The sequence below is a fragment of the Allobosea sp. P4_E12 genome (assembly GCF_056401655.1).
This window is the reverse complement of record NZ_JBFUIY010000009.1, coordinates 1-57,503: the sequence shown is the minus strand read 5'-3', so window position 1 is coordinate 57,503 and position 57,503 is coordinate 1. Positions and strand designations below refer to the sequence as shown.

Below are 57,503 nucleotides of genomic sequence, written 5' to 3'. Positions count from 1 at the left end.
CCTCTCTGGCCGAGGCATCATGGAAGCTCGCGCTTCGTTGCGTCGTCTGACGCTTGTTGGCGGAAGGCATCGGTCCTGACTTTACTTGTTGCACGGTGCCGGCGGTTCCTGGCCGTCGACACAGGGAAGGTGACGTCCGATCGGGACGACGAAGCGGCGTGATCGTGATTTCTTCGTGGCTTTTCGGCCTCGATCGCAATCATGTCGCCGCTTCGGTTAATCTCCCCTTAAGCATGCAGGCTCAGGCCGCGAGCAAGCCTTCGGCCTTGACCCAGGCGAGCGTCTTGTTCAGGGCCCGCTCGTAGCGGTCGAACATCTCCTCGATCTCGGCCTCGGTGATCACGAGCGGCGGGCAGAAGGCGACACGGTCGCCCATGGCGCGGGTGATCAGGCCCTCTTCCTGCGCGAAGAAGACCGATTTCGGGCCGACGCCCTTCTTGGTCTCGAACGGGGCCTTGGTCACCTTGTCCTTGACGATCTCGACGCCACCGATCAGACCGACGCCGCGCGCTTCGCCGACCAGCGGATGCTCGGCAAGCTTCTCCAGCCGCCGCAGGAAGGTCGGGGAGACCTTGCGGGTGTGCTCGACGATCTTGTCGCGCTGATAGATTTCCAGCGTCTTGACCGCGATCGCGCAACCGACGGGATGGCCGGCATAGGTGTTGCCGTGGCCGAAGGTGCCGATCTTGCGGCTCTGGTCGACGAGGACCTCGTAGACCTTGTCGTTCATCAACACGGCGCTGAGCGGGAAATAGGCCGAGGTGATCTGCTTGGCGAGCGAGATCGTGTCGACGTTCATGCCATAGGTCGTGGTGCCGAACATGTTGCCGGTGCGGCCGAAGCCGGTGATGACCTCATCCGAGATGAACAGGATGTCGTATTTGGCGAGAACGGCGTTGATCTTCTCGAAATAGCCATCCGGCGGGGTGATCGCGCCGCCAGCGCCCATTACCGGCTCGGCAATGAAGGCGGCGACCGTGTCCGGCCCTTCGCGCAGGATCATCTCCTCCAGTTCGGCTGCGAGGCGCGAGGAGTAATCCTGCTCGCTCTCGCCAGGCTCGGCGAAGCGATAATGATGCGGGCAGGAGGTGTGCAGGATGCCCGGCAGCGGCAGGTCGAAATCGATATGATTGTTGGGCAGGCCGGTGAGCGAGGCCGAGGCCACGGTGACGCCGTGATAGCCCTTCAGCCGCGAGATGATCTTCTTCTTCTGCGGCCGGCCAAGGGCATTGTTCATGTACCAGACGATTTTCACCTGGGTGTCGTTGGCGTCGGAGCCGGAGGCGCCGTAGAACACCTTCGAGATCGGAACCGGTGCGATCTCCTTCAGCTTCTCCGCCAGCTCGATCGCCGGATCATGGCTGCGCCCGCCGAAGATATGCGTGAAGGGCAGCTTCTTCATCTGCTCCGTCGCCGTGTCGATCAGCTCCTGGTTGGAGTAGCCGAGCGCGGTGCACCAGAGCCCGGCCATGCCCTCGATGTATTCCTTGCCGGCGCTGTCATAGACGAAGACGCCCTTGCCGCTTTCCAGCACCAGCGGGCCGGTCTCGCGATGCGTCGCCAGGTTCGTGTATGGGTGGACCAGGGTCTCAATGTCGCGGACGGCGAGGTTGGATAGCATGGCGCAATCTCCAGGTTTTTATGCGGCCTTTATGCGAGCATAGACCGGGATCAGCGCAAGCACTGAGCGATTTTCACGCAGATCGACGCAGACTCTGGCGCGTATCGGGTTGCGCCTGCTCAGGATTGTCCGGCCGAGCCGGGGGGAACGCGATATCCTGCGCCCGCCCTTGCCAGCATGCCGCCGACGGCGACTGCCGTCAGGTCTTCGCCGGCCGCCGCAATGATCTGCACGCCGAGCGGCAGACCAGCGTCCGACTGCGAGATTGGCGCAACCAGCGAAGGCAGGTCTGCGCCAGTCGCGAGCGAGGCCCAGAGCAGGAAATCGAGATAGGGGCGAGGCTCGCCGTTCACGACAAGGCGCCTCGCGTGAATATCCGGCGTGTGATCATGCGGGATCGCGGCAACGGGGGCAGGTGGGCAGAGCACGACGTCATAGGACTGGAAGAAGCGGGCCCATTGCCGTTTCAGAGCCATGCGCCGCTGCGAGATCTGCTGGTAGAGCCCCGGCGTCATGCGCGCGCCGCGCGCTTGCAGCGATTGATGCGAGAGATCGTTGGTGCTGAAGCGCGATGCCATGGCCTGGATACGCGCCCTGACCTTAGGCGGCAGACCATAGGCGACGACGGCATGGTTGAGCAGCGCATAGACCTCGAAGGCTTCGGAGAAGCGGATCGCCGGGCGCGCCGTCTCGTCGATGATCGCGCCCTGCGCGGCAAGCAGATCCGCGGCCCGATGCACGACTGCGCCGACCTCCCGGTCGGTCGGAGCGAAAGCATCGTCGGCCCAGAGTGCGACACGCAGGCCGCGGGGCTCTTCCAGCCGAGGAGCGGTGAGTGTGGCGCCCGCGACTCGGGAATCGCGCGGGCCGGCCAGCACCGGAAGGATGAGCGCAAGATCCTCGGGCGCGCGCGTGATCGGTCCGGCGACCAAAAGGTCGGCATTACGCGGTGTGCGGCGCTCGGGCGGCGGCGGCAGGTGGCCCCAGGTCGAGATCAACCCCCAGCTCGTCTTCAGGCCGTAGACGCCGCAGGCATGGGCCGGCCAGCGCGCGGAGCCACCGAGATCGGAGCCGAGCTCGAAAGCAGACATGCCGGTCGCGACCGCGGTTGCCGCTCCGCCGGACGAGCCGCCGGGCGAGAAAGCAGCATTCCAGGGGTTGTTGGTGACGCCGTGAATGGGGTTGTAGCTCTGGAAATCGCCTGAGAAGACCGGGACGTTGCTCTTGCCCAGAATGACGGCGCCGGCAGCGCGCAGGCGAGCGACGGGGGCGGCATCATCGGTGGGAATGCGCTCCTTGTAGGCGGGTAGCCCGCCGGAGGAGGGCAGGCCGGCAACGTCGAAGGCGTCCTTGATCGTGATCGGCAGCCCTTCAAGCGGGCGGGCGCTGCCATCGGCGAGGCGCCTGTCCGATTCTGCCGCCATGGCGCGCGCGGCCTCGCGGTCCTGGGCAATGATGGCGTTGAGCAATGGGTTCAGCGAGTCGATGCGGGCGAAGCTGGCCTCGAGCAGGTCGCTCGCGCTGAAGCGGCGCGCGAGCAGGGCTTCGCGGAGGTCGGTCGCGGAGGCGGTCAGATCGATCGCAGGCATCGGTACGTCCGGTCGGTTGGCAAGAACCAGTTCGCAGGAACCAGCCTCATGCCTAGCCGGTTCGCGCTTCGACTTCCATCCGCCGAAGGAAGCTCTCGCCGTCACTGATGCCGAGTTCGTAGGCGAAGCGGATCCCCTCCCAGTCGCGGATCGTGAATTGCGAGACCGGAATGGTCCGGGACGGGCGCGCATAGGTCCGGCCCGGCACCTGCGGCACCGCGGAGAAGGGGCGCGTCAGCAGGACCAGCGTCCGTTCGCCGGCCTGTTCCAGATCGGCGAGCGCCCAGGCGGGGGCGCTGTCGACCAGCCCGCCGTCGAGCGCAGCGCGCTGCCCGACGAGCCCGGCCGGCATGAAGGGAGGCACTGCAGCGCTCGCCATCAGGGCCGCGACCAGTTGCTCTGCGGTTGCGCAATCGGCGAGCCGGACAAGATCGGGCACGAAACCGAGGCGGCGCCCGGCGGTGGGATGGACCGGCCGGCGGAGGCGCTTTTCGAGCTGATAGGCGCCGATCCCCAGCATCGCGGCGATCGGCAGGGGCCAGAAGCGTGGCGGGCGCGAGATCGCGATGCGGAAATCGCTCATCAGCCGCAGGGTTGAGAGGGCCTCGGGCGTGAAGAGCTGAGTGAGGAGGCGCTGATAGAGCTCGCCGACCGGGAAGAGCCGCCCACCCCGGCGAAAGGCCGCCCAATCCATTTCGGATGTTCGGTCGAGACAGGCTTGCCTGACCTGCTCGCGTACGGTCGGGCCGAGACCGAGTGCCGTATAGAGCATCGCGAAGGCGCCGGCGCTGACACCGACGACCCGGCGCGGCGACAACGCGAGGCGTGGCGCCACGGTTTCATGGAAGCCACCCTGCCAGTAGCAGCGATTGCCGCCGCCAGCGAAGGCGAGCCCGGCGAACATAAAGGCGCTATTCGGCGTCCGCGGCGCGAGCGAGGTCGCGCCAGGCCAGGACGAGCCGGTCGAGATCTGCGAGATCGCCGGCCGGCAGCTTGCCGAGCGTGGTCGCGACATAGCTGCGTTGCGCCGCGATGCCGGCTTCCGCCAGCCTGCGCCCCTCGGGCGTCAGATGCATCGCATAGGAACGCCGGTCGCCCGCGATGGCGCGGCGCTCGACGAGGCCGGCCTGCACCAGGCGATCGACGAGCCCGGAGACGTTGCCCTTGGTGACGTAGAGCCGCTCGGCCAGCTCGCTTTGGCTGATGCCTTCGCGCTCGGTCAGCGTGGAGAGCAGATCGAATTGAGGGATCGAGAGCCCGAGCGTACGGATGCGCGCCGTCATCTGGCCGAGCATGCGCTGGTGCAACCGCATGAAGCGGAACCAGACGCGGTCTGGATCGGTGCGTAGGGCGTCGGGCGCTGACACGGTTCCAACTCTCAGGGTCTATCAGTTCTGCCCTAAACTATCGCGTGGCTCCAGGCGAGCCCTTCATTCCCGCTCCGGCTCAACTCCTGCTTCCCTGCCGGGGAGCAGCCTGTCTATGCTGCTCCCAACAACAGCAAGAATGATCGTGGGGAGAGACGCTATGCTTGGCCTGATGCAGGACTGGCCCCTGCTGCTGCACCGGATCATCGACCATGCCGCCGTCCAGCACGGCACCCGCGAGGTCGTGAGCCGCGCGGTGGAAGACGGCTCGCTGCGGCGCACGACCTATGCCGATATCCGCCGCCGCGCCCTGCGGGTGGCCAGGCGCCTCGAGCGGGAAGGGATGCGGCTCGGCGACCGGGTCGCGACGCTGGCGTGGAATACCGACCGGCATCTCGAACTCTGGTACGGGATCAGCGGGATCGGCGCGATCACTCATACGGTCAATCCGCGGCTGTTCCCGGAGCAGATCGCTTGGATCATCAACCATGCCGAGGACAGGATGCTATTCCTCGACCTGACCTTCGTGCCGCTGATCGAGCAGATCCAGGACAGGCTGCCGAGCATCGAGCGCTACATCGTGCTGACCGATGCGGCACATATGCCGCAAACCAGCCTGAAGGGAGCAGCCGCCTTCGAGGAGTGGCTCACTGAAGCCGATGATGATTTCGCCTGGAAGCAGTTCGACGAGAACACCGCCGCCGGGCTCTGCTACACCTCCGGCACCACCGGCGGTCCGAAGGGGGTGCTCTATTCGCACCGCTCGAACGTGCTGCATGCCATGGCCTGCTCGGCGCCGGATTATATCGGGTTGTCCTCGCGCGACAGCGTGCTGCCGGTCGTGCCGCTCTTCCATGCCAATAGCTGGTCGCTGGCCTATTCCGCGCCGATGACCGGAGCCAAGCTGGTCATGCCGGGTGCGAAGCTCGACGGTGCATCGCTGCTCGAATTGCTGGAAGGCGAGGGCGTGACCTGCACCGCTGCGGTGCCGACGGTCTGGCTTGGCCTGCTGCAGCATCTGGAGGCGACCAACGCCCGCCTCTCGACGCTGAAACGTGTGGTGATCGGTGGTTCAGCCTGCCCGCGGGCGATGACGGAAGCATTCGAGCGCAAATATGGCGTCACGGTCGCACATGCCTGGGGCATGACCGAAATGAGCCCGATCGGCTCGTTCTGCTCGATCAAGCCGGTCTATGGGCATCTGCAGGGCGATGCGCTCTACGATCTCAAGGTCAAGCAGGGGCATCCGCCCTTTACCGTCGAATTCCGCATCACCGACGATGCCGGCCAGGACCTGCCCTGGGATGGCAAGACCTTCGGGCGCCTGAAGGTGCGCGGACCGTCCGTCGCCGGCGCCTATTTCAGGCGTGAGGATGAAGCGATCCTCGACGAGCACGGTTTCTTCGATACGGGCGATGTCGGCACGCTGGATGCCGCGGGGTATCTCCAGATCACCGACCGCTCAAAGGATGTGATCAAGTCGGGCGGCGAGTGGATATCGTCCATCGATCTCGAAAATCTCGCGGTCGGCCATCCCGATGTGGCGGAGGCCGCGGTGATTGGCGTCGCCCATTCCAAATGGGACGAGAGGCCGCTGCTGGTCATCGTTCCAAAACCCGGCCGTTCACCGAGCCGCGACGAGATGCTGGCCTATATGACCGGCAAGATCGCAAAATGGTGGCTGCCGGACGATGTCGTCCTGGTCGAGGCGATACCGCATACCGCTACGGGCAAGATCCAGAAGACCGCGCTGCGCGAGCAGTTCAAGGACTATCGCCTGCCGACAGGCTGAGCCGCGAGGCTTGCCTTCGGTGCCAGACCCCGCCACGTAATCATCATGCATCGTCGCATCGTCTTCGAGGAACCTGTCTCGCGCGCCGCACGCTGGAGCCGGCGGCTGGCCTGGTTTTCCGTCGCGGTGCTGCTGCTGGCCATTCTCGTCGCCCGGCTCGGCGAGCCTTCGGCGCAGGGACTCGCGCCGATCGCCGGTGCCTATGGCTTCGTTCTGCTGGCGTTGCTGCTGGCCGTGCTCGCCTTCATGCGGATCTGGCAGGTGGGGCATCGCGGGGTCGGCATGGCGGCACAGGCCTTCGTGCTTGCGCTCATCATGCTTGCCCCAGTGCTCTATGGTGGCTTCAAATGGCTGACGCTGCCGCGATTGAGCGATATCTCGACCGATATCGATGATCCCCCGACCTTCAGCCGCTCGCAGGCCGCGTTGACCGTGCGCCACGGCCTGGTGCCGCCCGACGTACCGGCTGGAGAGCGGCGCATCCAGCGCCAAGCCTATCCGAAGACGCTGCCGATCGTGCTGGAGGTCCCGGCCGAAACGGCGTTCACAATCGCGCGCCGGGCCGCCACTGCACTGGGCTGGCAGGTGCTCGAAGCGTCGCGCCCCGGCGGACGCAGCGGGGCAGGGCGGATCGAGGCGGTGGCGCGCACCCGAATCCTGCGCCTTGCCGAGGACATCACGATCCGAGTGCGACCGCGTGCCGACGGCAGCCGCATCGACATCCGCTCGGCTTCGCGGATCGGAAGCCACGATCTCGGCGCAAATGCTGCCCGCATCGCCGCCTTTGCTGCAGAGGTCGAGCTGCTGGTCGAGGCACGGTAGGTCATGTGCGACGGCGTGATGCGATCCGAAGAAATCGACGCCGCTGCATCAGGTCCGGGCCAGCTTGTATCGGCTCGCCAGCATCGGCAGTGCCTCGTCGCAGATGACAGTGCCGTGGAGGACCAGATCCTCGAGTTGGGCGAGGATCGAGAGCGAGGCCGCGCCATGCAATGCGACCGGCAAGCCCTGATAGATTGGTGGCACCATCTCCGCGATGCGCTCGTCGCCAGCCCTGAGGCGGTTGAGGATCGCGGCTTCGCGCAGCCGGCGGTGCTGTACGAGCGCGCGCAGGAAGCGCTGCGGTTCGTTCACCGGCCCGCCATGGCCAGGCCAGTAGATGGCGTGCTCCATCGCGCGCAGTTTTTCGATCGAAGCCATGTAGGACGCCATCGAGCCGTCGGGCGGGGCAACGATGCTCGTCGACCAGGCCATGACATGGTCGCCTGAAAACAGGCTTGTCTCTTCCGCGAGCGCGAAAGCGAGGTGATTGGCGGTGTGCCCCGGCGTTTCGACCGCCGAGAGCGTCCAGCCGGGGCCCGTGACCGTGTCACGGTCATACATCGGCAGATCGGGGGCATAATCGCGGTCGGCCGCGGCATCGAGCGGATTGATCTCGCCAAGCGCCAGTTCGCGCGCCGCGCGATGCGGCAGGCAGCCGGCGACGATGGCGCCTGTCGCCGCTTGCAGTGCCGGAACGGCGGGCGAATGATCGCGATGGGTGTGTGTGACAAGGATATGGCTGACGCTCTCGTCAGCGAGTGCGGCAAGGACGCGCGCGACATGAGCCGGGTCGTCGGGGCCAGGATCGAGCACCGCCACAGTGCCCCGGCCGATGATATAGGTGCAGGTGCCGGTAAAGGTCATCGGCCCGCCATTTCCGGCGATGATGCGCCGGACGAGCGGCGACAGTTCAACCACGTCGCCGGAGGGAGCCGTGGCGCTCCGATCGAATTCGATGTCTTCGCTCATGCGGGTTCCGTCGCCTGGTCCAGTCGCGTCACGGGGGCAGGTTGCGCCCCGGCCTTGCCGCTTCGCGCACCGCCGCGCGCCTTGTAGGGCATTGCAGCATTTTCTATAGACGGAAAACCGGCTGCGCAGCGCGGCCCTCGAAAAATGGATGAGAGCGCATGGCCGATCTGCTTCCCCTTTCCGCTCCGACCCTGGTCAACGCGATCCTTCCCCAGGTCTCGGGACGTCGCGCCGCGCTGGCGCGCAATGTCGCCCTTGCCGTGGCCGGCAGCCTGCTGCTCGTCCTCGCGGCCAAGATCAAGGTGCCGTTCTGGCCGGTGCCGATGACCCTGCAGACGCTGGCGGTGCTCGGCCTGGGCGCCGCCTATGGCTCGCGCCTCGGCGCTGCGACTGTCGCACTCTATATTGCCTATGGCCTTGCCGGGCTGCCGGTCTTCACCAACACGCCGCCGGTTGCAGCCGGGCTGCTCTATCTTGCCGGTCCGACCGGCGGGTTCCTTGTCGGCTTCGTGCTTGCGGCGGCTGTCGCTGGCTGGGCGGCCGAGCGTGGCGCCTCGGTGATCCGCCTGATCGCGGGATTCATTACCGCGGAAGCGCTGATTCTTGGCCTCGGCGGCCTGTGGCTCGCGCTCGGGGCGCAGATGGCGAGCGGTGCCACGGGTGTCGGCTTCGCCAAGGCCTACACTTTCGGCGTGCAGCCTTTCCTGCTCGGCGATGCGGTCAAGATGGCGCTGGCTGCGAGCCTTGTCGGGGCCAGTTGGTCCTTCCTGCGCCGCCGCGGCTGAGACGCGCTGCAACGGTAGAGACGAACGAGCCGGGGCTTTGCCTCGGCTTTTTCTTTGGCGCCGGCCGGGAAGGCATCGGCCCGAAAAGGGGATTGCGGTTTTCGGCAAGGCCGATGCAGCCGCACAAGGTGAAAGCATCGGGCCGCATACAAGATCCGGTCCGATAGTCCACCGATTCGCGTCAGGCAGACGGGCCTGCGCTCAGCCTTGCGGATTATTGCCGGAGCATGTCTTCACGGGTTGGCCGAAGATATCGAGCTTCATCAGCTCCCCGCATTTGTCGCAGCCGGAAAGCAGCACGGCGAGGCTCATGATTCCGATGATTCGGGAAAAGCGCGTCATAGAGTGAGCCCCATTGTCCTTGGGCGAGACTACAGGAGCCTCGCGCGCGACACCATCGCTGTACCGGGAGAAGTCGTGGATGCGTTAATCGGGCCAAGGCAGGCCCGCCTGAGGATCAAACCGCGCTGAAACGGTCCGGGCAACAAAAAAGCCCCGAAGGGCTTGATTTGTAACGGCTTGAAATATCTCGGGAAATTTTGGTCGGAGTGGCAGGATTTGAACCTGCGACCCCCACGTCCCGAACGTGGTGCGCTACCAGACTGCGCTACACTCCGATCAACTGGTGGCCGGCTTATAGCCAGCGTCGCGCCGCAGCGCAACAGGGCTAAGCACCTCTTGTGTGGATTTCTCCAGAGCCTCGCCGAAGGATCTGTCGCATCGGATGCAGCCACCTGTGAGAAGCGCTTGTCGACGGTTGCGCAGAGGCGCGACGCACACTAGAACGCAGCAGCGCGTTGGGGCGTCGCCAAGTGGTAAGGCAGCGGTTTTTGGTACCGCCATTCCCAGGTTCGAATCCTGGCGCCCCAGCCATTATCATAAAATATTGATTTTAAACGATTTTCCAAGATTTCTGTAACCGTTGTCCATAGCAGCCGGACGTGACGCCCTTGGCTGCTAGCCTGAAGTGGCGAACGGGTTGGTAGGGTCGAGACCCACAGGGGCGAACGACATTCTCCCGCATCAGCAGGCTTCGATTATCTCAGCTACACCCGATCGTCGGGCGCCGGATCTTTTTGCCAGGCCCCGGGCGTAAGCGTACTGTGCGTGAAGTAGGCGGCCTTCATTCGACGTGATGGAAGGTTGCTTGATCTCCCAATCGGGGAGGACGTTATGGGACGCAAGTTCATCGACTGCCGTGAATTCCCGAGCGAGATGAATTGCTCAGTCACGATCATCGCCGACAATGAGAGCGAACTGGTGGAGGCCTCGGTGCAGCACGCCGTTGCCGTGCATGGGCATCAAGATACGCCTGAGCTGCGGAACCAAATCAAAGCCGCCATCAAAGATGGCATGCCGTCTGAGAAGGCACCCAGTCGCGCCGCCTGATCGAACACGTGGTGCCGCCATCCTCTGATCCAACAACTGGCCTGCTGCCGGTTTTGTGCACGGTCTGACAAGCACGTCTGTAACGAGCGGTGCCGTGTCATCTCATCGACCAGACGAGAGGGGCTGGGCAGTGTCGGGGGCGATAGTCGGCGCACATGTTGGGCACGAGACACTGGCATCGGTGCAGCTACGAGTTATGAGCCCGTTCCAAGACGCGCCTTCAGTTCGACAGTCGTGCGGTCGATCAGGAATTGCTGGTAGCGATAGAACATTTCCTCGCCCATCGGCGTTGCGAACGAGTTGGCGTAGCGCTGACACCGCTCGCGCAGCCCGGCCAGGCGCTCCAGCATGTCCCTGATCGCTTCACGTTCATCCGCATCCGGCAAGGCGGGCTTCGCGATGGGATGCAGTGCTGGCGCATGGCTGACGGCCTCCCCCGCCACGAGCCTTGCTTCCGCCTCAAGCTTCTCGCGCGCGGAATCAAGTCGCCAAAGACGAAAGCGGCTGATGCCCTTCAGCAGGTTGAAAAGGGCCGTAACGGCCATGACGAGGTAGATCCAATAGGCGGGCGACATGAGGTTCACGAGCCACGGAAAATAGCGGTCTACGAACTCCGGCTCGCCAGTCAGAAAGAACTGCCTCGCTTCGGACGATAGCGGCACCGCGGTCGCCGAACTCGTCGAGGTCGGCGGGTTGCTGCGCACGAAAGTCGGAAGCGCAGCCGCCAGGAGCACCAGCAATTCAATGCGGTCAGCTCTCTTCGCGCACGCGTTGGCCAGGACCAGCGTATTGACCTGCGGCACCATTTTGTCGGTCGCAGGGGCCAGGCGCATCAAGTCGTATCGGCCAGCCGGCACGCGCCCAAGAGTCAGCCATGGAAAGCGGTCGGTCAAACCTCTTAAATCTCGGAGTTCGATGATTTCCAGATCATAGCGGCCGATGATCGTCCGCAGGAACTCGGCATCATTTCGCATGACATAGGCGGCAATATCGAGATTGCCCTGCGCCACAAGCTGAGCCTGCTCCTCGAGCTCGCGATAGGACGTTCGAATGTCGAGCTTCTTCAGGTCGGGATCGCCGAGCAGCTGGAGCACGAGATAGGCCGTTCCCGAATTCTCGGGGCCTATTCCGATGGAGGCGCCCCGTAGGTCGGAGAAGCTACCGAAGGACCGATCGCGCCGGGTCAGAAAAAGCAGCGACTCCGGCTCGGGCAGGCGCCCCAATAGTTCCAGTTCGGATTCGGCAGGCACTGGAGTGCCGTCCTGAACGAAGGCAAATTTCTCGGCGCAGGACTTTTGGTCTGCCATCAGGCGTTTGGCGTTCTCGATCGAACCCGCCGTCGGGATAACCTCGAGATGCCCTCGGTCGCGCCTGGCCAGCTGCGCCAGATCTGAAGCGAGCGAATGATAGGCGCCGCCTGGCGCTCCGGTCAGTATCGACGCTCGAAATGAGCCGTAGTCGCGCACCGTGCTGTAGGACAGAGCCAAGCCTGCAATGGCTGCTGATGCAACAACCAGCAATAGAATGCGCAGAACGCCCCTGCGCCGACCCGCGAAACTAGGTTTGTCTGGTCTCGGAGCGTGAACCGGCACGGTAGATGCCTGCAATGGGGGCAGTATGATCGCGAGGTCCCGGAGATTTGCACGACACTCGCGCGCTCGCCAGTTCTATCATCACTGCCAGCCACCCTGCGCCCGTTGCAAACGTAAATGCCTTTTCCTCCGTTACGCTTTAGCGGCCGGAGCCGGCGCTTCCATCTGCCTCACATACGCCGCGCCCTCGCCACGCCTGTCCAAGGGGCATCCCCTCACCAGAGTTTGATGTCGAACGAGTAGCTCACGCCGAGGCCGACGGTCGTCTGGTCCGGCGATCCATAGCGGGTCACCAGCGGGCTGGATGCCGCATCATCCCTGAGGCGGGCGTATTCGACATAGGCACGGACCTCCCATCGCGGCGTCAGTTGATAGCGCGCCTGCAGGCCGGCGCCGATCGAATGCAGCCCGCCCTTGGCATTGAAGAGGGGAAGCCCGGAAGCCAGCGATTGGGCGGCGTCGACGCCGAAATACGGTGCGGTCGCCTTGTTGTCGGCCAGCGAGAGGCGCGGCCCGCCGGACAGCGTCCAGCGTTCGCCGACGGGAACGACGACATCGGCGGAAAGATCGGCGACGAAGCCCCTGTGCCCGCCGAAACCACGGCGCGTTTCGATTCGCGTCCGGAACCAATCCCGGGGCCAGAACTCGGCGAAGAGGCCAGCTTCGATCGTCGCGTCGACATCGCCGAGCCCGCGCAAATGTCTGGGGTAGTCGCCAGCGTCGCGCCCGCTCTTGTACTTGCCGACAAGACCGCCATGGAAGCCGCCGATGTCGATCAGCGAAATACCGGCACCGTCCAGAGGGGCGCGAAAGCGCGCAGCCTTGCCGGCCCGGCGGACGGAGACGATCGGCAGGGGTTCGAAGCGGAAGCGGCTAGCGCCTTCGAATTCGGGGAGAAACCTGCCCTGAGCACCCAGGGTGATGGTCCAATCGCCGGGGATCGTTGGCATGCGATCGAAAAGACTCTGCGCATGGGCATGACCAGGAACTGTCGTGCAGATGAGCGCCAGGGCAGATGCGGCCAGGGCCACGCGGCCGGACAAAATGCGCCGAAGCGCCTCCAACGACGTCATTCATAAACCCCAATGGCGCAAAGCGCGTTCGCGAGACGCTCATCTCTAGGGCAGTGGGGGCGTGGGGGGATGTCTCCGGGATTTCGGTTTGCAACAGACTGTTACAGAATGATGCTTGCCCAAAGGGCATGTGGAAGGCCAAGGGTACTCCTCTGCCGGAGCTTCATCGCGTGGCCCGCTCGAACAGCCCTCATCTCCTCATCGTCGATGACGACGCCACGATACTCAGGATCCTCGCGCGATTCCTGAGTGAGCATGGGGTGCGTGTGACGCAGGCCCAGGCCGGGGCGCAGATGCTCGAAGCCCTGGAAGCAGGGCGCTTCGACCTCATCGTCCTCGATATCATGATGCCGGGAGAGGATGGGCTCAGCCTTTGCCGGCGCGTCCGTGCCACGAGCAATATCCCGATCATCCTGCTGACGGCGATGACATCCGATACGGATCGGGTCGTCGGGCTCGAACTCGGTGCCGACGATTACGTGACAAAGCCTTTCAACCCGCGGGAGCTTCTGGCGCGGGTGCGGGCTGTTCTGCGCCGGACCGGCGTCTCTCCCGCCGCTGCGCGCGATCACGTGCGGTCGAACTTTCGGTTTGCGGGATGGACTCTGGATGYGAAACGCCGCGTCTTCCTGTCTCCCGACAATGTGCTGACCGACCTGACCAGCGGCGAGTTCGATCTGCTTCTGGCATTCGTCGAGCATCCGCAGCGTGTTCTCAGCCGTGATCAGCTGCTCGATCTGGCTCATGGCAGGGCAAGCCAGATCTTCGATCGCAGCATCGACGTCCAGATCAGCCGGCTGCGCCGCAAGATCGAGATCAATCCGCAGGAACCACTGCTCATCAAGACCGTGCGGAGCGAGGGATATGTCATGACTGCGGACGTGGTTGCCGATGCGCCCGAAGCGACGCCATGAGGGTAAGGCTGTGGTCGCGGGTGGGCTTTGCCCCCCGCATCGCCATTGTTGTGGTCCTCACCTTCATCGGGACGCAACTGCTGGGCGAAGCGCTTCGCGCGCTGGTGCCACCCTCGGATTTCGCGTTGTTCGACACGCAGTGGCTTGTCGATACGACAGTCGATGCTCAACGGACCGTGACGGCGGCCGATGCCAGCCAGCGTGATTTGGCGCTGTCTTCGCTGAAATCGAAGGAGTGGCTCGATTTCGTCATCCGTGAAGGTCAACCCGCAGCGCCGGGCGGTCCTTCGCCTACATCGAGCGCGACGCTCCAGGCCCAGATCAGCAAGAAACTGGGCGTCGATGCGGATGCTGTCGTTGTCAACATCACGCCCTACGGCAACCTGCTCAGCCAGGTCAGGACCGGTGTCGTTCTCTTGTCCGGCCTGCCGGCGCTCATGACCAATGTCGCCGCGGATTCTGTCGAGCACTATCCGCTCGTGGCATCGGAAATCGAGATCGGCGTCCGCCTCTCGGATCGGTCCTGGCTGATCGTGACACAGCGCGCCGGCGATCTGGCGAGCGCGCGCTACGTGCGGAACGCGGCGGACCTGATCGGCGGGGCGCTGTTTGTCGGCATGCTATCCATCTGGATGGCGCGCAGCCTGGTCAAGCCGCTGACGCAGCTTGCCGGAGCGGCCGAACGGCTCGGCCGAGAGCGGGCGCTGACTCCGATCGGTGACATGGACCTGCCGGAATATGCCGCGATCGCCCACGCCTTCAACGACATGCAGGCGCGCCTCACGCATTTCGTGGATGAGAGAACCACTATGCTCGCGGCCATATCGCATGACCTGCGCACGCCGCTCACGCGGCTGCGGCTCATGGCGGAGTATGTGCGCGACAAGGATCAGCGGCAGGAGGTCCTGTCCAATATTTCCGAGATGGAAACCATGATCCAGTCGTCTCTCGCGTTCGGGAGCGACGATGCCCGGCGCGAGCCGCACAGCGTGGTCGATATTGCCTCGCTGCTGATCAGCCTTTGCGACAATTTCACGGATATGGGGGGGCATGTCACCTATATCGGCCCCGATCATGCGCAGCTGTCATGTCAGCCCGTGGCGATGCGCCGTGCTCTGTCAAACCTCATCGACAATGGCCTGCGCTATGGAGAGCGGGTCAGCGTTAAACTGCGCGACGAAGCTCAGGCGCTTGTCATTGTTCTCAGGGATGGCGGGCCAGGGATTGCGCCGGACCAGATCGAGCGTGCCTTCGCTCCGTTTCAACGCCTCGATGGATCGCGCAGCCGTGCGACCGGTGGCACCGGCCTCGGGCTCACGATTGCCCGGGACGTCATCCGGGCGCATGGCGGGGACGTCACCCTCGCTTCGGCCCAGCCGGCGGGTCTGCGGGTGACCGTGAACTTGCCAAAACCGACGATGTTGCCGTCTGTGATCTGACAGGTGCTCCGCGGCACTTGCCGTCGCAGCTTGCCCGGGCGACCGCATGAAATTGGCGTTCGGCGGCTTGGAGATTGGTGCACGCGATCCGGCTATTGTTTCTGGCCCGTGTTCACCAGCGGCGTGGTTAGTACTTCGCCGGTCGTGCTCGCCGCGTCGCTGATCGAGTCTCCGAGTTGCTCGAGGCGGCCATTGAAATTGCGGCGAGTATGGGGGTCGACAATGGCGATCGGTGCTGCAATCGCAAGACCGGCCGCAGTTCCAACCGTTGCCGCGGCACCGGCGGTGACAGCCATCAGGCGGTCGCCGAGGCCGACGCGTGAATCGGTGATGGACTGGCCCGCGACGAGGCGGGTCCCGATCAGCCGCACGACCTCGGGGCTCTCCGCGAATTTGCCATGGTTGAGCCGGTCGTCCGATCTGAGCTTCGTCAGGTCGAGTACGGTGATGCCTTCGGCAGCCAGCTCGTCGCGATAGGGCTCGGCTTCCGGGTTGATCGCGCCCAGCCGTGCCGTGCTGCCCCAGACTCGGCGGGAAACCGCCAGTGCCCGGTCGTCTTGCGAGACGAAGAGGGTGAATTTCGCGCGGCTCTTGCCGATCTCGGCGATCTGGGTCCGGAAGACATCGACATCGACGTCAGGCGAGGCGAGCATGATATTGGCGATCTTCGGTGCGATCTGGCCGTTGCGGATCGCCATCTGGCGCAGCGATTCGAGCGTGAGCCAGTTGCCCATGGAATGGGCCAGGATCGAGACCTCGCCGACGGCCGGATCGCGCGCCAGCGCCTGCAGCGTGGCCTCGAGCGCATGGCGGGAATAATTCGTGCTCTCGCGGTCGTAGCCATAGGCGAAGAGCGAACCGCGCGAGGGCCAGGTGAAGAGCAGCGGCACGACATTGGCATCGGAATCGTGGACGATCTGAGCGAAGCGATAGACCGCATCCTCAAACCGGTTGTTGAAGCCATGGACGAAGAGGAGAACGCGCCGCTTCGGGGCTTTCAACGCTGCTGAGTGCAAGCGGGCGAAGGCGGCCTGCTGGTCGAGACGGTCAACCTTCAGCGTCACGAATTCGCGTTCCGGGTCGCCGGGAAGGCGGCTTGGCCATTGGACCTCGCCAACCTTCCGGGCGCGCTCGGGCGGGATCGAGACGGTGATCTCGGCGAAGGATGATTTCGCGCCGCGCTCGCCGGAAAACAGGATGCCGTTATCCGGATCGGGCGAGCGCGTCGTTGCCACGAGCATGGTGACTTTGCTGGCGTCGGGTGCGCCATGCGCAACCGGCGCCAGCACGCCCTGCACGTCGCCGGCGCAGCCGGCGAGCAACAACGCCAGTGCCCCAGTAGCGATCCTCATCCCATGCCGTCTCATGCAGAAGCCATCCAGGTCGCGGGGGCAGGCAGCAGAGCGGTCATGGCCGCTCTGCGCATCATTCAGCAATGGCTGGGGTCAGTACGGCGCGCGGGACAGGACATCGCCCCCGAAACGATCGCCGAAATTGGGCGAGCGGCGGTTCTCGCGCACATAAGCCGGCCCGCTGCCTTCGCTCGGTGCAGGGCCGGGATCGAGATAGCTGCGCTCCTGCGGCGTACGGATCGGGATTCCTGGCCCCTCGTTCGCCGCGATGGGCTCGCGTTGCGTACAGCCGGCGAGAGCGGCGAGCAGGTGAGGGCCGCGGAGGCCCGGAGAAGGGGGGGCCTCGCGGCGCTGATTGTGATGATGGAGCCGCCGCTAGGCATCTGGATAACCCTTCGTGTGGATGAACAACCCGCCGCCGCGTGAGCGGGCGATGCCGGTCGTATAGTGTCGCTGCATCAAAGCCGGCGGCAGCAGCCGGCGTCAACGCGCCGCCGCGAGATCATGTGGACGGCGAACGCCCGACCGATCAGCCGAGCCGGGCGATCCGATCGGGCCAACTCGTTGCTCGTGATCCCGAGACGCTCCGGCTCGGGGAGCTGGCGGCCGTTGCGCGCCGAGCTCCGCGGGCCGGAGCGTTCGCATCAGAAGGGGTTGATGTAGTTGGTGATCGCGATCTGCCGCAGCAGCACCTTGCGAATGACATGTGCGGCCGTGACGCGATCGGTGAAGATGGCGGCATCGCCGGCAGCACCCGCCGGGAGCTTGTCGGCAAAGGCCTGGTCGTCGAGTTTCACGCGCACGGCAAAGGGGGCTGCCTGGATGGATTTCGGCGTCACCGCCGCCCCGGATGTCTGCACCTGACCGGTCGAGATCGCCTGCAGCACGCTCTCGACCTTGCCGGTAAAGACCTGCCCCGGGGCGAACTTGAAGGTCAGTTCGACCGGCTGGCCGGCCGCAATGTAGCGGGCATCGATCTGCTGGATCTCGACGCCGATGACCGTCTCCGCGGTGTCGACGAAGGCCATGACCGGCGCAAGCGGCAGGTTGGCGACGCGTGCGCCCTTCCGCAGCGCGACATTGGTGACGTAACCGGCGGCCGGAGCTCGAACCACCGTCTTCTCGAGGTTCCACCTGGCGCCCTCGAGTTGCGCCTTGAGCTGGTCGACCTCGGCCTGGCGTTGCTCGACATCGAAGCTGCGGCCGGACCCCGTGCTCTGCAGCTGGGTCATCTGAGCCAGGCRCTGCTGCTGCAATTGGAACTGCGCTTCAAGCGCCTTGACCTGGGCCTCGTAGGGCACGGGGTCGATCTTGAACAGCACAGCGCCCGCCTTCAACGGCGTGTTCGGCTCGACAGGGACGTCGATCACCTCGCCGGCGACATCAGGGACGATGGCGACGGATTGCCGGATGGCCAGCGCCGCGCCTTGCGGCGCGCCCCAGTTCATCGGGATGAACAGGCCGATCAGCAAGAGGAGCAGGACAAGGACCGGCGAGACCTTCCAGAACAGGTTGAACGGCACGATCCGGAGTTTTACCAGCACGAACAGCAGGGCGAGATAGACATTGAGCAGGACGACGATCATCGGGCGAGCTCCTGCGGGCGCGCGGGCGCGTCAACACGCGCGGGTACGTCGACATAGGCCCAGATCAGGACGGCAGGCCACAGCACGAATCCCAGGAACAGCGTCACCCAGCCGCCGACGGCCACCGCCTGGGCCCAGGGATGATTGCGTCGCTTGGCGATCATGCCCGGAAGCATGGCCATGAAGACGATGACGAAAACCGTGCTGCACACGAGCACGACGAGGACAGTCCAGGCGAATACATCAAGCGGGCTCATGGGCCTCCGTCTACTCTCGACCTGCACCGGCGGCCGGTAGGCCATGACATCGAACGTGCAGGATACTGACAACCCGCGGAAAGTCGCGCTCGAATGTTGGTTTGCCGGTCCTGGAGCAGAGCCGGCTAAAGGTTTGCCTGCCGGGTGAGTTCGGGGCGGGGGCGGGCGGGCGTCACGAGGGACCAGACTAGAGCACGGCAGCCAGTCGCGGATTGCGTAGCGCACCAGGGTAGCATTGCTGTCACGTCTTGGACGAAGGGGGCTGCGGGGGGCGGATTGGGTTTTGAATTCCGAGGGGCAGCGTCAGAAGACCTGGCATTCATGACCAGATGGCAGCTGGCGCGGGGAGCGCGACGGCCAGCGTGGAAGCTGGAGCGGAGGCGCGCGCAAATACCTCACCGGCCAGGAAACCGCTCAACGGATGTGCATTTCGCGTCAGCGCAGGGCCCGGAGCGCGTTCAGGATGACCACGATGTCGATCGCTTCCTGGAACAGGGCTCCCTGCACCGGGGGAAGATAGCCGAGGGCAGCGACAAGCATTCCGACGAGGGACAGCCCGAGGCCGACGAAGACGCTCTGCAGAGCGATGCCGCGCGTGCGCCGGGCGACCGCGAGTGCCTTCGCCAGCGGTTGCAGTTCGTCGACCAGCAAGACGACGCCCGCTGCTTGCGACGACGCGGCGGCGCCGCGCGCGCCCATCGCGACCCCAACATCCGCGGCGGCAAGTGCGGGCGCGTCGTTGACGCCGTCCCCCACCATCATCACCGCCCGGCTCTCGGCTTCGCGGCGCACGACGGCGACCTTGCCCTCCGGCGTCAGGTCTCCCAAAACCTGATCGACGCCGAGATCCGCGCCCACTGTCCGGGCAATCTGGTCAAGATCTCCGGAAGCCAGCACGATCCGCTCGATTCCGGCGGTGCGGAGCGATTGAAGCGTCGAACGCGCATCGTCGCGCAGTTGATCGCGAAGCAGAATGACGCCGGCGAGCAGCCCGTCCGCGGCCACCGCCACGGTCAGAGCGTCCGGGGGGGCGTCCGCAACCAGCGCGTCCGGATCACCGCCGCGGCTGCGGCTGCGCACATAGGAACCGCCGCCCAGTGCGATGCGCCTGGTGCCGACCTGTCCCTCGATGCCCTTTCCCGGCGTTTCGGAGATATCCGAGGGGGGCAGAAGGGGCAGTCCGGCATCGGACGCGGCCCGAATCAGTGAAATGGCCACGACATGGGCGGAGGCCTGATCGAGGCTCGCGGCGAGGGTTAGTACCTCCGTCGCGGCAAAGCCGTTGCAGGTGCGGATCTCGGTAATCGTCGGGCGCCCCTGGGTGAGCGTACCGGTTTTGTCGAGAATGGCTGTTCGCACTCGCGCCAGGGCTTCGAGCACGCTGCCATCCTTGACCAGTGCGCCGCCCCGCGCGGTCTTCGAGATGCCTGAAATGATCGCGACCGGCACGGCGAGGATCAAGGGACAGGGCGTCGCCACGACGAGGACTGCCAGGGCGCGGATCGGGTCGCTGCTCAGCAGCCAGGCGGCCCCCGCGATCGCGAGGGTCAGCACGAGAAAACCGATGGCGTAACGGTCCGCCAGGCGAGCCATCGGCGCCTTGCTCGCCTGCGCCTGTTCCACCAGCTTGACGATCCCGGCATAGGTGCTCTCGGACGCCGGCCGGCTCGCGATCAGATCGAACGGGGCTCCGAGCAGCGTTGCTCCGCTGAGCACCTCGGCGCCGCGGCTCAGGCTCTTCGGCACGGATTCTCCGGTCAAAGCCGAAAGGTCGAGCACGGCGGTGCCGCTTGCGACATGGCCGTCGACCGGCAGCACCTCCCCGGTGCGCATCAGCAGGCGGTCGCCCTGGCGGATCGCGGCAATCGGCACTTCCTCGAGTGTCTCGCTGCGATAACGCATGGCATTGAAGGCGACCCGGCCGAGGAGGGCCGACATCTCCCGGCGCGCACGCCCCTGGGCAAAATTCTCGAGCAACTGGCCGCCGGCATACATCAGCGCGACGACATTGCCGGCCAGGCTTTCGCCGAAGGCCAGCGCCGCCGACATCGACAGGGCAGCGACGATATCGAGACCGACATCGCCGCGCCGCAGTGACCTGACGATCTGTATGATGAGCGCCAGCAGCACCGGGATGGTCGCAACAGTCCAGGCGCGACTGGCTGAGTTCGCCATGCCGCTCCACCAGAACCAGCCGCCGGCAATGAGCCCGGCCAAAGCAATGCCGACCAGAATCAGGTCAAGATGCTGGCGATAGAGCCGGGAGGTCCGCGCCGCCCAGCTTTCACTGTCGGGCTGTGTCAGGGCCTCCGCCTGAGACTGGGGCACCCCGAAACCTCCTATGCGAGCCGGATGGGAGCAGGGATGTCATGCGGACGGTGGACGCCTGCGAAGCCGGCAAAGCCTCAATGTGACATCAAGCAGCAGACCGGTGAAGCTTGCAGCAGATCGCGCGTCATGCCGCCAAACATCCATTCCCGCATGCGGTTGTGGCCATAGGCGCCGGAAACGATGAGATCGGCGCCGTGCTCGGTCGCAAAGTCGATCAACTCGTTGACTGCATGCTTGGCACTGTCGGTCTGCAGGACTGCCTTTGCCGCCACACCGTGCAAGGTGAGATAGTCGCGCACGTCTTCGGCGCCCTGATCTTCGGCATCCGGGCCGATCGACAGGACAGTCACGGATTCCGCCTGCATCAGAAGCGGCAGGGCATCCCGCACGGCACGCCGCGCTTCCCGCGTATCCTTCCAGGCGACCAGGATATGCTTGCCGGAGAGATAGCTGACGTCGGGCGGTACGACGAGGAGCGGCCGGCCAAGCGACATGACCAGATCGCCCGGAGAGAGGCTCATCCCTCCCTGGACGGGATCGTGATGGGCTTGGCGCGCCAGCACCACGAGATCTGCTGCGCGGGCCTGGTCGAGAACGAAGTTTCGCGGTGTCTCGATGGCGCTGCGCCAGACGAGGTGCTTCATGTCGCCGGCGGCCTTGCGGAATATCGCTTCGGCGCGGGCAAGCTCTGCTGAGACTGCGCGCTTGCTCTCCTCAATCAGGAGCGCGTCGACGCTCGCCAGGCCGTCGCCGACATAGGGGAGAACGAAGTCCTCTGCGGCGATGCCGATCAGCCGGCTGCCGAAACGATCCGCCAGGGACGCGGCCAGCTTGACCCGATCGGCGGCCCCGCTGCCGAGGTTCAGCGGCACCATGATGCTCGCGTAGCCCGCCTGCGCTTTCGCCGTTGCTGTCATCGCATGTCCCCCACATCTCGACGCATCCGTGGCATCTATGATCGAGCCCAGTGTGCAGGGACGCATTGATATGGAGCAAGGCGCCCCCCTGCACACCGGCACCGCGCAGATGCCGTAGATGCCTTCAGGCGATGACTGGTTTGACCGGGGCCCTCGGTTTCACGGCAATGATCTGGAAGGGCTGCAAGTCGCCGTCACCGTCGCGGATAGAGACATAGTCGCCGACGACGAAGCGGTGCCGGTCGAGCCGGTAGCCGGCCTCGTCGTCATCGCTGCCGGAATCGTCATAGTCGATGAACCAGGTCGCGCCGCCGGCGCCTCCGGCCCGGCGCAGGAGCCAGCCGTGACGATCCGGCTCCCCCGCCGAGAAGCGCCTGACGCGGCAGAGATCGCGCTGCTCCTGCCAGGCGGCCGCATCGATATGTCCGTCAGGGTCGAGCGGCGCGGTGATCTCGTAGCCATGTCGTGGGCTTCCCTCGGGATAGCCGCTCGTCCGGGCGAGATGAAGGGTGATGACATAAAGCATGATGGTCGTCCGTCCTTTCTGCCGCTTGGATATGCAGGCCACGATCAATCGCGCATATTTCGGGCGCGTCCGGTTTGATCTGGCGCAAGGACGTTTTGGCCGGACTGGCGGAGGTTCTTTCGCGTACTGGAGGATGACATGATCGAAGGCATCAAGAGCATATTGGTGGCGGTGACGGAGGAGGGGCAGACCGAGGAGAACCTTGCTGTCGGCTACGGGCTTTCGTTGGCGCGGCAGACGAATGCGCATCTTACGGTTCAGGCGGCGGCAAGCCGGTTTTCCGTGCCCTATTCGATGATCGATGATTTCAGCGGCGCGATCGTTGCGTCGGAGAATCGGCGCATCGCCGGTCTCGCGCAGAAGCTTGCCTCCGACGCCCGGTTCGCGGCCAATCTTGCCGGCGTGGTCAGCACGGTGGAGAGCCCTCAACTGATCTACAGCAGCCTGCTGCAGCGCTTTCTCGACCATGCCCGCGTCAACGACCTCTCAATCCTGGATGCGGAGCCGACGACGCTCGCCATCGACCGCGGCCTGATCGAGACGGCGCTGTTCGAGAGCGGCCGGCCGGTCCTGGTGGTTCCGCCCGGCCATCCCGGCTTCTCCGGAGAGACCATCGTCATCGCCTGGGACGGCGGGGCGAGCGCGGCGCGTGCGGTTGCCGATGCCTTGCCGTTTCTGCGAGCCGCCAAGGCTGTCGAGATCGTCTCGGTCACCGGCGAGAAGGACCTGTCCAACGCGGTGCCCGGCGTCGAGCTGGCACCTCATCTCGCGCGTCATGGCGTCGATGTCACGGTCAAGACGGTGGCGCTCGGCAAGGGGCGCGACGTCGCGACCGCACTCCAGGACGAGGCGGCCGAGTTCGGTGCCGGCTTCATCGTGTTGGGTGGCTATCGCCATTCCCGCCTGCGCGAATGGCTGCTCGGCGGGGTGACGCAATCCCTGCTCAAGAACAGCAAGGTGCCGCTCTTCATGTGCCATTGATCGTTGCGGGGAAAATGGCTCAACTCTGCAAACGCGCGGTTGAGCCACTCCCGGCTTGAGACCGGGCGCGTTCAGCCCGGTTTCCGCTCATGAGCATTCGGAATTTCGACGCGCTCTTCAATCCTCGCGCGATCGCCCTGATCGGGGCCAGCAATCAGCCCGGTTCGGTCGGGGCGACGCTTGCCGCCAATCTCTATGGCGCGGGGTTCAAGGGGCCGATCATGGCGGTCAACCCGCATGAAACGGCGATCCGCGCGGCGTTGAGCTATCGCTCCGTCATAGAACTCCCTGTCACGCCCGACCTTGCCGTCCTGGCGACGCCGGCAGCGGCGGTTCCCGAGCTGATATCGGAGCTCGGACAACGTGGTTGCCGCGCCGCAATCGTGATCAGCAACGGCTTTGGCGACAGTGCGGCCACGGATGGGCTGCGGCAACGGATGCTCGATGCGGCCAAGACGCATCTGATGCGCATCGTCGGGCCGAACTGCCTCGGCCTGATTTCCTCCGCCCGCGCGATCAATGCGAGCTTTGCGCATCTGACGCCGCGGCCAGGCCATATCGCCATCGTCAGCCAGTCCGGCGGCATCATGTCTGCGCTGCTCGACTGGGCTGACCGGCGCAGTATCGGCCTTTCGCACGCGATTGCGCTCGGCGACACCAGCGATGTCGACGCGGGCGACATGCTCGATTACCTCGGCACGGATCCGACGGCGCGCTCAGTGCTGCTCTATGTCGAGAACATCTCCCATGCCCGCAAGTTCATGTCGGCAGCCCGGGCGCTGGCGCGCATGAAGCCTGTCATCGTGGTGAAGGCCGGGCGCAGTGCCGCCGGAGCGCGGGCGGCGCTGTCGCATACCGGCGCACTTGCGGGCGCGGACGCAGTCTATGACGCTGCCTTTCGGCGCGCCGGCCTGTTGCGGGTGGCCGAACTCGATGAGCTCTTCGCCGCGGCCGAGATCCTGGCAAAAGGTGTCCGCGTCACTGGCGACCGGCTGACCATTCTGACCAATGGCGGCGGCGCCGGCATCCTCGCCGTCGATGCCGTAGGAGAGCGGGGAAACCGCGTCGCGACCCTCAGCCCGGCGGTGATCGCCAAGCTAGAAAGCGTGCTGCCTGAAGGCTGGTCGCGCGGTAACCCGGTCGATGTCCTGGGTGACGCAACGGGAGATCGTTACGCGGCTGCGCTGGAAGCGCTGCTGGAAGAGCGCGAGAGCGATGCCGTCCTGGTCATCAACTGTCCGTCCGCGGTCGCCGACGGCGCGGAGACGGCACGTGCCGTGTCCCGGGTTGTCGCACGGCAGAAGCATGTTCCCGTCATGACGAGCTGGCTCGGCGGCACGCTCGCGCAGGCCGCCAGGGCGCATCTGCGTGACGGCGGACTTCCGAATTTTGCGACACCGGAAGAGGCGGTCCGGGCCTTCAGTCATCTCGCCGCCTTCCGGCGAAACCAGGAGCTTCTGCTGGAAACCCCGACAGCTGGCGTTGCGATTGCGCCCAGGCAGGTCGAGGCGGCGCGCAAACTCATCCGGGCAGCCCTGCGCGAGAAACGCACGTCGCTGACGGAACCGGAATCGAAGCAACTGCTTGAGCTGTTCGGGATACCCACCGTCGAGACGAAACTGGCGGCGACCCCGGAGGAGGCCGGAGCATGTTTCGAGGGGATCGCGGTTCCGGTGGCGCTGAAGATTCTCTCGCATGACATCATCCACAAATCCGATGTCGGCGGCGTCGTCCTGGGCCTGAAGAGCAGGGTGGAGGTCGAGGCTGCGGCGCGCGAGATGCTGGAGCGCGTGGGCCGGATTCGACCCACGGCGCGGATCGATGGCTTTGCGATCCAGCCCATGATCTCCCGACCGAAGGCACACGAACTGATCCTCGGCATTGCTCAGGATGAAACCTTCGGTCCCGTGATCCTGTTCGGACGCGGCGGCACCGCGACGGAGGTGATCGGGGACCGCGCCATCGGGTTGCCGCCGCTGAATTCGGTCCTGGCGCGCGACATGATCTCGCGCACGCGGGTTGCGCGGTTACTGGCGGGGTTTCGCGACGTTCCCGCCGTGCCGCTCGAACCGGTCGTCGATATTCTCGTTCGCCTGTCGGAGCTGGTCGTGCAGCTGCCCGAGATCATCGAGCTCGACATCAACCCGCTTCTCGCCAACTACGAAGGCTGCATTGCGCTCGATGCCCGGATCGTCATCGCCGGCAAGAAAGGGCGCCGTCTTGGACTGGCGGTCAGCGCCTATCCGCACCAGCTCGAGCGCGAGATCGCACTCGGCGACGGCACGCAGCTCCATCTGCGCCCGATCCGGCCCGAGGACGAGAGCGCTCTCGCCGAGATGGTCGCGTTGTGTACGCCGGACGATCTGCGGATGCGCTTCCTGGGACCGGTGAAGATCTTTCCGCATGCAACGGCGGCCCGGCTGTCACAGATCGACTATGACAGGGAAATGGCCCTGGTCGCTGGGGAGCCCGGTGCGCCCTATGGGGTGGGGCCGATCTTCGGCGTCGTCAGGATCTCGGGCGACCCGGAGCGCAAGACGGCGGAATATGCGATCCTCGTCCGCTCCGACATGAAGGGGCGGGGCCTCGGCTATCGCCTCATGACCGAAATCATCACGCATGCGCGGGAGCAGGGCTACCAGCGGCTCTTCGGCGAAGTGCTGGCGCATAATGTTCCGATGCTACAGATGGCGAGCGATCTGGGCTTCCGCGTCACGCATGCCGATGGCGATACGGTTCATGTCGAGCTGAAGCTCGATGTGCCGGAGCCGAAATCGTGAACCTGCATTTTGCTTCGATCGCCAAGCCGGCTGGGGCATCGCGGCGCGGCTGACCGTTCGGCGCTCGCTTCTCACCCGTCTCGCCGCCCAGGGTGGCTGTAGTGTCAGTCCCGATCTCGCGCCGTACCCGCGACTTCAACGCCTCTAGACTTGCTCCATCGCGCGGCAGAAGCCTGTTGGCCGCGCGATGTGTCTGTCGCGAGGATTGGCCCGTCGCTTTCCATCTGTGTATGCGTACAATCTTGACATTGTACGTCTCTGTTGCCATTTAGTGGGCGACGTTGGCCGCTCAGAGCTGGCTTCAAGGAGTTGTTCCCGTGTCCGACCAAGAATGGCCACCCCTCTCGCCTGCCCAGACCGGCCTGCGCGGACGGTGTCCGCGTTGCGGACAGGGGCACCTGTTCGAGGGCTTTCTGAAGCTGCGGCCGAAATGCGAGGTCTGCGGTCTCGACTATTCCTTTGCTGACCCTGCCGACGGGCCGGCCTTCTTCGTAATGATGTTTGTCTGCATTCCGGCCGTGGTGTTCCCGCTCTGGCTCGAAATGGCCTATGAGCCGCCGGCCTGGGTTCATCTCGTCACCACCTTGCCGTTGATCCTGCTGACCTGCATCCCGCCGCTGCAGCCGTTGAAGGGCTGGCTCGTCGCAGCACAGTTCTTCCACAAGGCTGAGGAAGGTCGGCTGGCTCGCCCCAAGGGTGAGAAGACGCCGGCCTGACCCGGAGGAACGGAGCGCGTTGAGGAGGCTGTGCCTGAGCGCTCCTGGTCTCGTCAGACGATCCCCTGATGCTGCGAGCGCTCATTGCCCATGATTGCGGCCAGCGCCTTCAGGGCATGGGCGAGGCGGCCGCGTTCCGGCACGCCGCCCAGAGAAATCCTGACCGCGTCCGGGGCCTCGCCTTCGACGCTGAATGCATCCGATGGCGTGACCCCGAGGCCTTCCTGACGGACTGCCTCGACCAGGCGGTAACGATCCCAATGCGCTGGCAGCGGCTGCCAGATATGCAGGCCGTTCGGATGATGCCGGGCCGAAGCCGGCAGGATGGAGCGGGCCAGCTCCTGGCGGGCCGCAGCCTCGCGGCGCACCCCGTCGAGCAGGTCGCCAGCGGCGCCGATCCGGATCCAATGGGTTGCAAGAGCCGTCATCAGCGGGGGCGGCATGAGTGCAATGCTTCGCAGGATCGCGACGAGCGCGTCACGGTTCTCGTCCGGTGGCAGGACGACGAAGGCGGTACGCAGCCCCGGGGTCAGGACCTTCGACAGGGTCGCGACATGATAGGTCCGCTCCGGAGCGAGGGCGACCAGCGGTGGCGGAGCATCGCCGGCGAGCAGGCTGTAAGGGTCGTCTTCGATGATCCTCAGGTGTTTTGCCTGCGCGATCCGCACGATCTCATCGCGTCGTGCAGGCTGCATCGTCGCCGTGGTCGGATTCTGGATCGTCGGCGTCACGCAGAGCAGTTTTGCGCCGGATTCATCAATGGCCCGCTCCAGGGCGCCCGGCAGAAGACCCTCTTCGTCCGTCGCGACGGGGACAGGCCGTAGCCCCGCCAGCCTCACCGCTGCAAGCAGGCCGGGATAGGCGAGGGCCTCGACCAGGATGGCCTCGCCCGGTTTTGCGAGCAGGCTGGCCAGTGCCACGAGCGCCGGCTGCGCGCCGGGGGCGACGAGCAATCTGGCGGGTTCGATCCGTCCGAGAACGGGCTCAAGCCAGGCACAGCCGGCCGCCCGGTCCGCCAGCGAACCCGCTCCGACATGATAGGTCATCAGCAAATCGGCACTGGATCGCGACAGGACCTCTGTGAGACCGCGCTGCATCAATTCAGCAAGGCGTATGCCTTTCGGGGGCGGGGGAATGTTCATGCTAAGGTCGATGAGCGGACCCGATTGTTCCTTCCGCGTCGAGATGAAGGAGCCGCGCCCGGTTACCGCATCGAGCAGATTGCGATGTCTTGCCTCTGCATAAGCGCGAGTAACCGTCGTCAGATCGACGTCAACAAGTTTGGCGAGTTGCCGCTGAGGTGGGAGTCTGTCGCCAGGTCGCAGGGTGCCGTTCGCGACGGCCTCGGCAATCAGTTCGACGATCTGGAGGTAACGCGGGCCTGCAGATGGATCGAGCTGGCGGATCCACTGCATTGTCTCGTCGCTCCGCGCCATGCCGGCTCTCCGGATTCCATGCATTGTATGATAATGTCTGCATACGATACACGAGACGATCTCGGCAAGCCAATGGGAATGCCGAGGCGCGGGGTTGATCCATTTGACTGAACGATCAACGCAATCCCGGTGCGATCTGTGACCTATGTCACATTAATCACCAGGTATTCGTGCAAGATCTAGCCATACGGCGGTTCCTGGGCGAGCGTTTGGCGCGAAGACAACATAAGTTAACCCTTCGTTCACCAAGTCATTTACACGAGGCTGTAAATGAGCCAGCATGCTCTCAGCGTCGCGGCATAGAATTGGGGGAGGTCAGCGATGGATGGCATATCGATTGCGGTTGTAGACGACCACCCGCTTCTGACCGAAGGGATCGTTGCACTGCTGCAACGCAAAGGTGGATTCTCGCTCGTTGCGACCGGTTCCGCTGCTGATCACATCACCACGATCACGGAAACTCACCAGCCTGACGCGATGATTGTCGATCTGAACATGGCGGGCGATGCCTTCCAGGCGATTTCGGACGCATCCAAGGCTGCGCCTCACATGAAAATGGTGGTGTTCACCGCATCGACCAGTACCGACCATGCCATTCAGGCGCTCGACGCCGGCGCCAGCGGGTACGTCCTCAAGGGCAGTCCCGCCGATGATCTTTTCGACGCGATTGAGGCGGCGCGGCGAGGCGAGATCTATATCACGCCTGCTTTCGCCACCAAGGTGATCGGTGCGCTGCAAAGCAAAGCGCTGGAGAAGAGGGCGGCGCAAAGCACCAGGCTGAGTGTGCGGGAGGACCAGATCGTGAGGCTTCTCCTGTGCGGGAAGCAGAATCGAGAGATCGCCCGGGCCCTCTCGCTGAGCGAGAAGACGATCAAGGGCTATATGACCAATCTCATGCACAAGCTGAATGCCAGGAATCGTCTCGAGGTTGTGATCGCGGCGCAAAGGCTCGTTCCTCCGGCATCTGATACGCGTGATCCGGCGAGGCCTCGATAGGGGCGGGATCGCGCCGTCAGGATCGCATGGGCAGCGTGGCGCGCACTTCGGTTCCACCGGTAGGCAGCCGACTCACTGTGAGTTGGCCTCGCAATGCCTTGATGCGGCTGTCCATGCCCCGCACCCCGAGGCCGCCACCACCGAGTGTCGTGTCACGGTGCTGGACGGGCAAGGTGCTGCCACTGTCCGACACGCAGATCTCGAGCCTATCGTCGCCAATGCGGGCTTCGACCTTCTGCCCCCGCCCCCCGGCGTGTTTATAGGCGTTGGTCAACGCCTCCTGCACGACCCGGTAAGAACAGAAGCGGATGGCGACGGGAACCTGCGCGGGCAGTTCGGCGATGTTGCGAAGCACATGTGTGCCTGTCTGCTGCTCATGGCGGGTAATGGCCAGATGGATGGTCTCAGCGAGAGAGAGATTCTCCGCCTCGGGCAGTGCCAGCCCTGACGACAGGTTGCGCAGATCCGAGAGGACCTGCTGGATCAGGGGTTCGAGCTCGCCGTGAGCATGGGCTGCGGGCGCCACGGTCCCGCTCGCCCGATCTGCTGCAGAGGGCAGCTTCAGCATCATCAGGCTGAGGAGTTGGATGGGCCCGTCGTGGATGTCGGCGCCAATGCTGGCAAGATAGGTCTCGTTGAGAACGGTGGCGTTGAGCCTGGCCCGGTCCGCTGCCCGCCTGAGCGCATTGTTCCGCTTCGCCAGGGCTTCAGCCCGCGCCAGGTTCTGCTCGAGAAGAGCCTGCTGGCTACTGATGATTCGGCTCGCGCGTTTGACGATGACATGTAGCAGGATGACGATGACGATGGCGACATTCGCGATGAGGAACCATGTCGCGTATCGGACGCTGGAGATCTCTCGGTTCATGAACTGGCTGAACTCGTAGAATTCTCCGATCGCGATGATGTCCCTGGTCTTCTCCCTGTAGATCGGCGCATAGATCTCGATCAGCTTTGGCTTTAACTTCAGTGCCCTGAGCTCATCGCCGTCATCGTCGAGATCAGTGTCGACGACGACGTTGCCGGCCATGATCCGCTTGATGTCGCCTGCCGGCAGCTTCCCGTGAGACTCGACCTTGCTCGTGCTGAAGATCAGGTTCCCGTTGAGGTCCCATAACTTGATGATCGCGACGTGGCGGCCGAGGCTGGTATTAACCAGCAGGTCCTCGATCTTCTCACGGCTTTCCTCCGGTAATGTGTTCGAGGCATCCAGCCCCTGCACATGGGGTGCCAGAAATCCCTCGAGATAGAGCGCTCCCGTTTCCGCCATGCCTTGAATCCAGCCGGAGCGAATTCGGCTCTCGACCCAATAGCCGAGCGCGGCCATGGAGAGGCCGACGGCCAAGGCGGCGGTAAGGAGGAACTGGCGTTCGAGGGAGAGGGCGTTCCAGCGTCGCAGGATTGCGTGGCGGAATGCGGTGGGCCAGCGCCACTTCTTTCCGTCCCCAACCGTCGTGTCAGGTCCTCCGCCCTGCGCCTGGGAAGCGCCTGCGTACTTGTCATTCACCCGGTCGTTCATCCACAATCCATCGTGGCATCGATCCAGTGCGCGATCGTCTCGGTGCTAGGCCGTGTCTTCCGCGAATTCCAGATTAGAAGAATAGCAATTTGTGCACTCTCGCGCCAAGACCAATGTTCTGACGATAGACGAGAATTCGATATGCAATTTCAGATTTTTGAATCAGATAGTTTTCAAAATAGCGCAGAAATCCTGCGCCATGAACGACCTCTTCGGGTTCGACTCTTGCCTTGGTTACCTGTCGATAAGTCGGCGGATACGCCGTGACGTAACCCGATAGAGCGGGGGCACTGTCATCGCGCTGCTGTGCAAGAGCCTGAATCGCTTTCGCTTCAGTTGAATTCGTCTTGCGATGCTCCTTCAGTTGCGCGAAGCGCCATGATCGGCGCCGGTACACGGGTTTGTTGCTACACCCCGTCTGTTGACGGGGGCATGGCAAGCTCACCTCAGTGGTGAAATGTCCAGAGCAGGCTTTCGCTCAAGCCCTTCAGTGCTTCGACTGCGTCAGGTCGCTCGCGGGCGATCGCCGTAATCAGGGCGTCCGCCAGCGCGAAGATGGCAGTCGGCGAATTCGGCAGAAGCCGATTCCGGGCCGGGGCGAAGAGCGTGATGTCGGCGATGTTGGCGAGTGGGGAGGTGGGGCCGTCCGTCAGCGCAAGCAAAGTCGACCCCCGCTTCTTCGCGAAGGAGGCGAGGTCGAGCGTGGTGCGCGAATAGCGCGGCACCGAGATCGCGACGACGAGGTCGTCGGGCCTGGCCGAGAGCATGTGGCGAATGGCTCGTTCAGGGCCAGCGCGTGAGGACGCGAAGGTCACGTCGGCGTCGAGATAGAGCGCGAGCCCGTCTTCAAGGAAAGATGCGACATGATGGCTCGCCCCCGACGCGGCGATGAAGACGCGGCGCGCCTTGAGCAGCGCCTCGATCGCCCGTGTCGTGGTCGCCTCGTCGAGGGCGTCCCGCGCGGCCTGCAGATTGGCCGACTGGTCGGAAAGGGCGTCAACAAAGGTGGCGAAGGTCGAGCCCGCGGCCGAGCGTGCGCCTGCAAAACTGTCGACCGGATCGAGCGCGAATTTCAGGGCCGAGGAGAGGGCTGCACGGAATTCGGCATAGTTTCCATAGCCAAGAGCGCGGACGAAGCGCGTGACGGTGGCGTTGGAGGTCCCGCTGCCTTCAGCCAGTCCTTCGATCGTCATGGTGGCGACGTCGAGTGGGTGCTGCAGCACGAAATCGGCTGCACGCCGATGCCCGTTGCTCAAGGACGGGTAGACCCGGGCGATCCGGTTCGAGAGATCGGTCGTCGGCTTCAAGCCTTGGGACATGCGTCTCCACCCGATTGACGTTCGAATATTTTCATGTTTGCTACCCAACGAAAATGAAGCTGTCAAAATGGTTCACATTGGGAGCGGAGATGACCATGCGTAAATCCTTAATGGTTGCGGCTTTGGCCGGAACCTGCCTTGCCGCCGCGCCGGCCTGGGCCCAGACCCTGCGCATCGCGCTGGCTTCGGAACCGACAGCTGTCGATCCGCATTACCATGATCTCACGCCGAACAATGCGCTGGCCCAGCACATCTTCGACTCGCTCGTGCGTCAGGACGAGAAGCAGAAGCTCCATCCCAGCCTCGCCAATTCCTGGGAGAATGACGGCAAGAACCGCTGGACCTTCAAACTGCGCCAGGGCGTCACCTTCTCGAACGGCAAGCCCTTCACTGCGGAAGACGTGGTCTTCACGTTCTGCCGCACGCTGAAGAACGAGACCAAGGTCTCCGATTCCTTCGCCGATATCACCGGGAACTTCGCCTCGGTCGAGGCGCCCGACGCCCACACGCTGATCATCAACACGATCAACCCCGAACCGCTGATGCCGAACCTGCTTTCGAGCCTCAGCATTCTCTCGGCTTCGATCGTCGAGCATGGCCCCATCAGCTATGACGTTCCCAAGAACTGCGGCGTGACCGGCGCCTGGCCGGCCGTGAGCGGTTTCAATGACGGCAGCCTCGCCATCGGCACGGGCCCCTACAAGCTGAAGTCCTATGTTCGCGGTTCGTCGATCGAGCTCGAGCGCAACCCGAGCTACTGGGGCAAGGCGGAGCCTTGGGCGACCGTGCGCCTGCTGCCGGTGACCAATGCCGGTCCGCGCCTGGCCGGGCTGCTTGCCGGTGACTACGACGTCATCGAGAATCCCGCGGCGCGCGACCTTGGCCGCATCAAGGGTGACAAGCGCTTTGGCCATGTCGTCACGCCCTCGACCCGCGTGATGTATTTCCAGCTCGACGTGGCCCGCGACCAGAGCCCCTTCGTCAAGTCCGAAGACGGCAAGAACCCGCTCAAGGACCCCCGCGTCCGGAAGGCGATGTCGCTCGCCATCGATCGTGACGCGATCGTCAAGCGGATCATGGACGGTGCGGCAGAGCCGGCCTACCAGTTCCTGCCGACCGGTATGTTCGGCACGCTGCCGAACCCGCCGAAGCTGGCCTATGACCCGGCTGCCGCGAAGAAGCTGATGGCCGAGGCAGGCTATGCCAAGGGCTTCCAGCTGACGCTGTCCTCGACCAATGACCGCTATATCAATGACAGCCAGATCACCCAGGCTGTCGCGCAGTACCTGACCCAGATCGGCATCAAGACCGAGGTCGATGCGATGACGCGCGCGATCTATTTCCCGCGCCGCGCCAAGAAGGAATTCAGCGTTGCGCTCGGCGGCTGGGGTTCCGGCACCGGTGAGGCTGCGTCCTTCCTGCGTCAGTGGCCGCCGACCCCGAACGACGAGAAGACCCTCGGCGGCTCGAACTATGGCGGCTACAAGAACGACGCGTTCGACAAGGTGATCCGCACTGCCGTGACGACGCTCGACGATGCCAAGCGGGCCGAATTGCTGCAGGAAGCCGGCAAGCTGGTGCTCGCAGACGGTGCGTTCATCCCGCTGCACTTCGAAAGCGGCATCTGGGCGTTCAAGTCCGACCTGAGCGTCACCGGCCGCGCCGACCAGTTCATGCTGGCGATGTCGGTGAAGCCGGTCGCCAAGTAAGTCCAGTCATCCAGTAAGCGTAGCAGAGTCGATCAAACGCAATGACCGCCTATGTTTTGCAGCGGCTGATCCAGAGCGTCATCGTTCTGCTCGCGGTCTCGGTCGTGGTTTTCTTCGCCGTCTATGGCATCGGAGACCCGATCGAGCTCCTGGTCTCGCCACAGGTCAGTGCCGCCGAGCGCGCGGCCCTGATCAAGCGGCTCGGCCTCGACCTGCCAGTCTGGCAGCAATATTTCACCTTCATGGGCAATGCCCTGAAGGGCGATCTCGGGCGCTCCTTCGTGCATGGCGTGCCCGCGATCGAACTGATCCTCGCCCGTCTGCCCGCGACCTTCGAACTGGTGCTGCTGGCGATGATGCTGGCCGTCACGGTCGGTGTGCCACTCGGGCTGTTCGCGGGACTCGATCCTGACAGCCGGCCGTCACGGATCATCATGGCGAGTACCGTGCTCGGCTATTCCCTTCCGAATTTCTGGAAGGGGATGATGCTGATCCTGCTCTTTGCGGTCGTGCTTGGCTGGCTGCCGACGGCCGGCCGCGGCGAGACCGTCTCCGTGCTTGGCGTACAGACCAGCCTGCTCACGCTGGACGGGCTGCAGCATCTGATCCTGCCGGCGCTCAACCTCGCCATCCCTAATACGGCACTGATGATCCGCCTCGTCGCGGCCGGCACGACCGAGACGATGACGCAGGACTATGTGAAATATGCCCGTGCCAAGGGCGTGCGCCGCAAGCGGATCGTCGGTCGGCACGTGCTGCGCAACATCCTGATCCCGGTCGTGACGGTGGTCGGCATCGAGTTCGGCAGCCTCGTCGCCTTCTCCACCATCACTGAGACGGTCTTCGCCTGGCCCGGCATGGGCAAGCTCCTGATCGATTCGATCTACCAGCTCGATCGGCCGGTGGTCGTCGCCTATGTGCTGCTGGCAACGCTGCTCTTCGTCACGGTGAACTTCCTCGTCGATATTCTCTATGCCGCGCTCGATCCGCGCGTGAAGCTGACCGGAGACATGGCATGAGCGCGCCGGCGAAAGCTCCAGTCGTGCCGGCCTATGCCGATACGCCCCTGCGCGAGAAGGTGTTGCGCCGGATCCGGAACCGGCCGACGACGCGCGGCGCCGCGATCCTGCTCGGTATCCTTGTCCTGCTCGCCGTACTTGCTCCCGTCATCGCGCCGCAGAACCCGCACGACCTCGCCTCGTTGAGCGTGATGGACAACCGGCTGGCTCCGGGAGACAGCGGCATGACCGGCATCACCTACTGGCTTGGTAGCGATGCCCAGGGTCGCGACATGCTGAGCGCGATCCTCTACGGGCTTCGGACCAGCCTGATGGTTGGTCTCACGGCGACCGCGGGCGCGCTCGTCATCGGCATTACCGCCGGCCTGCTCGCAGCTCAGTTCGGCGGCGCGGTCGATGCCGTGATCATGCGCGTCGTCGACTTCATGCTCGGCTTTCCCTCGATCCTGATCGCGCTCGTGCTGCTCGCCTCGATCGGCCGTGGCGTCGACAAGGTGATCTTTGCGATCGTGCTGGTGCAATGGGCGCAATATGCACGATTGATGCGTGCCGCCGCCCTGGTCGAGCGTCGCAAGGAATATATCGAGGCGGCGCTGAATTTCGGTCTGCCGACCCGACATATCATGCTGGCCCATCTCCTGCCGAACTCGGTCGGCTCGGTGCTCGTGGTGGCCTCGATCAGCATTGCGAGCGCAATTACGCTGGAGGCGACCCTGTCCTTCCTCGGCGTCGGCGTGCCCGTGACGCAGCCTTCGCTCGGACTGCTGATCGCCAACGGCTTCGAATTCCTCCTCTCCGGCGAATACTGGATCGCGGTATTCCCCGGCATCGCGCTGGTGCTGCTCATCATGTCGCTCAATCTTGTCGGCGACCGCCTGCGCCGCAGCTTCAACGTGCGCTCATGAGTGCTCCGCTTCTCGAGGTCCGGGGACTCAGGACCGTCTTCCACGCGCTCGATGGCGCCTGGCCGGCCGTCGATGGCGTCGATCTCAGCGTCGCGCGCGGCGAGGTGCTCGGGCTGGTCGGAGAATCCGGTTCCGGCAAGTCGGTGACCGGTTTCTCGCTGGTCCAGCTCATCGATCCGCCGGGCGAGATCGTTGCGGGCGAGATCACCTTCGCCGGAGAGAACCTTCGCGAGGCGTCCGAAGAGCGGCTGCGCAAGCTGCGCGGCGATCGCATCGCCATGATCTTCCAGGATCCGCTGATGACGCTGAACCCGGTGCTCAGCATCGGCGAGCAGATGAGCGAGGCGATCCTGGAGCATCGCCAGTGCAGCCGCGCGGAAGCGCTGAGCGAGGCGGCCAAGGCACTGGCACGTGTCGGCATCTCCTCGCCGGAGGCACGCCTCAAGCAGTTCCCGCATGAGTTCTCGGGCGGCATGCGCCAGCGTGTCGCGATCGCGACCGCGCTGCTGAATGCACCCGACCTGATCATCGCCGACGAGCCGACCACCGCGCTCGACGTCACGATCCAGAGCCAGATCCTGTTCGAGGTCCAGAAGCTCAGCCGTGAAACCGGTACGGCGGTGCTGTGGATCACCCATGATCTCGCGGTCGTCGCCGAGCTCGCGGACCGGGTCGCCGTGATGTATGCCGGCCGGGTCGTCGAGATCGGTCCGGTCGACTCCGTGCTCGACCAGCCGCGGCATCCCTATACGCTTGGTCTGCTGAATTCCTCGGCCGCGATGGTCGAGCCGGGTGAGCGCTTGAACCAGATCGACGGCGTCGCGCCGCGGATCGATGGGCGCCCGAGCGGCTGCCCATTCCGCCCCCGCTGCAACCGGGTCCAGCCGATCTGCGCGGAGCAGGATCCGACGCCGACCGGGACCGCCGAACGCAGCTTCCGTTGCCATAACCCGGTTCCGCAGGGAGAGGCAGCATGAGTGCGCCCGTCTTCGAACTGAAGGGTGTGACCAAGCACTTCCGCCGCAGCCCCACCCTGGCGGAACGCATCCTGATGGCGACCGGTCGCGGCAAGGCGCCGCCGGCGCTGCGAGCCGTCGACGGCGTCGATCTCAGCGTCAAGCGCGGTGAAGTCCTCGGGCTCGTCGGTGAGTCCGGCTGCGGCAAGTCGACCCTGGCGCGTGTCGCCACCGGCATCCTCAAGCCGAGCACGGGCGAGGTCATCTACGAACAGAAGCCGGTGGCCGGGCTCAAGGGCAAGGACCGGCTCGAGTTCCTGCTCAAGGTCCAGATGATCTTCCAGGACCCCTACGCCTCGCTCGATCCACGCATGAAGGTCAGCCGGATCGTCGGCGAGGCGCTGAGCGTCCATAAGCTGCTGCCGAAGGCTGAGATCGAGGCCGCTGTCGACCAGGCGCTGACCGAGGTCGGGCTCGATCTCGCCTATCGGGAGCGTTATCCGCACCAGTTCTCGGGCGGCCAGCGCCAGCGTATCGGCATTGCCCGCGCGCTCGCGGTGAAGCCTGATTTCCTGGTCTGCGACGAACCGGTGTCGGCGCTCGACGTGTCCATCCAGGCCCAGGTCATCAACCTGTTCATGGATGTGCGGGAGCGGCACGGGCTGACTTATCTCTTCGTCAGCCATGATCTTGGGCTGGTGCGCCATATCAGCGACCGGGTCGCGATCATGTATCTCGGCCGGATCGTCGAGATCGGATCTGCCACTGCCATCTTCGCCGAGCCGGCGCATCCCTATAGCGCGGCCCTGATCAAGGCGATCCCGTCGGCGGCCGGGCGCAAGCGTGATTTCCAGCCATTGAAGGGCGAGTTGCCGTCGCCACTCGCACCGCCGCCAGGCTGCCCGTTCCACCCGCGCTGCGAGCTCGCGATGCCCGTTTGCCGTGAGGTCCGGCCAAAGCTGACCGAGATCGCGCCCGGCCGCAGCGCCGCCTGCCATTTGCACAAGGCCCCGGAGACCGCATGACCACCGCTTCGCTTACGCCCGCTATCGGCCGCAGCACTCTGCCTTTCGTCGATCGCTTTCATCCCGACAGGCCGCTCGAGGTCAATATCTATCGTCCCGCCGGCCACAAGCCGAACGACCCGGTAGTGGTCGTGCAGCACGGCATGCTGCGCAATGGCGACGAGTACCGCGATTTCTGGATCGATGCTGCGGAGAAGCACGGCCTCCTGATCGTCGCCCCGACCTTCTCCAACGAGCATTATCCGCAGGCCGAAGGCTATAATAACGGGCTCGTTCTCGGGGCCGGCGGCGCGATCGCTGCACGCGACACCTGGCTCTATTCCGTGCCGCAGCGTGTGCTCGAGGCGCTGCGTGCCGGTGGCGTCATCGACCGTCCGGTGATCCGCATCTTCGGCCATTCGGCCGGCGGTCAGTTCGTCCATCGGATGCTGGCGACGCAAGGCTCGGAACCCTTCGAGGCGGCGATGGCCTCCAATCCGGGCTGGTACACATTGCCTTGCCTTGACAGGAGTTTCCCGGAAGGCCTCGGTGAGCTCGGGCTGGATCAAGCGGCGCTGGCGCGTTGGCTTGCCTATCCGATGATCATTTTCGCCGGTGACCAGGACATCGCCACCGCCGATCCGAACCTGCCATCGCAGGCCGAGGCGCTGGCTCAGGGGCCGCATCGCTACGGCCGGGCCCACTTCATGCTCGACTTCGCCAAGCGCGAGGCGGCCCGGCTCGGGCTGTCCTGCAACTGGCAGCTGATCACGGTGAACGGAATCGGCCATGACGGCGCGGCGATGTCGCGTGCCGCAGCGGCCTACTGGTTCGAGGGCGGCCGTATTCCCTCAGCCGAGGAACTGGGCCAGCAGGCCGCTCCGGTCCTCTGAGGTCATCGTTCGTCGCGGCGTGCTGCCGCGGCGACTTGAAACCGAAAGCTGTCCCCAGCCGCCAGTGGCGGCTGGGGATTGTTTTATGTCTCAGCCGCGCGACATGTTCAGCGGCGGCTGCACTTCCCCCGGCAGTGGCGAGACATAGCCATCCTTGCCGACGCGGGTCTTCAGGTCGGCCTTTGCCGCAGCCATCAGGGCAGGGTCCGAGAGCACGGCGGCTCCGGTCGCTGCCATCGCCTTGGCAACCTGGACCATGGCCTTGTGCGCGGCCGGGCTTTTGCCCTGCGCCACCACCTGCCAGGTGTGGAAAGGCGTGCCGATCGCGACGGTTGGCGCGTGAGCCTGAACCGTCGGCACGACCCAGCTGACGTCGCCGACATCCGTCGAGCCGATCATCGGATTGCGCGGCGCGTCGAGCGGGACGACGAAATCGGCAAGCGGAGCCTCGGTTTCAGGCAGGCCGATCGAGCGCCAGGAGGACGCGATCTCCTGAGGCGAGAGCGTCGAGCGGATATCGCGGGCGAAGGCGCGGTCGGTCTCGTCGAAATGCGGAGCGCCGAGCTCCTCGAGAATGCCGTGCATGGCCTTCTCGAGCGGGGTGTTGCCGACGACGTTCGAGACGGCGCTGATGATGCGCATCTCCATCTTGGTTTCGGTCATCAATGCCGCGCCCTCGGCGATCTTGCGGACGCGTTCGACGAGCTCGAGCATGCCGGGCAAATCGCGCGCGCGAATCGAGTAGCGGACGCGGGCATGCGCCTGCACGACGTTGGGGGCGATGCCGCCCGTATCCAGCAGCGCGTAGTGCACGCGCGCGTCGCTTGGCATGTGCTCGCGCATATAGTTGACGCCGACACTCATCAACTCGACGGCGTCGAGCGCGCTGCGGCCGAGATGCGGCGAGGCCGCAGCATGGGCGGCGCGGCCGGTGAAGATGAAATCGGCACGCGTATTGGCGAGCGAGAGGGGAGGGGTGACCTCCCAGAAGCTCGACGGGTGCCAGGAAATCGCAACATCGGCGTCGTCGAAGGCACCCGAGCGAACCATGAAGGCCTTGGCTGCGCCGCCTTCCTCAGCAGGGCAGCCATAGTAGCGCACGCGCCCCGGGATCTTGTTCTCGGCCAGCCAGTTCTTCATCGCAGTGGCGGCGAGCAGTGCGGCGGAGCCGAGCAGGTTATGTCCACAGCCATGACCATGGCCGCCATCCTCGAGCGGCTGGTGCGTGGCAACACCCGCCTCCTGGCTGAGGCCGGGGAGTGCGTCATATTCGCCGAGGAAGGCGATGACCGGGCCGCCTTCTCCGGCCTCGCCGATGACGGCTGTCGGGATGTCGGCGACGTTCTCGGTGATTCGAAAGCCCTGGTGGCGGAGCTCGGCGACATGTTCGGCCACGGAGCGCTGTTCGGTATAGCAGACCTCGGGCATGCCCCAGACCCGTTCGCTCAGCGCGATGAAGCGCTCCTTGCTTGCGTCAACCTGGCGCCAGAGGTCGTTTCGATTGTCCATTTTTATCTCGCTTCTAAGTGTTTCCGCATTTGAGCAAGCCAGGAGAGTCTCGTCCAGTCAGTTCCAAGCGGGACTGCAAGGCGCTGCGCTGCATGGTTGACGCGCTCTTTGGCACATGCCTTGCTGGGAGCAGCTTGAGGGAAAAGCAGGGGGCGCAAGACCTCCGGAGTTTTGTCGGTTGCCGATTGGCGGAGGGTATGTATGAACGAACACGGCCTGCGAGGTTTGATCGCGGATGTGAAGGAAGGTGGCCTGTCGCGGCGCTCCTTCGTGCAGAAGATGGTGGCGCTGGGACTGAGCGCACCGATCGCAACCCAGATGCTGGCCTGGAACGGCGTTGCGATGGCGCAGCCGGTCGACGATTACAAGCCGACCAAGGCCGGTGGCGGCGGGCCGCTGAAGATCCTGCTCTGGCAGGCGCCGACCCTGCTGAACCCGCATTTCGCCTCTGGCACCAAGGACCAGGAGGCCTCGCGCGTCTTCTATGAACCGCTCGCCGGCTGGGATGCCGAAGGCAATCTCATTCCGTGCCTCGCTGCCGAAGTCCCTTCCAAGGAGAATGGCGGTCTCTCGGCCGACGGCAAGTCGGTGACGTGGAAACTGAAGCAGGGCGTCAAATGGCATGACGGCAAGCCGTTCACGGCCGATGACGTCGTCTTCAACTGGGAATATGCAGCCGATCCGGCCACCGCCGCCTACACCACCGGCTCCTACAAGGACATCAAGGTCGAGAAGGTCGACTCCCACACTGTCAAAGTCATCTTCGCCGAGGCAACGCCGTTCTGGGCCGATGCCTTCGTCGGCGTCGCTGGCATGATTATCCCGAAGCACCATTTCGGCGAGTTCAAGGGAGCTAAGTCGCGCGAGGCTCCGGCCAATCTGAAGCCCGTCGGCACCGGCCCCTACAAGTTCGTCGACTTCAAGCCAGGTGACATCGTCACCGGCGAGCGCAACCCCGATTATCACGTCAAGAACCAGCCGCATTTCGACACGATCGAGGTCAAGGGCGGCGGCGACGCAGTCTCGGCGGCGCGCGCCGTGCTGCAGACCGGCGAGTTCGACTATGCCTGGAACATGCTGGTCGAGGACGAGATCCTCAAGCGCATGGAGACCGGCGGGCGCGGGCGCGTGCTGGCGGTTCCAAGCGGCAATATCGAGTTCATCATCCTCAACACGACGGATCCGTGGACCGAGGTCGATGGCGAGCGTTCGAGCGTCAAGACCAAGCATCCGACGCTCAGCGATCCGGCCGTGCGCCAGGCGATCAACCTGCTGATCGACCGCGATTCGATCCAGAAATTCATCTATGGCCGCGGCGGCACGGCGACGGCGAGCTTCGTCAACGAGCCGAAGATGTTCAAGTCGAATAAGCTGAAATACGAGTTCAGCGTCGAGAAGGCCAACAAGATCCTCGACGACGCCGGCTGGAAGAAGGGCGCCGACGGCATCCGCGAGAAGGATGGCAAGAAGCTGAAATACGTCTTCCAGACCTCGATCAATGCGCCGCGCCAGAAGACCCAGGCGATCATCAAGCAGGCCTGCCAGCGCGCCGGCATCGATCTCGAACTGAAGTCGGTGACCGCGTCCGTGTTCTTCTCCTCGGACGTCGCCAACCCCGACACCTACACCAAGCTCTACTCCGACATGGAGATGTACACCACGACGCAGCCGCAGCCGGATCCGGAGCGCTTCCTCAACCAGTTCACCTCCTGGGAGATCGCCAACAAGGAGAACAAGTGGCTCGGTCGCAACGTCTCGCGCTACGCCAGCAAGGAAGCGGACGACGCCTACAAGGCTGCGCAGAAAGAGCTCGACCCAGCCAAGCGCGCCGCGCTGCTGATCAAGGTCGATGAGGCCTTCTGCGAGGCCAACGTCATCCTGCCGCTTCTGTCGCGTACGCGCGTCGCCGCGGCGGCCAACAACCTGGTGCCGAAATACAGCGGCTGGGACAGTGACGTCTGGCGACTGGCGAGCTGGTATCGCAGCTAGTAGAAGCGGCCAATCCCTTAGCGAAAGCGCAATGCGCTCTCGCTAAGGGTGAGTACCGACCGTTCATTGACCGGCCGGAGCCGGATCATCGCAGGGGCGTCTTCGTCGCTCCCTGCATCCTTCGGTTCCGGTTTACGGTCCCGATCCGCACGCTGACAGAGACCTGTACATGGCGAGTTACCTCATAAGGCGATTGCTCATCGCCATTCCGAGCCTTCTAGGCATCAGCCTGATCCTGTTTACGGTTCTTGCGCTGGCGCCTGGCGACCCGTTCGAGGAGCTCGCGACCAATCCCAATGTGCCTCCCGAAGTCCGAATGGCGTTGCGCGCGAAGTTCGGCATCGATGATCCGGTCATGGTGCGCTATGTGCGCTGGCTGACGGCCATGGTGCAGGGCGATTGGGGCTTTTCCTTCGCCAGCCGAATCAATGTCGACGATCTCATCCTGCAGCGGGTCCCGACGACGCTCTTCGTCGTTGGCAGCTCGCAGCTGCTGGCGCTTGCGATCGCGCTGCCGGTCGGCATCTATGCCGCGACGCGGCCTTATTCGGTCTTCGACCAGATCGCCAACACGCTCGCCTTCGTCGGTTTCTCGCTGCCGACCTTCTTCACCGGCCTGCTCTTCATCCTGCTGTTCTCGATCAAGCTGGACTGGCTGCCCTTCGTCTATCGCTCCGATATCGCGGCGACAGGCTGGCGCTGGTACTGGGAGATGATGCGGCAGGCGCTGATGCCGATCCTGGTGCTCGGTCTCTTTCAGGCAGCCTCCTATACGCGCTATGTGCGCTCCGCCGTGCTCGACGTCGTCAGGCTCGACTATGTCACCACCGCCCGGGCAAAGGGCCTCAGCGAGACGAAGGTGACGATCCGGCATGTGGCGCGCAACGCGCTGATCCCGGTCGTCACGCTGGTCGCGCTGCAGATGCCGGCGGTCTTCGGCGGTGCTATCGTCACGGAACAGATTTTCCGTGTGCCCGGCATCGGCTCGCTGCTGATCACGGCGATTCTCGCCAACGACACCCCGGTCGTCATGGCGGTGACCTTCGTCTTCGCCTGCCTCGTCGTTTTCTTCAACCTCATTGCGGATCTCCTTTATGGCTGGCTCGACCCTCGTATCTCCTTCCGCTGAGCCGACTTCCGGCTCGCCGGCGCGGAGCGTGTCGGTCTCGCCAGCGCGCGAGACCTGGCGCCGCTTCCGCCGACACCGCCTGGCAATGATCAGCACGATCGTGCTCGGCCTGCTTGTGCTCGGCGTCGTCATTGGCCCATGGCTCTGGCCTGTGGCGATCAACGATATCGACTTCGCGGCACAGCTGCAGACGCCGTCCTGGAGCCATCCGTTCGGCACCGACGATCTCGGCCAGGATATTCTGGCGCGGATGATCTATGGCGGGCGCATCTCGCTCGCAGTCGGCCTCGCCGCCATGGTGGTCGCCACGTTCGTCGGCGTCGTCGTCGGGGCGATCGCCGGCATGTCGCGCGGCTATGTCGACTCCTTCCTGATGTGGGTCACCGACCTCTTCCTGTCGCTGCCGCAGCTGCCGCTGCTGCTGCTGGTGATCTATCTGTTCCGCGAACAGCTCAAGGCCGTTTTCGGGCTTGAGGGCGGCGTCTTCGTCCTGATCGTTGTCGTCATCGGCGGGTTGCGCTGGATGCCTGTTGCCCGCCTGGTCCGGGCCCAGTTCTTCTCGCTGCGCGAGAAGGAGTTCGTGGAGGCGGCGCGTGCGTCGGGCGCGACGAAATGGCGACAGGTCGTCAGCCACATCCTGCCCAACGCGATGGGACCGGTCATCGTTGCCGGCACCATCGAGGTGTCGTCTGCGATCATCGCCGAATCGACCCTGTCCTTCCTTGGTCTCGGCTTCCCGCCGGACATCCCGACCTGGGGGCGGATCCTGTTCGACGCCAAGGATCATCTCGATGTCGCCCCGCACTGGGCCTTGTTCCCAGGTGCCGCGATCTTCCTCACCGTTCTCTCGATCAACTTCATTGGCGATGGCTTGCGCGACGCGCTCGACCCGCGCCGCGTGATCTAGGAAAGACTGGAAAGCTTCAGCATGACCTCTCCCATTCTCTCCGTTTCGCATCTGACCACCTCGTTCCGTGTCGAGGGGCAGTGGCGCTCCGTGGTCCGCGACGTTTCCTTCGATATCGGACCGAAGGAAACGGTGGCCGTCGTTGGTGAATCAGGCTCCGGCAAGAGCGTGACGGCGCTCTCGATCATGCGGCTGACACCGCCCGGCTCGAGCAAGATCGAAGGCTCGATCAAGCTCGGCGGCAAGGAACTGCTGACCTTGCCCGATGCCGATATGCGCCATATCCGCGGCAACGAAGTCGCGATGATCTTCCAGGAGCCGATGACGAGCCTGAATCCGGTGCTGACCATCGGTTTCCAGATCGCCGAGGCGTTGATCCTGCACCGCGGGTTGTCGCGCAGTGCGGCCGAGGCCGAGACGATCCGGCTCTTGGAGAAGGTCCGTATCCCGGCCGCGAAGTCGCGATTCAACGAGTATCCGCACCGCTTCTCCGGCGGCATGCGCCAGCGCGTGATGATCGCGATGGCCTTGGCCTGCAAGCCGAAGCTCCTCATCGCGGATGAGCCGACAACAGCGCTCGACGTGACGATCCAGGCCCAGATCCTCGAGCTCATCAAGAGCCTGCAGGACGAGGAGGGCATGTCCGTCCTCTTCATCACCCACGACATGGGCGTGGTCGCCGAGATCGCCGACCGCACGGTGGTGATGTATAACGGCCAGGCGGTGGAGACCGGCGCCACCGAGGATATCTTCGCCCGCGCCACGCACCCCTATACCCGGTCGTTGCTTTCAGCGGTGCCGAAGCTGGGCTCGATGATCGGCCACAAGCGGCCGATGCGCTTCCCGGTGGTCGACCGCGCAACGGGGCTGTCGGACGTCCCGACCGAGACATCCGATACTGTGGCGCATGCCGAGCGTCCGGTGCTCGAGGTCAGCGGGCTCACCACCCGTTTCGAGATCCGCGCGGGGCTGCTCGGCGGCGTCAAGGGCCGGGTCCATGCGGTCGAGAACGTCTCCTTCAGCCTGCAGGCGGGCGAGACGCTGGCGCTGGTCGGCGAATCCGGTTGCGGCAAGTCGACGACGGGGCGTTCGGTGATGCGGCTGATCGAGCCGCTCTCCGGCTCGGTGCTGCTTGACGGCGAGGATGTGCTGAAGCTCGACCAGCGGACCCTGCGCGACCGGCGCAAGCGCATGCAGATGATCTTCCAGGACCCCTTCGCCAGCCTCGATCCGCGCATGAATGTCGGCGCGGCGATTGCCGAGCCGCTGCTGATCAACAAGCTCGCGACCCGCTCGGAGGCCCGCGACAAGGTCGCCGAGCTGCTGCGCCGCGTCGGGCTTCAGCCCGATATGGCGAGCCGCTTCCCGCATGAGTTCTCCGGCGGCCAGCGTCAGCGCATCTGCATTGCACGCGCACTCGCGGTCGAGCCGCGGCTGATCGTGGCGGATGAATCGGTCTCGGCGCTCGACGTCTCGGTCAAGGCGCAGGTGATCAACCTGATGCTCGAACTGCAGGAGCGGATGAAGCTCGGTTATCTCTTCATCTCGCATGACATGGCGGTGGTCGAGCGCGTCAGCCACCGGGTGGCGGTGATGTATCTCGGCGAGATCGTCGAGATCGGCCCGCGCGAGGCGATCTTCGGCAATCCGCAGCACCCCTACACCAAGCGGCTGCTTGCGGCAGTGCCTGTGCCGGATCCGGCACGGCGCCTCGAGAAGCGCCCGGTCTCGAACGACGAGATCAAGAGCCCGGTGCGTGCGCCCGACTACGTCCCGCCGATCCGCCAGTTCCGCGAGGTCTCACCCGGCCATGCCGTGATGATCTGGGGCGAAGAGTGGGAGAAGCCGGCGGTGGTGGCGAAGGTAGCGTAACGTTGTTCGACATGCGGGGGCAGCGCCTTGCTGCTCCCGGCGTATCACTTTCTGTGTGCACTCGAGCGGGCCGATGAGCCACAGCGGCTTCAGCTCGTCGGCGCCGCGAACATGCTAACCCCTGATGGTTGGAGCGCCTGGTTGAGGCTGAGTCTGCGAGCCGGAGCGATCACCTGGGCATTTGTATGCAATGGCCTGTTCCGCCGGCCGCAGTTCAATGCCGGTGCGTCAACACCTCGTCTCGCTCAGGGGCTGTGCTCCTCTCGACCAATCGGGGTGCCATCAATATAAGCCTTCGCGAATGGTTGTTTTTGGCGGGGATCCGGTAGCCTGGATCTACACCGGCGAGGTTGGCTTATGTGTGGGATTTTTGGGTCTGTTGGCTTTGAGCCGGACCCCCAACGGATCGATGTCGTCGCACATCGCGGTCCCGATGGTCGTGGTTGGAGGACCTTTTCCAGCCGGGTAGGTCCAGTGGCGCTCGGGCATCGCCGACTTGCGATCATCGACGTAACGGATGCCGGATTGCAGCCGATGTGCGATCCGTCGGGCCGTTACTGGCTCGTGTTCAACGGCGAGATCTATAATTATATCGAATTGCGCGAGGAGATGCGGGCGAAGGGCGAGATCTTCGTCTCAGAGTCGGACTCCGAGGTACTGCTACGGGCCTACATGCTCTGGGGCGAGGACGCGTTGCCGCGGTTGCGGGGCATGTTTGCCTTTCTGATATGGGACGAACGAGACAAGAAGCTCTTCGCTGCGCGTGACCGGTACGGCATCAAGCCGCTCTACCTGTTTGCGACGCCGCGCGGTGCGGCCTTTGCCTCGGAGATCAAGCAATTGCTCGGCCTGCCAAGGCTGAGTGGTCGCATGAACATCGCGCGGGTGCACGATTTTCTTGCCTCCGGCATCGCCGACCACACGGCCGAGACGATGTTCGAAGGCGTGACGCAGGTGCGCGGCGGCGAGTGCGCCACGATCGATGCGAGCGCCTCGGACATCGTGACCGTCAAGTTGCGGCGGTGGTATCCGGCATCGGCCGGCGAGCTTTCGATTTCGGAGAGCGAGGCCGCGGAGCGCTTCCGCGAACTCCTGACGGATTCAGTGCAGCTTCATCTTCGGTCTGACGTTCCGGTCGGATCGTGCCTATCGGGGGGCCTCGATTCATCTGCGATCGTCTGCCTGATGTCAGGCATGATGGGCTCGGGCTCTGGCGGTTCGAGGGTCAACACGGTTTCCGCCTGCTATGCCGAGAAGAGTGTCGATGAGAAGCCGTTCATGGATGCGGTTGTTGCGCATGCCCATACCGAGCCGCATTTTATCTTTCCGAAGGCCGACGACGTGTTCCAGCGGGCCTCGGATATCACCTGGCATCAGGATGAACCCTTCGGTTCAACTTCGATCTTCGCGCAGTGGTGCGTGTTCGAGGAGGCGCGTCGCGTCGGCGTCAAGGTCATGCTTGACGGGCAAGGAGCTGACGAGCAGTTGTCCGGGTATCACAGTGGCTTCTCGTACTACATGGCTGACCTCACGCGCCGGCGGCAATTCGGCCAGTTGCTAACGACGATTATCGAGCGCAACCGCTATCACGGCACCCCCATCTACGAGCAGATTCGCAATCATCTCGTTCCGTTGCTACCGCGGGGGCTGGCAGGCCTGCTGCGCCGGCAGCACCGGGCGTTGACGCAACATGATTGGCTCGGCACCGATACCTTGCGACAGAAGGGCAATCCGCGGACGGCGCTTGAGCTCGCCTCGGATGAGCTCGGGTTGCCTGCCGTCACCGACCTCCGCTCGCTGTGCATAACGCTGACCTATGGTTCCAATTTGGCCATGCTGCTGCACTGGGAAGACCGCAACTCGATGGCACATTCTATCGAGGCGCGTGTCCCTTTCCTCGATCATCCGCTGGTCGAGTTCAGCCTCGCTCTGGGCAACGACCACAAGATCGTCGGTGGCGACACCAAACGGGTTCTGCGCCAGGGCATGAAGGGCATCCTTCCCGAAGCCGTGCGCGAGCGGCGCGACAAGCTCGGCTTCGCGACACCGGAGCAGATCTGGTTCCGGGGGCCACTGCGTGGTCTGGTTGAAGACGGGATCGAGAAGACACTGTCGCGCTACCCCGGGCTGATGAATGCGACAGGGGTGCGGGCGCTGGCGAAGGAAATGCTGGACGGCGACCGTCCGCTCGACTTCACGCTTTGGCGCATCGTGAATCTCGGCTTGTGGGGGGAACGCACGGGCGCGACCCTCTGAGGGGGAGCCCACGCAATGCTGACAACCGGCGGTACTCCTGATAAAGGCCGTCTAGGTTCAGCCAGTAGCTTGTGCCCCTGGTTTCGGTAAACGAGGTTCACCCTCCGTCCGGAGAGCTTTCAGAAGGTTTGCCATGTGCGGAATTGCAGGAGCGGTGTCGCTCGTTCGCCAGCCTGTCGCTAAGCTTGGGAACGCGCTCGCGACCATGAGCCACCTGATCGCGCATCGCGGTCCGGACGGGCAGGGCGTTTGGCAGGCGCCGGGCGACGTCTGCGGACTCGCCCATCGCCGGCTCGCCATCATCGACCTGTCGCCCGGTGGCCGCCAGCCCATGATCGGCGGCAATGGCGCGGTCATCACCTTCAACGGCGAGATCTATAACTACGTCGAGCTGATGGCGGAGCTGAAGTCGGGCTGGGACTTCCGCTCGTCCTCGGACACGGAAACCGTCCTGGCGGCCTATGCGAAATGGGGCGTGGACTGCCTGACTCATCTGCGCGGCATGTTCGCCTTCGGGCTGTGGGACGGCGAGCGCTTCTTCGCGGCGCGCGACCGCTTCGGCATCAAGCCATTTTACTATGCGGTGATCGAGGGTACCCTGTATTTCGCCTCGGAAATGAAGGCGTTGCTGCCACTGTTGCCGGAGATCGCGACCGAGGCGGACGCCCTGGCCGAGTACATGACCTTCCAGTACACGATCGGCGAAAAAACGCTGTTCAAACACATCCACACGCTGCTGCCTGGCCATGCGCTGACGGTGGAAAATGGTGAGTTGCGTGTCTTCCGCTATTGGGATGTGCATTACGACATCGACTGGGACCATACGCCGCGCTGGTTCGGTGAGGAAATGCGGAGTCGGCTGATCGATTCCGTCAACGTTCATCTGCGCTCGGATGTGCCGGTCGGCGCCTATATCTCGGGTGGTATTGATTCAAGTTTGATCGGCATCCTGGCGGGACGGGAGGAGGCTTCTGGTCGCATCGGGTTTCATGGCAAATTCACCGAGTTCCCCGGTTATGACGAAAGCTCCTATGCCGAATCGGCCTGTCGGAACGGCGGGATCGAACTCCATCAGATCGAAATCACGGCAAAGGACTTTCGCGATAACATCTCCAAGGTTCTCTATCACCTCGACACACCCGTAGGCGGACCAGGATCGTTCCCGCAGTACATGGTGTCGGAATTGGCTGCGCGGCATGTCAAGGTGGTGCTCGGCGGGCAGGGCGGTGACGAAATCTTTGGGGGCTATGCAAGATATCTGATCGCCTATCTCGAGCAGGCATTGAAGGCGTCGATCGACGGGACGCAGAAGAATGGCAACTTCGTCGTTACGCCCGAATCGATCATTCCGCATCTGACGGTGCTCCAGGAATACAAGCCGTTGATCCGGCAGCTCTTCTCCAAGGGGCTGTTCGGCTCGCTCGACGAGCGCTATTTCCGGCTGATCGACCGCTCTGCCGATATGGCTGACGAGGTCGATTGGTCGGCGTTGGATCGGGCGGGAGTGTTCTCGCGTTTCCAGGCCATCTTCAATTCAGAGCGGAATGTGAAGAAGGAAGCCTATTTCGACTCGATGACGCATTTCGACTTCAAATGCCTGCTGCCTGCGTTGCTGCAGGTCGAGGATCGGATGTCGATGGCGCATGGCCTGGAGTCGCGCGTGCCTCTGCTGGATCACTCGGTCGTCGAATTTGCGGCAACGATTCCGGCTGACATCAAATTCAAGGGGGGGCAGATGAAGCATTTCATCAAATCTACCTTCGCCGGTGACTTGCCGCAGGAACTGGCCCAGAGGCGCGACAAGATGGGCTTCCCAGTCCCGCTGAACGAGTGGTTCTCCGGAGAGCTGAAGGATATGGTCTCGGACGTCTTCTCGACTCAAAAGAGCCGGCACCGCGAGTTCTTCAATTCGGATGCGATCCTTGCCAATTTCGACAAGGCCGAGCGCTTCTCACGCAAGACCTGGGGGCTGATGAGCCTCGAGCTCTGGCATCAGCTCTTCCATGATCGCGCGGCCGACTATCGGCGCATGCTCGACGAGATCGAGCCTGCTCAGGTCGCTGCTCAATAACTTCAGATATCATAGGGACTTTACCATGAAGGTCTTCATTACCGGTGGCTCGGGCCAAGTGGGCTCGACAGCAGCGGACATGTTCCTCGAGCGCGGCGACACTGTGATGTCGCTAGACAATTTTGCGACGGGGCGCCGCGACAACCTGCTCGACAAGGACGGATTGACCCAGGTTGAAGGGTCGATCACGGATGGAAAGCTGCTTGACCAGCTCTTTTCCGAGTTTAAGCCGGACGTCGTTGTTCATACGGCGGCGTCCTACAAGGACCCGGAAGACTGGGAGACCGATGCCTTCGTCAACGCAGTCGGCGGCGCCAATGTCGCCAAGTCCTGCAAGACCCACAAGGTAGGCCGCCTGATCTATTTCCAGACGGCGTTGTGCTATGGAACCAAGCCGCTTCAGCAGCCAATCCAGCTCGATCATCCGATCAACCCCGTGAATTCGAGCTACGCCATCTCGAAGACGGCGGGCGAGCATTACGTCCAGTTTTCGGGGGTCGACTGGGTGACCTTTCGTCTCGCCAATGTTATCGGCCCGCGCAACGTTTCCGGACCGCTCCCAATCTTTTACGGGCGCCTTGCTGAGGGAAAGAAGTGCTTCGTCACGCCGGCCCGCCGCGATTTCTGCTTCGCTGGTGACCTCGCAAAGGTCGTGGTGCAGGCCGCTGACGGCAGGGGTAACGGGACCTACCACTTCTCGTCGGGCAAGGATGTCGCGATCAAGGAACTCTATGACGCCGTCGTTAAGGCGATGAAGCTCAACGACTATCCCGAGCCCGAGGTGAAGCCCCTCGGCCCCGATGATGCTCCCTCTATCCTTCTCGACCCATCCCGCACCTTCGCGGATTTCGGCGACGTTACATTCACGCCTCTCGAGGAGATTGCGCGCTTGTCCGTCGAGCGCTGGGAGAAGGAAGGTGTGGTCGGTGGCTACACGCATCTCAAAGAAGCCCGGGCCGACATCAAGACAGCGTCCAAGGCCTGAGACGAACGATGCGGATACTCATCACCGGCGGGGCCGGTTGCCTCGGCTCGAACCTGACCGAGCGATATCTTGACGCCGGGCACGACGTGCTCGTGCTCGACAATTTCGCCACTGGTCAGCGCGGTTCGCTGCCGGGCGAGCATCCCAGCATGGATGTCGTGGAGGGCTCGGTCACGGACCGGGCCCTGGTTGAGAAGCTGTTCGCGGAGTTCAAGCCGAGCCACGTGATCCATTCGGCGGCGGCCTACAAGGACCCCGACGACTGGCTGGAGGACACCCGCACGAACGTCGAAGGCACGATTCACGTGGCCGAGGCCGCAAAATCGGCCGGTGTCACGCGGTTCGTCAATTTTCATACGGCTCTCGGCTATGGCCGTCCGGAGCACCTGCCGATCCCTGTCGATGCTCCGGCTCGCCCTTTCACGAGCTATGGCATCTCCAAGCAGGCCGGCGAGAACTACCTGGCCATGTCCAGCCTGCCATTTGTCTCGCTTCGCCTGGCAAATGTGACAGGGCCGCGCCTCGCCATCGGGCCGATTCCCACCTTCTATACGCGGCTGAAGGCGGGCAAAGGCTGTTTCTGCTCAAGGACAGTCCGAGATTTCATCGACATGGACGATTTCTTTTCGGTCATGGATCTGGTCATGGCGGAGGGGGCGCCGACCGGCGTCTTCAATGTCTCCACGGGGACTGGCCACACGATCAAGGAGATTTTCGACATCGTCGTTGATCATCTCGGCCTCACCCTGCCCGAGCCCGTGCCCGAGGTCGAGCCTGGAGCGGACGACGTGCCTGCCGTGGTGCTCGATCCGTCGAAGGCGATAGAGACCTTCGGCTGGAGGCCGCGCTACTCGTTCGAACAGACCATTCGGCGGATGCTCACCTGGTATGACGCCCATGGCGTTACCGCCATCTACAGCCACCTGAAGGCGCCCCCGGCGAAAGCCTGAGCGGCGGAACCTCGAAGCCAGATTGCTCGCGGCGGGCAGGCGCCAGCTGGCGATGAAAAGAACGGATCGATTTCATGACCGAGACCTTCACGGGCAAGAACGTCCTCGTCGTTGGTGGCGCGGGCTTCGTTGGCTCGAATCTCGTGCGCTTCATCCTGAAGGAACGTCCCCGCAAGCTGACCATCGTGGACAATTTCCTGTCAGCCGATCCGGTCAATGTTCCGGATGATCCGGCGGTCCGGCTGGTATCTGGGTCGATTACGAGCGAGCGCATCCTGGCTGCGCTCGACGATGATCTCGACTACGCCTACCATCTCGCCTGCTTCCACGGGAACCAGTCCTCTATCCATGACCCTCTCATGGACCATGAAAACAATACGCTGACCACCCTGAAGCTGTTCGAACGCCTTAAGGACATCAAGTCGCTCAAGAAGGTGGTCTATTCCGCGGCGGGCTGCGCGGTCGCTGCCAAGACATTCGATGGTGCGACGGCAACGACCGAGGAGGCGCCCGTCTCCCTCTTCCATGACAGCCCGTATTCGATCTCGAAGCTCATCGGAGAGATGTACGGGAATTATTATCACACCCGCTACGGTCTACCCTTCGTGAAGGCGCGCTTCCAGAACGTCTATGGGCCGGGCGAGATCCTGGGGGCTGGGCGCTGGCGTGGTACGTCTGCCACTGTTTGGCGCAATGTGACCCCGACCTTCGTCTGGAAGTCACTTCATGGCGAGGCTATGCCGGTCGAGAACGGTGGTATCGCGACCCGCGACTTCATTTTCGTGGAGGACATGGCTCGCGGGCTGATGGCCTGTGGCCTCAAGGGTGACCCCGGCGAAATCTACAATCTCGGCTCCGGCGCCGAGGTCTCGATCCGCGAGTTGGCGGAACGGATCAACGCTGCGACTGGCAATGCCACCCCAATCGCGCTGACGCCTGCCCGCGACTGGGATCGCTCCGGCCAGCGCTTCGCGTCGACCGACAAGGCTCGCGAGAAACTGGGCTTCGTGGCCGAAATTTCGCATGAAGAGGGCATCCGCCGTACAGTTGAGTGGACGAAGGCGAATAGAGCAAATATCACGCGCTGTATGATGAGCCACGCGCATTTCGTGCCAGATGTACGGAAGTACGCAGTTTGAGGTCTCACCGGACGGTTGTTTTGTTACGTTGCGTCAGGTTGGCGTGCAGTTGATCATAGTATGGGCCCACTCTCTTTGGCGCGCCAATTATCGCGCGATCAAACATCTGATGGCGGCATTGCTTCGGGAGTCCAGCATTCGTTGGGGATTGAGCCAACAACGCATTGAATGCCAAACGCGACATCGGCTACCCTCGCCCCGGGAAGGGGCAGTCCACTCCGCCAAAAGGTGCTCGGGTGATGGTGGTATATGTCTATCGACGTAGCGAGAATCCAACCCTCAGCCCAGGCTGCGGCTAACAGTTATTGATTCCGGCCTGGCGGTCTGCTTTCCATCTCGATTTCTCGCATTCTGCTGTTCATCGCAGTCTATGAACACGCACTTCTGCGCAATGGGCAGCCGATCCGATTGGGCGCGGATCGCTTCTATTCGGGCGTTTCCTGATCTAGTTTGAAGTCCGCTCTGGCCCATTGAGAGGACTAGGTGTTCAGTCCCGGCATTTGATGGATTGGATCGAGCCTGAATCGTTCTGGCTCTGAAGTCCAGCATTTGCAGATGAACTCGTAGGGTGTGAGCCCCCTAAGGGTCTTCAGCCGGCGGCCGAAATTGTAGGCGGCAACGAAGTCTGTGAGGTGCGCCTCGAACTGGCGATGATCGTCATAGTGAAAGCGCTTGACGGTCGCTTCCTTGATGGTGCGGTTCATCCGCTCGACCTGCCCGTTATCCGGTATGTGATCTGCGGCGCCTTTTTTGTCCCGCTGTTCATCTTTTGGAACGGCCTTATGGTGAGCCCATCCGGGACGCGGGGCGCCGGGAGCACGAAGGTGCGGGCAGGCCGTCGAAAGACAGTGGGCTGAGAGCCCGAGCTCGTTACATGGCCGCCCCTCGCGACTTTCCCGGATGCGCTGCGAGCGCGGATCAGTAGGTGTCGTGTTGCCCGCCAGCTCCCGTCTTTAACCGAGCCCGGACGGAGGGAGCAGGCATGTGCATCATCGGACTGGACATCCCGCGGCTTCGGCGAGGCGGTGGCATGGGAGAACGGCAGGCTCAAGCGGCTGGGCCGCATCGACATGCGGCGCGACCTGCTGGAGGCATTCGCCACAAAGCTGTCGCCGGACGACATCGTGGTGATCGAGGCCACAGGCAATGCGATGTCGGCCGCGGCGGTGATCGCTCCGCACGTGGAGAAGGTGGTCATCGCCAATCCGAAGCAGGTGCGCGCGATTGCCTACGCCAAGATCAAGACCGACACGATCGACGCCGGCGTCCTGGCGCAGCTCTATGCCTGTGTTTCGGCCCTTTAATTGCGGTGAGCTGTCAACCTCGGATTTCGCGCCGTCATCGCCGGGGTCATGGTCCTTTCCGAGGTCGAGCGCCTCATGATGATGTTCGGGGCGGGTGCCTCAACGTGTGCAACGACGTTCCAGTGGACGTCAGCCGAAACAACGAGGTCACCACAACCGCCGTCCCGGCGGGGACATCGCGAGTGCCGAGATTGGCGCTCGTGAGCAGGTTGCGGATTCCGATTGAAGCGGGCGGGGTATTCCGAAGCGAAGCCGGCAGGGCATTCCGATTTGAAGCCGGCATGTGATTCCGAGATGAAGCCGGCACCCTGAAGGGGTGTTGGAGGCCTGGGTCAGCCACTCTGGCAGACGTTTTCCGTATCGACCGAGACGGAGACCGTGATGCCTGCGAAGAGGAAGCTGACCATGAGACAACTGCGGCAGATGCTGCGTTTGGCTGAGGAAGATCTGAGCCCCGGCGAGATCGGGCGTCGTCTTGGTGTGGCGCGCAGTACCGTGCAGGGGAACCTGGCACGAGCCCGGGAAGCCGGCCTGTCCTGGCCGCTGCCGGCGGAGCTGAGCGATGATGCGCTGGCAGGCCGGTTGTTCGCGCGATCCGGTGCTCTTTCGGGSGCGCGTCGCCGCCCCGAGCCGAACTGGGGCGACCTCGTCRTCGAGCTGAAGAAGCCCGGCGTGACGATGGCGATCCTGTGGGAGGAGTATCGCGGCGTCCATCCGCAGGGCTACGGCTATAGCCGTTTCTGTGACCTCCTGCGCGGCTTCCAGCGTCGGCTGTCGCCGACCATGCGTCAGGAGCACGTCGCCGGCGACAAGGTCTTCGTCGATTATTCCGGYAAGAAGCTCGGCATCGTCGATGCCCGGACCGGCGTCATCCGGGAGGCCGAGATTTTCGTCGGCGTGCTTGGCGCCTCGAACTTCACCTTCGCCGAGRCARGTTGGACCCAGGCCCTGCCGGACTGGATCGGCTCGCATGTGCGGATGTTCCGGTTTTTCGGCGGCGTCCCCCGCCTGATCGTGCCGGACAACCTGAAGGCCGGCGTCAACAAGGCTTCGTTCTACGATCCGGATCTCAACCGCAGCTACGGCATGATGGCCTCGCATTACGGCGTCGGCGTACTGCCGGCCCGCGTCCGCAAACCGCGCGACAAGGCGAAGGTCGAGAACGGGGTCCGCTTCGCGCAAAGCGCCATCCTTGGACGCTTGCGCAACCAGACCTTCTTCTCGCTGGCCGAGGCCAATGCCGCGATCCGCGACGCCGTCSACCGGATCAACGACCATGTCATCCGGCGCCTTGGCGTCACCCGCCGCCATCTGTTCGAGACCGTCGAGCGGCCGGCCCTGGCGGTACTGCCCGAGGATTACGAGTTCGCCGAGTGGCGSCTGGCCCGCGCCGGCGTCGATTACCACGTCGAGTATGACGGCTWTTTCTACTCCGTCCCCCACGGCCTGATCCGCGAACAGGTCGATCTGCGGGCCACCAGCCGGACGATCGAGGTCTTCCATCGCGGCCAGCGCGTCGCCGCTCACCAGCGCCGCTATGGCGGACGCCGGCACGGTACCAACCCCGATCACATGCCGAGCTCTCACCGGCGCTACGCCGACTGGAGCCCTGAACGGCTTCGGCGCTGGGCGGCGACGGTGGGCCCGAGCACGGAGGGCCTGGTCATTGCCATCCTGGCCAACCGCCCGCATCCCGAACACGGCTTCAGAACCTGCCTCGGCGTACTGCGCCTGTTCCGCGACCTCAAGCCGTCCCAGGCCGAAGCCGTCTCCGCGCGCGCCCTCGAGATCGGCGCTTTCGCCTACCGCGCGGTTGCCGCCATCGCCGCCAGACAAGCCGCGGCACCAGCCAGGACCTCCACCGAACCCGCCGCCATCATCGAGCACAGCAATCTGCGCGGCCCCGGCTACTTCCACTGACACCAGGAGACATCATCATGTTGATCCATCCCACCATGACCTTGCTCGCCGAGCTCGGACTGCACGGCATGGCCAAGAGCTTCCAGGAGCTCCAGGCCCARCCCGAAAGCCGCGCCCTCGAACATGCCGACTGGCTCGCCCTCCTGCTCGAACGCGAGAGCACCGCGCGCAGCCAAAAACGCTTCGAGAACCGCGCACGCACCGCCAGGCTGCGCCACAACGCCAGCATCGAGGATGTTGACTTCAAGGCGTCGCGCGGCCTCGACCGCGGGCTCTTCCTCAGCCTCGCCGGCGGCGACTGGATCCGTCAGCATCGCAGCTTGCTGATCACCGGGCCGGCCGGCGTCGGCAAGAGCTGGCTCGCCTGCGCCCTCGGGCAAAAGGCCTGCCGCGACGATGTCTCGGTCGCCTACCATCGCGCCCCGAGGCTCTTCACCACCCTGGCCCAGGCCGTGACGAGGGCCGCTACGCCCGCCTGCTCAAGGCGCTCGCCAGGGTCGAACTCCTGATCATCGACGACTGGGGGCCGGAAAAACTCGACGATACCCAGCGACGCGATCTCCTCGAACTCACCGAGGATCGTTACGAGCGCCGCGCCACCATCATCACCAGCCAGATCCCCGTGGACCGCTGGTACGAGATTATCGGGAATCCCACGATCGCCGACGCCGTCATGGATCGTATTGCCCACAATGCCTACCGCATCGAACTCGCCGGCGAGAGCATGCGAAAACGCCAGTCGCAGAGCCCTCCAGCCACGATCGCTTGACCGTCAAATCCATCCACGACAATCATCACGAACGACCCAGGCAAATCACCTCGCACCTGCCGGCTTCAAATCGGAATGGGGTGCCGGAATGAAATCGGAACAGGGTGCCGAATTCATATCGGAATTGCCCGCCGAATTCGTCGGAATCCGCA

The 57,503-nt window shown here is 64.1% G+C and carries 44 protein-coding genes, 2 tRNA genes and 3 pseudogenes; 29 read left to right on the top strand and 20 right to left on the bottom strand.

All coding sequences use genetic code 11. The annotated features are described in order from the left end of the window. Positions 1–241 precede the first annotated feature (241 nt). From AC1DW9_RS13490 to AC1DW9_RS13475, 4 genes are all read right to left on the bottom strand, one after another. Complete coding sequence (locus tag AC1DW9_RS13490; RefSeq protein WP_113517787.1) at positions 242–1,621, bottom strand: aspartate aminotransferase family protein; 1,380 nt, start codon at positions 1,619–1,621, stop codon at positions 242–244. Between the two features lie 119 nt (positions 1,622–1,740). After that, positions 1,741–3,210: an amidase family protein gene (locus AC1DW9_RS13485; RefSeq protein ID WP_476776050.1), complete on the bottom strand. Its 1,470-nt coding sequence runs from the start codon at positions 3,208–3,210 to the stop codon at positions 1,741–1,743. Positions 3,211–3,262: 52 nt separating this feature from the next. Continuing rightward, the gene (locus AC1DW9_RS13480) at positions 3,263–4,114 is read right to left on the bottom strand and encodes a patatin-like phospholipase family protein (RefSeq protein WP_476776049.1); all 852 of its coding nucleotides are present in this window, start codon (positions 4,112–4,114) and stop codon (positions 3,263–3,265) included. A 7-nt stretch (positions 4,115–4,121) separates the two neighbouring features. Next, on the bottom strand, positions 4,122–4,523 hold the full coding sequence (locus AC1DW9_RS13475; protein ID WP_084652251.1) for a MarR family winged helix-turn-helix transcriptional regulator: 402 nt from the start codon (positions 4,521–4,523) through the stop codon (positions 4,122–4,124). A gap of 214 nt (positions 4,524–4,737) precedes the next feature. Between AC1DW9_RS13475 and AC1DW9_RS13470 the strand changes: the two genes are divergently transcribed. After that, complete coding sequence (locus tag AC1DW9_RS13470; RefSeq protein ID WP_441507687.1) at positions 4,738–6,369, top strand: long-chain-fatty-acid--CoA ligase; 1,632 nt, start codon at positions 4,738–4,740, stop codon at positions 6,367–6,369. A 45-nt stretch (positions 6,370–6,414) separates the two neighbouring features. Then, the gene (locus AC1DW9_RS13465) at positions 6,415–7,191 is read left to right on the top strand and encodes a DUF1499 domain-containing protein (protein ID WP_476769616.1); all 777 of its coding nucleotides are present in this window, start codon (positions 6,415–6,417) and stop codon (positions 7,189–7,191) included. Positions 7,192–7,239: 48 nt separating this feature from the next. On the opposite strand, the gene AC1DW9_RS13460 is transcribed toward AC1DW9_RS13465, so the two are convergent. Next, a complete protein-coding gene (locus AC1DW9_RS13460; protein ID WP_476776048.1) occupies positions 7,240–8,160 on the bottom strand; it encodes an MBL fold metallo-hydrolase in 921 nt (306 codons plus the stop codon). 158 nt (positions 8,161–8,318) lie between these two features. Here AC1DW9_RS13460 and AC1DW9_RS13455 point away from each other — a divergent pair, with 158 nt between their 5' ends. Further along, on the top strand, positions 8,319–8,945 hold the full coding sequence (locus tag AC1DW9_RS13455; protein ID WP_476776047.1) for a biotin transporter BioY: 627 nt from the start codon (positions 8,319–8,321) through the stop codon (positions 8,943–8,945). A 540-nt stretch (positions 8,946–9,485) separates the two neighbouring features. Here AC1DW9_RS13455 and AC1DW9_RS13450 read toward each other — a convergent pair. Beyond that, positions 9,486–9,562: transfer RNA gene (locus AC1DW9_RS13450), tRNA-Pro, on the bottom strand. Positions 9,563–9,743: 181 nt separating this feature from the next. Between AC1DW9_RS13450 and AC1DW9_RS13445 the strand changes: the two genes are divergently transcribed. Further along, a tRNA-Gln gene (locus AC1DW9_RS13445) sits at positions 9,744–9,818 on the top strand. Between the two features lie 300 nt (positions 9,819–10,118). Continuing rightward, a complete protein-coding gene (locus AC1DW9_RS13440) occupies positions 10,119–10,334 on the top strand; it encodes a DUF1059 domain-containing protein (protein ID WP_441488286.1) in 216 nt (71 codons plus the stop codon). A gap of 194 nt (positions 10,335–10,528) precedes the next feature. On the opposite strand, the gene AC1DW9_RS13435 is transcribed toward AC1DW9_RS13440, so the two are convergent. Together AC1DW9_RS13435 and AC1DW9_RS13430 are read right to left on the bottom strand one after the other, a co-directional pair. Then, complete coding sequence (locus AC1DW9_RS13435) at positions 10,529–11,800, bottom strand: TAXI family TRAP transporter solute-binding subunit (RefSeq protein WP_476776115.1); 1,272 nt, start codon at positions 11,798–11,800, stop codon at positions 10,529–10,531. A gap of 341 nt (positions 11,801–12,141) precedes the next feature. Then, positions 12,142–12,876, bottom strand: coding sequence for a MipA/OmpV family protein (locus tag AC1DW9_RS13430; protein ID WP_476776046.1), 735 nt, complete (start codon positions 12,874–12,876; stop codon positions 12,142–12,144). 293 nt (positions 12,877–13,169) lie between these two features. Between AC1DW9_RS13430 and AC1DW9_RS13425 the strand changes: the two genes are divergently transcribed. Next, entirely contained in the window at positions 13,170–13,913 is a 744-nt protein-coding gene (locus AC1DW9_RS13425) for a response regulator (protein WP_476855111.1), read from the top strand. Further along, a complete protein-coding gene (locus AC1DW9_RS13420) occupies positions 13,910–15,352 on the top strand; it encodes an ATP-binding protein (protein ID WP_476776045.1) in 1,443 nt (480 codons plus the stop codon). The genes AC1DW9_RS13425 and AC1DW9_RS13420 overlap by 4 nt, the downstream gene beginning before the upstream one ends. A 92-nt stretch (positions 15,353–15,444) precedes the next feature. On the opposite strand, the gene AC1DW9_RS13415 is transcribed toward AC1DW9_RS13420, so the two are convergent. The 6 genes from AC1DW9_RS13415 to AC1DW9_RS13390 form a co-directional block, all read right to left on the bottom strand. Beyond that, positions 15,445–16,704 carry an alpha/beta hydrolase gene (locus AC1DW9_RS13415; RefSeq protein WP_476776044.1) on the bottom strand — a complete coding sequence of 420 codons (1,260 nt, stop codon included), beginning with the start codon at positions 16,702–16,704 and terminating at the stop codon, positions 15,445–15,447. Between the two features lie 644 nt (positions 16,705–17,348). Continuing rightward, positions 17,349–18,290, bottom strand: coding sequence for an HlyD family secretion protein (locus AC1DW9_RS13410; protein ID WP_476855110.1), 942 nt, complete (start codon positions 18,288–18,290; stop codon positions 17,349–17,351). After that, a complete protein-coding gene (locus AC1DW9_RS13405; RefSeq protein WP_476776043.1) occupies positions 18,287–18,547 on the bottom strand; it encodes a DUF3302 domain-containing protein in 261 nt (86 codons plus the stop codon). Before AC1DW9_RS13405 ends, AC1DW9_RS13410 begins: the two co-directional genes overlap by 4 nt. Positions 18,548–18,982: 435 nt before the next feature. Beyond that, positions 18,983–20,722, bottom strand: coding sequence for a heavy metal translocating P-type ATPase (locus AC1DW9_RS13400; protein WP_476776114.1), 1,740 nt, complete (start codon positions 20,720–20,722; stop codon positions 18,983–18,985). 230 nt (positions 20,723–20,952) lie between these two features. Beyond that, entirely contained in the window at positions 20,953–21,795 is an 843-nt protein-coding gene (locus AC1DW9_RS13395; protein WP_476776042.1) for a universal stress protein, read from the bottom strand. A gap of 124 nt (positions 21,796–21,919) precedes the next feature. Next, positions 21,920–22,321: a hypothetical protein gene (locus AC1DW9_RS13390; protein WP_476768500.1), complete on the bottom strand. Its 402-nt coding sequence runs from the start codon at positions 22,319–22,321 to the stop codon at positions 21,920–21,922. A 138-nt stretch (positions 22,322–22,459) separates the two neighbouring features. On the opposite strand from AC1DW9_RS13390, the gene AC1DW9_RS13385 reads away from it, so the two are divergent. From AC1DW9_RS13385 to AC1DW9_RS13375, 3 genes are all read left to right on the top strand, one after another. Next, positions 22,460–23,302: a universal stress protein gene (locus AC1DW9_RS13385; protein ID WP_476776041.1), complete on the top strand. Its 843-nt coding sequence runs from the start codon at positions 22,460–22,462 to the stop codon at positions 23,300–23,302. Between the two features lie 89 nt (positions 23,303–23,391). Continuing rightward, positions 23,392–26,082, top strand: coding sequence for a bifunctional acetate--CoA ligase family protein/GNAT family N-acetyltransferase (locus AC1DW9_RS13380; protein ID WP_476776040.1), 2,691 nt, complete (start codon positions 23,392–23,394; stop codon positions 26,080–26,082). Positions 26,083–26,399: 317 nt separating this feature from the next. Then, entirely contained in the window at positions 26,400–26,798 is a 399-nt protein-coding gene (locus tag AC1DW9_RS13375) for a DUF983 domain-containing protein (RefSeq protein ID WP_043238048.1), read from the top strand. A 53-nt stretch (positions 26,799–26,851) separates the two neighbouring features. On the opposite strand, the gene AC1DW9_RS13370 is transcribed toward AC1DW9_RS13375, so the two are convergent. After that, the gene (locus AC1DW9_RS13370) at positions 26,852–28,234 is read right to left on the bottom strand and encodes an aminotransferase-like domain-containing protein (RefSeq protein WP_441488300.1); all 1,383 of its coding nucleotides are present in this window, start codon (positions 28,232–28,234) and stop codon (positions 26,852–26,854) included. Positions 28,235–28,555: 321 nt separating this feature from the next. Between AC1DW9_RS13370 and AC1DW9_RS13365 the strand changes: the two genes are divergently transcribed. Beyond that, a complete protein-coding gene (locus tag AC1DW9_RS13365) occupies positions 28,556–29,230 on the top strand; it encodes a response regulator (RefSeq protein WP_441488301.1) in 675 nt (224 codons plus the stop codon). 16 nt (positions 29,231–29,246) lie between these two features. On the opposite strand, the gene AC1DW9_RS13360 is transcribed toward AC1DW9_RS13365, so the two are convergent. The 3 genes from AC1DW9_RS13360 to AC1DW9_RS13350 form a co-directional block, all read right to left on the bottom strand. Next, a complete protein-coding gene (locus tag AC1DW9_RS13360) occupies positions 29,247–30,746 on the bottom strand; it encodes a sensor histidine kinase (RefSeq protein WP_476776039.1) in 1,500 nt (499 codons plus the stop codon). Between the two features lie 73 nt (positions 30,747–30,819). Next, positions 30,820–31,143 carry a hypothetical protein gene (locus AC1DW9_RS13355; RefSeq protein ID WP_476776038.1) on the bottom strand — a complete coding sequence of 108 codons (324 nt, stop codon included), beginning with the start codon at positions 31,141–31,143 and terminating at the stop codon, positions 30,820–30,822. A 49-nt stretch (positions 31,144–31,192) separates the two neighbouring features. Continuing rightward, positions 31,193–32,065, bottom strand: coding sequence for a MurR/RpiR family transcriptional regulator (locus tag AC1DW9_RS13350; RefSeq protein WP_441488303.1), 873 nt, complete (start codon positions 32,063–32,065; stop codon positions 31,193–31,195). Positions 32,066–32,160: 95 nt separating this feature from the next. Between AC1DW9_RS13350 and AC1DW9_RS13345 the strand changes: the two genes are divergently transcribed. Genes AC1DW9_RS13345 through AC1DW9_RS13320 form a run of 6 tightly spaced genes read left to right on the top strand, consistent with a single transcriptional unit; the run spans position 32,161 to position 38,551 of the window. Further along, the gene (locus AC1DW9_RS13345) at positions 32,161–33,774 is read left to right on the top strand and encodes an ABC transporter substrate-binding protein (protein WP_476776037.1); all 1,614 of its coding nucleotides are present in this window, start codon (positions 32,161–32,163) and stop codon (positions 33,772–33,774) included. A 41-nt stretch (positions 33,775–33,815) separates the two neighbouring features. Continuing rightward, complete coding sequence (locus AC1DW9_RS13340; protein WP_476768507.1) at positions 33,816–34,793, top strand: ABC transporter permease; 978 nt, start codon at positions 33,816–33,818, stop codon at positions 34,791–34,793. After that, the gene (locus AC1DW9_RS13335) at positions 34,790–35,698 is read left to right on the top strand and encodes an ABC transporter permease (RefSeq protein WP_069879499.1); all 909 of its coding nucleotides are present in this window, start codon (positions 34,790–34,792) and stop codon (positions 35,696–35,698) included. Before AC1DW9_RS13340 ends, AC1DW9_RS13335 begins: the two co-directional genes overlap by 4 nt. Continuing rightward, complete coding sequence (locus AC1DW9_RS13330; RefSeq protein ID WP_069879500.1) at positions 35,695–36,675, top strand: ABC transporter ATP-binding protein; 981 nt, start codon at positions 35,695–35,697, stop codon at positions 36,673–36,675. The genes AC1DW9_RS13335 and AC1DW9_RS13330 overlap by 4 nt, the downstream gene beginning before the upstream one ends. Further along, positions 36,672–37,679, top strand: a complete 1,008-nt coding sequence (locus tag AC1DW9_RS13325; RefSeq protein WP_441488306.1) for an ABC transporter ATP-binding protein — start codon at positions 36,672–36,674, stop codon at positions 37,677–37,679. Before AC1DW9_RS13330 ends, AC1DW9_RS13325 begins: the two co-directional genes overlap by 4 nt. Further along, entirely contained in the window at positions 37,676–38,551 is an 876-nt protein-coding gene (locus AC1DW9_RS13320) for an alpha/beta hydrolase family protein (protein ID WP_476832117.1), read from the top strand. The genes AC1DW9_RS13325 and AC1DW9_RS13320 overlap by 4 nt, the downstream gene beginning before the upstream one ends. A 90-nt stretch (positions 38,552–38,641) precedes the next feature. Here the strand turns inward: AC1DW9_RS13320 and AC1DW9_RS13315 are convergent, their stop codons facing one another. After that, positions 38,642–40,060, bottom strand: a complete 1,419-nt coding sequence (locus tag AC1DW9_RS13315) for a M20 family metallopeptidase (protein WP_476776035.1) — start codon at positions 40,058–40,060, stop codon at positions 38,642–38,644. A 201-nt stretch (positions 40,061–40,261) separates the two neighbouring features. Here AC1DW9_RS13315 and AC1DW9_RS13310 point away from each other — a divergent pair, with 201 nt between their 5' ends. The 9 genes from AC1DW9_RS13310 (at position 40,262) to AC1DW9_RS13270 (ending at position 53,358) form a co-directional block, all read left to right on the top strand. Further along, positions 40,262–42,049, top strand: coding sequence for a peptide ABC transporter substrate-binding protein (locus AC1DW9_RS13310; protein ID WP_476776034.1), 1,788 nt, complete (start codon positions 40,262–40,264; stop codon positions 42,047–42,049). Between the two features lie 169 nt (positions 42,050–42,218). Continuing rightward, positions 42,219–43,178, top strand: coding sequence for an ABC transporter permease (locus AC1DW9_RS13305; protein ID WP_113510931.1), 960 nt, complete (start codon positions 42,219–42,221; stop codon positions 43,176–43,178). Then, on the top strand, positions 43,144–44,085 hold the full coding sequence (locus AC1DW9_RS13300; RefSeq protein WP_113510930.1) for an ABC transporter permease: 942 nt from the start codon (positions 43,144–43,146) through the stop codon (positions 44,083–44,085). Before AC1DW9_RS13305 ends, AC1DW9_RS13300 begins: the two co-directional genes overlap by 35 nt. A gap of 21 nt (positions 44,086–44,106) precedes the next feature. Continuing rightward, positions 44,107–45,957 carry an ABC transporter ATP-binding protein gene (locus AC1DW9_RS13295; RefSeq protein ID WP_113510929.1) on the top strand — a complete coding sequence of 617 codons (1,851 nt, stop codon included), beginning with the start codon at positions 44,107–44,109 and terminating at the stop codon, positions 45,955–45,957. 357 nt (positions 45,958–46,314) lie between these two features. Beyond that, entirely contained in the window at positions 46,315–48,213 is a 1,899-nt protein-coding gene (gene asnB, locus AC1DW9_RS13290) for an asparagine synthase (glutamine-hydrolyzing) (RefSeq protein ID WP_476776033.1), read from the top strand. Between the two features lie 133 nt (positions 48,214–48,346). Further along, a complete protein-coding gene (gene asnB / locus AC1DW9_RS13285; protein WP_476776032.1) occupies positions 48,347–50,284 on the top strand; it encodes an asparagine synthase (glutamine-hydrolyzing) in 1,938 nt (645 codons plus the stop codon). Between the two features lie 25 nt (positions 50,285–50,309). Beyond that, complete coding sequence (locus tag AC1DW9_RS13280) at positions 50,310–51,269, top strand: NAD-dependent epimerase/dehydratase family protein (RefSeq protein ID WP_476776031.1); 960 nt, start codon at positions 50,310–50,312, stop codon at positions 51,267–51,269. Positions 51,270–51,277: 8 nt separating this feature from the next. Further along, a complete protein-coding gene (locus AC1DW9_RS13275; protein WP_476776030.1) occupies positions 51,278–52,219 on the top strand; it encodes an NAD-dependent epimerase/dehydratase family protein in 942 nt (313 codons plus the stop codon). 74 nt (positions 52,220–52,293) lie between these two features. Next, positions 52,294–53,358, top strand: coding sequence for an NAD-dependent epimerase/dehydratase family protein (locus tag AC1DW9_RS13270; RefSeq protein WP_476776029.1), 1,065 nt, complete (start codon positions 52,294–52,296; stop codon positions 53,356–53,358). Between the two features lie 479 nt (positions 53,359–53,837). On the opposite strand, the pseudogene AC1DW9_RS13265 reads toward AC1DW9_RS13270, so the two are convergent. Next, positions 53,838–54,080 (bottom strand): annotated as a pseudogene (locus AC1DW9_RS13265) (integrase core domain-containing protein); the annotation flags it as partial. A gap of 260 nt (positions 54,081–54,340) precedes the next feature. Between AC1DW9_RS13265 and AC1DW9_RS13260 the strand changes: the two are divergent. From AC1DW9_RS13260 to istB, 3 genes and pseudogenes are all read left to right on the top strand, one after another. Continuing rightward, positions 54,341–54,644, top strand: a pseudogene (locus AC1DW9_RS13260) (IS110 family transposase); the annotation flags it as partial. Positions 54,645–55,043: 399 nt separating this feature from the next. After that, the gene (gene istA, locus AC1DW9_RS13255) at positions 55,044–56,582 is read left to right on the top strand and encodes an IS21 family transposase (RefSeq protein WP_476777560.1); all 1,539 of its coding nucleotides are present in this window, start codon (positions 55,044–55,046) and stop codon (positions 56,580–56,582) included. Positions 56,583–56,599: 17 nt separating this feature from the next. Next, positions 56,600–57,351: pseudogene (gene istB, locus AC1DW9_RS13250) on the top strand (IS21-like element helper ATPase IstB). The last annotated feature ends 152 nt before the right edge of the window (positions 57,352–57,503 follow it).

Excerpts from the sequence above, each read along its gene's own strand:
- AC1DW9_RS13490 (WP_113517787.1), bottom strand. The coding sequence starts at position 1,621 with ATGCTATCCAACCTCGCCGTCCGCGACATTGAGACCCTGGTCCACCCA.
- AC1DW9_RS13485 (WP_476776050.1), bottom strand. The coding sequence starts at position 3,210 with ATGCCTGCGATCGATCTGACCGCCTCCGCGACCGACCTCCGCGAAGCC.
- AC1DW9_RS13480 (WP_476776049.1), bottom strand. The coding sequence starts at position 4,114 with ATGTTCGCCGGGCTCGCCTTCGCTGGCGGCGGCAATCGCTGCTACTGG.
- AC1DW9_RS13475 (WP_084652251.1), bottom strand. The coding sequence starts at position 4,523 with ATGCGGTTGCACCAGCGCATGCTCGGCCAGATGACGGCGCGCATCCGT.
- AC1DW9_RS13470 (WP_441507687.1), top strand. The coding sequence starts at position 4,738 with ATGCTTGGCCTGATGCAGGACTGGCCCCTGCTGCTGCACCGGATCATC.
- AC1DW9_RS13465 (WP_476769616.1), top strand. The coding sequence starts at position 6,415 with ATGCATCGTCGCATCGTCTTCGAGGAACCTGTCTCGCGCGCCGCACGC.
- AC1DW9_RS13460 (WP_476776048.1), bottom strand. The coding sequence starts at position 8,160 with ATGAGCGAAGACATCGAATTCGATCGGAGCGCCACGGCTCCCTCCGGC.
- AC1DW9_RS13455 (WP_476776047.1), top strand. The coding sequence starts at position 8,319 with ATGGCCGATCTGCTTCCCCTTTCCGCTCCGACCCTGGTCAACGCGATC.
- AC1DW9_RS13440 (WP_441488286.1), top strand. The coding sequence starts at position 10,119 with ATGGGACGCAAGTTCATCGACTGCCGTGAATTCCCGAGCGAGATGAAT.
- AC1DW9_RS13430 (WP_476776046.1), bottom strand. The coding sequence starts at position 12,876 with ATGCCAACGATCCCCGGCGATTGGACCATCACCCTGGGTGCTCAGGGC.
- AC1DW9_RS13420 (WP_476776045.1), top strand. The coding sequence starts at position 13,910 with ATGAGGGTAAGGCTGTGGTCGCGGGTGGGCTTTGCCCCCCGCATCGCC.
- AC1DW9_RS13415 (WP_476776044.1), bottom strand. The coding sequence starts at position 16,704 with ATGAGGATCGCTACTGGGGCACTGGCGTTGTTGCTCGCCGGCTGCGCC.
- AC1DW9_RS13405 (WP_476776043.1), bottom strand. The coding sequence starts at position 18,547 with ATGAGCCCGCTTGATGTATTCGCCTGGACTGTCCTCGTCGTGCTCGTG.
- AC1DW9_RS13400 (WP_476776114.1), bottom strand. The coding sequence starts at position 20,722 with ATGGCGAACTCAGCCAGTCGCGCCTGGACTGTTGCGACCATCCCGGTG.
- AC1DW9_RS13395 (WP_476776042.1), bottom strand. The coding sequence starts at position 21,795 with ATGACAGCAACGGCGAAAGCGCAGGCGGGCTACGCGAGCATCATGGTG.
- AC1DW9_RS13390 (WP_476768500.1), bottom strand. The coding sequence starts at position 22,321 with ATGCTTTATGTCATCACCCTTCATCTCGCCCGGACGAGCGGCTATCCC.
- AC1DW9_RS13385 (WP_476776041.1), top strand. The coding sequence starts at position 22,460 with ATGATCGAAGGCATCAAGAGCATATTGGTGGCGGTGACGGAGGAGGGG.
- AC1DW9_RS13380 (WP_476776040.1), top strand. The coding sequence starts at position 23,392 with ATGAGCATTCGGAATTTCGACGCGCTCTTCAATCCTCGCGCGATCGCC.
- AC1DW9_RS13370 (WP_441488300.1), bottom strand. The coding sequence starts at position 28,234 with ATGGCGCGGAGCGACGAGACAATGCAGTGGATCCGCCAGCTCGATCCA.
- AC1DW9_RS13365 (WP_441488301.1), top strand. The coding sequence starts at position 28,556 with ATGGATGGCATATCGATTGCGGTTGTAGACGACCACCCGCTTCTGACC.
- AC1DW9_RS13360 (WP_476776039.1), bottom strand. The coding sequence starts at position 30,746 with ATGAACGACCGGGTGAATGACAAGTACGCAGGCGCTTCCCAGGCGCAG.
- AC1DW9_RS13350 (WP_441488303.1), bottom strand. The coding sequence starts at position 32,065 with ATGTCCCAAGGCTTGAAGCCGACGACCGATCTCTCGAACCGGATCGCC.
- AC1DW9_RS13345 (WP_476776037.1), top strand. The coding sequence starts at position 32,161 with ATGCGTAAATCCTTAATGGTTGCGGCTTTGGCCGGAACCTGCCTTGCC.
- AC1DW9_RS13340 (WP_476768507.1), top strand. The coding sequence starts at position 33,816 with ATGACCGCCTATGTTTTGCAGCGGCTGATCCAGAGCGTCATCGTTCTG.
- AC1DW9_RS13335 (WP_069879499.1), top strand. The coding sequence starts at position 34,790 with ATGAGCGCGCCGGCGAAAGCTCCAGTCGTGCCGGCCTATGCCGATACG.
- AC1DW9_RS13330 (WP_069879500.1), top strand. The coding sequence starts at position 35,695 with ATGAGTGCTCCGCTTCTCGAGGTCCGGGGACTCAGGACCGTCTTCCAC.
- AC1DW9_RS13325 (WP_441488306.1), top strand. The coding sequence starts at position 36,672 with ATGAGTGCGCCCGTCTTCGAACTGAAGGGTGTGACCAAGCACTTCCGC.
- AC1DW9_RS13320 (WP_476832117.1), top strand. The coding sequence starts at position 37,676 with ATGACCACCGCTTCGCTTACGCCCGCTATCGGCCGCAGCACTCTGCCT.
- AC1DW9_RS13315 (WP_476776035.1), bottom strand. The coding sequence starts at position 40,060 with ATGGACAATCGAAACGACCTCTGGCGCCAGGTTGACGCAAGCAAGGAG.
- AC1DW9_RS13310 (WP_476776034.1), top strand. The coding sequence starts at position 40,262 with ATGAACGAACACGGCCTGCGAGGTTTGATCGCGGATGTGAAGGAAGGT.
- AC1DW9_RS13305 (WP_113510931.1), top strand. The coding sequence starts at position 42,219 with ATGGCGAGTTACCTCATAAGGCGATTGCTCATCGCCATTCCGAGCCTT.
- AC1DW9_RS13300 (WP_113510930.1), top strand. The coding sequence starts at position 43,144 with ATGGCTGGCTCGACCCTCGTATCTCCTTCCGCTGAGCCGACTTCCGGC.
- AC1DW9_RS13295 (WP_113510929.1), top strand. The coding sequence starts at position 44,107 with ATGACCTCTCCCATTCTCTCCGTTTCGCATCTGACCACCTCGTTCCGT.
- asnB (WP_476776033.1), top strand. The coding sequence starts at position 46,315 with ATGTGTGGGATTTTTGGGTCTGTTGGCTTTGAGCCGGACCCCCAACGG.
- asnB (WP_476776032.1), top strand. The coding sequence starts at position 48,347 with ATGTGCGGAATTGCAGGAGCGGTGTCGCTCGTTCGCCAGCCTGTCGCT.
- AC1DW9_RS13280 (WP_476776031.1), top strand. The coding sequence starts at position 50,310 with ATGAAGGTCTTCATTACCGGTGGCTCGGGCCAAGTGGGCTCGACAGCA.
- AC1DW9_RS13275 (WP_476776030.1), top strand. The coding sequence starts at position 51,278 with ATGCGGATACTCATCACCGGCGGGGCCGGTTGCCTCGGCTCGAACCTG.
- AC1DW9_RS13270 (WP_476776029.1), top strand. The coding sequence starts at position 52,294 with ATGACCGAGACCTTCACGGGCAAGAACGTCCTCGTCGTTGGTGGCGCG.